Raw genomic sequence first — 47283 nt, forward strand, 5'->3', positions numbered from 1 at the left:
TATTTGGTCTCTTTTTATTTTTAACTTTTGTTTTGGGCCTTCCCGGGGGGGGGGGGGGGGGGCCCCACTGGGGGGGGGGGGGGGGGGGGGGGGCCCGCCCCCCCCCCCCCCCGCTCCCGTTAGGTGTTTCTCTAGCTCCGTCAGCCGGTGATCTTGGCTTCGGTCGAGGCGCCGAGGTTCTTGATGACCCCGCCGACGACCTGGTAGACGTAGATCGCGTTCGTCTGCGGCTCGCCGTTGTCCTTGAACTTGATCTGCTTCGACGCGCCCTTGAAGTCCTCGGTCTTCAGGAAGTCGTTGATCTTCTCGCCGGTGGTGTTGCCCGCCTTGACCGCGTTGATGATGGCGGTCGCGGCGTCGTAGCCCTCGGTCGCGTAGATCGCCGGGTCGACGTTGAACTTCGCCTTGTACTTGGTGGCGAACTCGTTGCCCGGGGCACCCGCGTCGGGGATGTTGCACGGGCAGCCGACGACGGCGCCTTCGGCGGCCGCGGCACCCGCACCGGAGACCAGCTGCGGGTCGAGCGAACCGTCACCGGTGGCGAAGGTGGCCTTCACGCCACCGTCACGGAGCTGCTTGAGCAGACGGCCGGCCTGGGCGTAGTAACCGCCGTAGGTGATGACGTCCGGGTTGGCGGCCTTGACCTTCTGCACGGTCGACGAGTAGTCCGACGCGTCCTTGGCGAACTTGTCGCGCTCGGTCGTGATGCCCTTGTCCTTGAAGGTCTTCTCGAACGCGTCGGCCAGGCCGACGCTGTACTCCTGGTCGTCCGAGAGGACGTAGGCGTTCTTCGGCGACTTCGCCGTGATGAGGAAGTTCGCGATGCCGGGGCCCTGGTCGTTGTCGTTCGCGACGACGCGGTGCCAGTACTTCCAGCCGTTCGAGGCCAGGCCCGGGTTGGTCGCCGACGGCGACACGCTCGGGACCTTGCCCTGCTCGAGGACACCGCCGACGGCCTTCGACTCACCCGAGAAGGCGGGGCCGATGAGCGCGGTGATCTTGTCCGTGCCGATCGCGGTCTGCACGAGCGAGGTGGCCTGCTCCGGCTTGCCCTGGCTGTCGTAGTTCTTCAGCTCGAGCTTGACCGAAGGATTCGTGGCGTTGTACTCGTCGATGGCGAGCTTGGCGCCGTTGTTGGGCGGGATCACGATCCCGGAGTTCTCACCGGTCAGGTCGCCCATGAACCCGATCTTCAGCGTGCTGCCGTCACCGCTGCCCGACGAGCTGCTGCCGCCGGCACAGCCCGCCAGCGCAAGCGACGTCGCCGCCGCGAGGGCGAGAACCCGTCCAAAACGCACTCCTGACACCGACTACCTCCCATGACCAACCACCGCCGGTAGGCGTTGCCCCCGACACAGGGGCTAGGTTAGGGCAGGAAGATATCCCTCTCGCCCGTCTTGTGCACAGGCGGCCTCACTACTCTGTGTCCACATCGTGACGATCGCAACCGAGACGAATTGCACGAAAAGGCGAACGACGTTTCGTTACAGCTCGTCCCTGGTCACGCAGCGATGCTAAGCATCCGGGCGCGTTATGCGAATGGGTGACGTCTGTGTTTCCACAGTATGTCATCGCCCATTTCGACGGCCGGTGCGTGGCCGGTTTCCCCGGTGACCCGCTGTTCACCCTGGCGCGGTCGCTTCGGGCCGGGCACCGCCGTAGGGATGCACCTTACGTCCGGTTCGGACGGCCGGGCGGACCAGCCCCCGTCTCGTAGTGGTCAGGTCTGCCCGAAAGGACGTCCGGCCGGGAGCGGCTGTCACAACCATCGGTTGTCGTGGACGCCCGGACGGCTGTTGGACCCGCCCCGCCGTCCCGCGGTTCGCTGGGGGCAGACCGAGGGACAAGGGAGAACCAGATGCGTGAAGTGGTCGAGGGTGTCGCCGCCGGGGTGCCGTTCGTGGCCTTGCCGCCGGCGGACCCGGACGCGCCGGCGGCGCTGCTGGCGGGCTGGCACCTGATGGAGGTGCCCGCGAGCGAGCAGGCCTTCGCCGAAGCGGTGCCGATGACCGGGCTGAGGGCGTGGCGGGTGTACCTCGGCCTGCCGCTGACCGGGGCCAGGCTGCCGGAAGGCGGTCCGGCGGAGCTGTTCCGGCGGGCGAGCGAGGACGCCGTGCTCAACGTCTTTGAGCCGGTCACCGAGCAGGCCGTGGCGGAGTTCCCCGCGGCGCTGGCCGAACTGCGGGACCGGCTGCCGGGCGCGGACGGCCCGCTCGGCGTCTTCGGCGGCTCGGCGGGCTCGCTGGTGGCGCTCGAGGTGCTCGCTCGCGGAGACGTCGCCGTCGAGGCCGCGGCGGTGGTCAGCCCGGTCGCCCGGCTGGCGCCGGTGATCGGCCGCAACGAGCGGCTCTTCGGCGTCACCTACCCGTGGTCGCCGCGGTCCCGGGCGGTCGCCGACCACTACGACTTCGTGCGCCGGGCCGGTGAGCTGACCACGCCGGTGCTGATCGTGGCGGGCGAAAGGGACGACGCCGCGGTGCGGGAGCCCGCGAGGGCGTTGCGTGAGCGGCTCGGCGACCGCGCGGACCTGGTGGAGATCGAAGCGATGGCGCACGAGTTCGCGCCGGGGACACCGGAAGCGAAGCACGTCGACGCGGCGTTCACGGAGTGGTTCGGCCGGCGGTTGCGAAGCTGAGGTCGTCCGCCGGCAGCCAGGAGTGCTCCGGGTCGTAGGCGCACCAGCCCTCTTCACGGCTGGTGCGCCCGGCGAGCGTCAGCAACCGCCGCAGCGCCGGGTGCGCCTTCCCCCGCCGCCACACCAGCGACCACGGGAACAGCGGCGACGGCTCGAACGGCAGCACCTTCAGGTTCAGGTCGGGCGCGAGCTCCATGTCCGCGCCGGCGAGGGTCACGCGCCGCTTGCCGTACCGGGTCTGCTCTAGCGTGTGCCGCAGGTCGTAGCTGACGCCGGAGTCGTCGATCGGCACGCCGAACCGCCCGCACAGCTCGGCCACGTACGACAGCCATTCGCCGGGCCCGCTGTGTCCCGGCAGCCAGATCCCGTCGGCGCGCAGCTCGTCGAGGCGCAGGACGTCCAGCACGGCCAGGGGGTGTTCGGGGGCGAGCAGCGCGACCAGCGGCTCCAGCCGGATCGGCCGCTGCTCCAGCTCGTCGGGCAGCGGCCGGCCGCACCCGGTGACCCGGCCGATCGCGACGTCCAGCTCCCCGGACAGCAGCGGCTCGACGGCGTTGGCGAACCCGCGGCCGGCGACTCGCTCGATCCGCAGGTCGGGGTCCCGTTCGGCGAGCCGGCGCAGCAGGAACATCGGGGAGAGCCGGAAGTCGACGACGTCCAGGCGCAGTGGCCGGTCGTCGGCGCCCATCGCGGCCGCCGCCGCGTCGGCCACCCGCAGCAGCTCCCGGGCGTGCGGCAGGAACCGCTCGCCGTCGGCGGTCAGCTCCACCGTGCGGTTGGTGCGCAGGAACAGCGGGACCGCGAGCGCGCTCTCGAGCCGCCGGATCCGCTTCGACAGCGCCTGCTGGGTGAGGAACAGCGCCTGCGCGGCGCGGCCGAAGTGCCGCTGCTCGGCGGTGACGACGAACGCCCGCACCTGGGCGATGTCGAGGTCCACCGGCTCAGGCGCCCGGCGGGCGGTCCCGGACGACGCACGTGAGCCGCGCGGTGCAGGTGCGGCGGCCCTCGTCGTCGGTCAGCACGATCTCCGCGGTGATGGTGCCGCGCCCGACGTGCAGCGGGGTCGCCACCCCGGTGACCTTGCCGGAGCGGACGGCCCGGTGGTGGGTGCAGGACAGCTCGAGCCCCATCGCCGCGCGGCCGGGGCCGGCGTTCAGCGCGGCGACCGTGGAGCCCAGCGCCTCGGCGAGCACGGCGTTGGCGCCGCCGTGCAGCAGGCCGTAGGGCTGGAGGTTGCCCTCGACCGGGATCGTGCCGACCACGCGTTCGGGCGTCACTTCGACCAGCTGCATCCCGATCTTGTCGTTCAGCTGCTGGTCGGCGGCCGCCGGGTCGATACCCGCCAGCCGGTCCACGTCGATGTGGGCGGCACCATCGGTCACGCAACGCTCCTCTGCTGATGCGACACGTAAGAGTGTCGGACCCCCAGCCTAGACTCGGACACGTGAGCCCGAGTGAGAAGACGAGCGTTGCCAACGCCACAGGAACCACCGCAGTCGCGGAGCGGCCGAAGCTGCTCCTGATCGACGGCCATTCGATGGCCTACCGCGCGTTCTTCGCGCTGCCCGCCGAGAACTTCAGGACCAAGACCGGGCAGGTCACCAACGCGGTCTTCGGGTTCACCTCGATGCTCATCAACCTCCTGCGCGACGAAGCGCCGACCCACCTCGCGGTGGCGTTCGACCTCTCGCGCAAGACGTTCCGGTCGGAGACCTTCGCCGACTACAAGGCGAACCGCAGCGCGACGCCGGACGAGTTCCGCGGCCAGGTGGACCTGGTCCGCGAAGTCCTGGACGTGCTCGGCATCCCGTCGCTGACGAAGGAGAACTTCGAGGCCGACGACATCATCGCCACGCTCACCACGCAGGCCACGGCCGAGGACTTCGACGTCCTGATCTGTACCGGCGACCGTGACGCCCTGCAGCTGGTCACCGACCACGTCACCGTGCTCTACCCCAAGCGCGGCGTCTCGGAGATGACCCGGTTCACCCCGGAGGCCGTCGAGGAGAAGTACGGCCTCACCCCGCAGCAGTACCCGGACTTCGCGGCGCTGCGCGGCGACCCCTCGGACAACCTGCCGAACATCCCCGGCGTCGGCGAGAAGACCGCGGCCAAGTGGATCAAGCAGTTCGGCTCGCTCGACGACCTGATCGACCGCGTCGACGAGGTCAAGGGCAAGGCGGGGGAGGCGTTGCGCGCGAACCTCAGCTCCGTGCAGCTGAACCGCCAGCTGACCGAGCTGATCCGGGACGTCGAGCTGGAGGTCGGCCCGTCCGGGCTGGAGCTGCGCCCGTGGGACCGCGAGGCCGTGCACGCGCTGTTCGACGAGCTGGAGTTCCGCGTGCTGCGGGACAGGCTGTTCGCGACCCTGCAGAGCGCCGAGCCGGAGGCCGACGAGGGCTTCGAGGTCTCGGGTGACGCGCTCGCCCCCGGCGCGCTCGGCGCCTGGCTCGCCGCGCACGCCGGCGAAGGCGAGCCGGTGGCGCTGTCCTTCCGCACCACGGGCGCGTCCGTCCGCTCCGACCTGCGCGCGGTCGCCTTCGCGACGGCCGACGGTGAAGGCGCGTACGTCGACGTCACGGCGATGGACCAGGCCGACGACGCGGCGCTGGCCGCCTGGCTCGCCGACCCGAAGATCCGCAAGACCGGCCACGAGCTCAAGGTCCCGCTGCACGCGATCCGCGCCCGCGGCTGGGTCGTGGCGGGGCTCGGCATGGACACCGCGCTGGCCGCGTACCTGGTGCGGCCCGGGCAGCGCACCTTCGACCTGGACGACCTCGCGCTGCGCTACCTGCACCGCGAGCTGCGCTCGGAGACCGACGGCGGCGACGGGCAGCTGTCGCTGCTCGACGGCGGCGCGGAAGGCCTGGAGCAGAAGGAGATCCAGGAGGAGCTCGTCAAGGCACGGGCCGTCTTCGAGCTGGCCGGCGCGCTCGAGAAGGAGCTCGAAGAGATCGGTGGCGCCCGGCTGCTCGCCGAGCTGGAGCTGCCGCTGCTCGAGGTGATCACCGAGCTGGAGATCGCCGGGGTCGCCGTCGACCTGGAGCAGCTGACCACGCTCGAGGCGCACTACCTCTCGCGTGTCACGCAGGCCGCCGAAGCGGCGTACGAGGTCATCGGCAAGCAGATCAACCTCGGCTCGCCGAAGCAGCTGCAGGTCGTGCTGTTCGACGAGCTCGGCATGCCGAAGACCAAGCGCACCAAGACCGGTTACACGACCGACGCCGAGGCGCTGCAGGGGCTGTTCGAGAAGACCGAGCACCCGTTCCTGCAGCACATGCTGGAGCATCGGGACGCGACGAAGCTGCGCACCACGGTCGAGGGGCTGATCAAGTCCGTCGCCGACGACGGCCGGATCCACACCACGCTGCTGCAGACGATCGCGGCCACCGGGCGGCTGTCGTCGACCGAGCCGAACCTGCAGAACATCCCGGTCCGCACCGAAGAGGGCCGCCGCATCCGCGACGCCTTCATCGTGGGCCACGGGTACTCCGAGCTGATGACCGCGGACTACAGCCAGATCGAGATGCGGATCATGGCGCACCTCTCCCGCGACGAAGGCCTCATCGAGGCCTTCAACAGCGGCGAGGACCTGCACACGTTCGTGGCGTCGCGGGCCTTCTCGCTGCCGCCGGAGGAAATCACGCCGGAGCTGCGCTACCGCGTCAAGGCGATGTCATACGGCCTCGCGTACGGGCTGTCGGCGTACGGGCTCTCGCAGCAGCTGCGGATCTCGACCGACGACGCCAAGTCCCAGATGGAGGCGTACTTCGACCGCTTCGGCGGGGTGCGCGACTACCTCCACTCGGTCGTCGGCGTCGCCGCGAAGAACGGCTACACGGAGACGATCTTCGGCCGCCGCCGTTACCTGCCGGACCTCAACAGCGACAACCGCCAGCGCCGCGAGATGGCCGAGCGGATGGCGCTGAACGCCCCGATCCAGGGCAGCGCGGCCGACATCATCAAGGTCGCGATGCTCAACGTCCACCGCGCCCTGGTCGAGGCCAAGCTGCGGAGCCGGATCCTGCTGCAGGTGCACGACGAGCTCGTGCTGGAAGTCGCCGAGGGCGAGCGCGAACAGCTGGAGAAGCTGGTGCGCCAGGGCATGGGCTCGGCCTACGAACTCGCGGTACCGCTGGAGGTTTCGGTCGGCTACGGCCGGTCCTGGAACGACGCGGCCCACTGAGTCCCGCCGCTTGACGAACCCCGCGCCGCTTCCGGTGCGGGGTTCGTGCACGTCCGGGGGACATCGCCTACGCTGCGTCGCCGCCGGAATCACCGGGTCGTGCGGCGGGATTACTCGGCCGGACGGCGCCCCGCGCGGGGTCTCCGGACGAAGCTGAGTGGCCCGAACGGCCCGCCGGGCCCCGGCCGAAAGGACCACCGCCATGGCCACCGACTTCCAGCGGCGCAAGATCTCCGGCGTCTTCGGCGCGATGGACGCCGACGCCGACGGCTTCCTCACCGAGACCGATTTCCGGGCCCTCACCACGAGATGGCTCGACCTGCGCGGCACCGACGACAGCACCGCCGAAGGCCAGAAGCTCGCCGCCATCATGATGGGCTGGTGGGGCACCCTGCTCGAGGCGTCCGACCGGGACCGCGACGGCAAGGTCACCCTCGACGAGGTCCTCGACGTCGTCGACGAACTGCCCAGGATGGCCGGGGCGGTCACCGGCACCGCCGACGCGATGTTCGAGGCCGTCGACGAAAACGGCGACGGCGTCATCTCCGCGGCCGAGTACCACCAGCTGATCGAGGCCTGGAACGGCACCGAAACCCCGACCGACGAGGTCTTCGCCCACCTCGACCTCGACGGTGACAGCCGGCTCTCCCGTGAGGAGTTCACCGGCCACTGGCTCGAGTTCTGGGCGGGCGACGACCCTGCCGCTCCGGGAAGCTGGGTTTTCGGTCGCGTGTGATCCGCTGACCGGGACTCCATTGCGACGAACGGCGGAGGCCGTTCGGGCCAGGTGTTACCGCTGGGTAGCGGGTCCCGCGCCACCGCACGGCGATCACGGCGTAGGGTCCGCCGAATGGGGTTCGAGCGTGAGCGACGACGCTGGCGGGTCCGGCTGCATGACGAACTCGGCCGGCTGTGCGGCGCGGGCACGGTACTCGACGAGTACCACGTCCTGACGAGCGCGCACGTCGTCGAGACCGCCGGTGGCCCGCGATCCGCGTTGAGCGTCGACTTCGTCGGCCTGGCCGAGGCGTTGCCCGGCACGGCGACCGTCGTCGAAGGGTGCTGGGTGCCCTCCGACGGCGGTGGCCGTGGCGATCTCGCCGTGCTGCGCCTCGAACGTCCCGAGTCCCGCGTGTTCCGCGCGCCGCTGCACCGGATGCCGCTCGGTGACCACCAGCTGGTCCGCGCCTTCGGGTTCCCGCCCGGTTCGGTCGGCCGCTGGACCCACGCGCGGCTCGGCGGTCCCGAGCAGCCCGGCGGCCCCGGCGGCGAGTGGGTGCGCCTGCTGCGCACCGCCGAGGCCGAGTCGCTCGGCCCGGGTTTCGGCGGCACGGCCGTGCTCGACGAGGCCACCGGGCACGTCGTCGGCATGGTCGTCGGCAAGGACACCGGGACCTGGATGATCCCCGTCGAGACCATGCTCGGGCACCTGCCCCAGCTGAGCATCTGGACGTCCGGCGGTCCCGCCGTCGACGCCAGTTTCTCCCGTCCCGTCGGCGAAGCCGTCGACGTCTCCTTCGTGCAGCGCGTCGTCGACTGGTTCGCCAAGGCCGAACCCGGCACCGTCTGGGTCGTCGACACCGGCGAGGCCGGCTCGCCGGTCGCGGCGGCGCTGCGCTTCGGGATCGTCCTCGCCGACCGCGAACGCTCGCTCGGCGTCCCCGGGCTGCCGCCGGCCCTCGGCCAGATGCCCCCGGCCGGCAGCGTCGACCTCGCGGTGGACGCGACCGGCCGCACCGCCGACGCCGTCCGCCACCGCATCGCCGAACGGCTCACCACCGGCGTCGCCGGCCGCACGCTCGTCGTCGACGCGATCGACGACTCCGCCGAACCCGACCGGCTCGTCGGCGAGGTGCTCGGGCCGCTGGCCGGCCGCGCGTCCGAGCTCGGCATCCGGCTGCTGCTGGGCTTCCGCGAGGAGTCGTCGCCCGGGGTGGCGGCCGTGCGGGCGAGCACGGACCGGGCGCGCCCGGCGCCGGACGACCTCGCGGGCCGGCTCGACCTGCTGACGCAGTCGGTGGAGGAGCTCGCCGAGATCGAGGCCTACCAGCTGCGGGTGGCGACGCGCTTCACCGGCGTCGCGATGCTGCCCGCGCGGGCCCACCGGCTGCGCGGCGCCCTCAAGCAGCTCCGCTCGGCGGAGGTCGACGGCGACGCGGAGTGGGTGGAGAAGCACATCGACGGCCACGAGCACGCGGTCGCCCCGGCGGTCGAGGACGGCCGCCGCCAGCGCGCGGTGCTCGACGGCCTGGTCGCCCGCCGCGAAGAGCTGCGCGCCCGCCTGGCGGGCGACAACGAGCTGGCCCGCGAACACGGCATCGCGGACGACCCCGACCTGGAGCAGGTGTACGTCCCGGCGAAGCGCCTGCTGATCGACGGCCCCTGCGAGCTCACGGCGGCGGCCACCTCGGTGGACACCTACGCGGCCGCGGTCCGCGCCCGCATCGAAGACCGCGCCTGACTTTTCCCGCGGTGCAAGCAAGTCCGTGAATGTCGCATTGAGGGACTTAGAGTCCCTCAATGCGACATTCACGGACTTCGAGGCCCGGAACTGTCGGTGCCGGACGGTAAAGTGGAAGACGGGGGCGGCGCCCTGCGGGCTGCCGCGAAGCCGCCGCCGGGCGAGACCTGCCGGCGGGCGAAACCCGCCGCCGGGTGAAGCCGCCGCCAGGTGAAGCCGTCGCCGGGTGAACCCGCCGCCGGGCGATGCGCGCCGCCGGGCGAAACCCGCTGCCGGGCGAAACCCGCTGCCGGGCGAGACTTGCTGCCGGGCGAGACTTGCCGCCGGGCGAGACTTGCCGCCGGGCGAGACCTGCCGCGGGGCGAGACCTGCCGCGGGGCGAGACCTGCCGCGGGGCGAGACCTGCCGCCGGGCGAAACCTGCCGCCGGGCGATGCGCGCCGCCGGGCGAAACCCGCCGCCAGGTGAACCCGCCGCCAGGTGAAGCCGCCGCCGGGCGAAACCGCCGCCGGGTGAACCCGCCCCTGGCGAAGCCGCCGCCGGTGAAGCGCGGCTGGCGGCCGCTGCGGGATGCCGGCGAAACCGCCGACGTCACACCAGCCGGCGTCGAAGAGGCGCCCGCGGTGAAGCGCCTACGGTGAAGCGGCGGCTAGCGGCGGCCGAGGCCGCGGATCAGCACCATCACCGCTTCCCGGACCTCCGCCCGGGTTCGCTCCGGGCCGAACACCTGCCAGTCCAGCGCGACCACCAGCATCGTGCCGAACAACCCGGCCGCCGCCGTCGGGATCTGGACTCCGTCCGGCAGCCGGCCGGCCTCCTCCAAGCGGGACAGCTGGCCCTTCACGATCGAGATGATCTCCTCGCGCAGCAACGAAAGCGTGCCGTGCCACTGGCCGGGCGTGCGCCACAGCTCGCTCACCAGGATCTGCGAAAACCCCGGATACTGAGCGATGAACTCCAAGGTCACGTCGATCTGCGCCTCGATCACCTCGAGGGGATCCGCGTCGGATACCGCGGAGCGCAGCCGAAGAGCGAGCATGTCCACGCCGTAGCGCAGCAAGCCGTCGACCAAGCCGTCCTTCGACCCGAAGTTGTAGTAGACGGTGCCCTTCGCGACGCCGGCCTCGGCGGCGATGTCGTCGACCGTGAGGCCCACCAGGCCGCGGCTCTTCGAGAGCCGGAGCGTGGCCTCGAAGAGCTTCTGCTTGGTCCCGCCGCTCACAGGCTCAGCTCGGGCTTGAGCGCCGACACCGTCCAGACCCGGCGTTTGCGCGCGGCCAGCGTGGACACCAGGATCCCGCCGGCCAGGTAGGCCAGCAGCACGCCGATGTCGCCGAGGATCTGCACGGTGGCGCCACTGTAGAACAGGTGCCGGAAGCCGTCGATCGCGTACCCCATCGGCAGCACGACGTGCAGCGGGTACAGCGCGTCCGGGATGGTCTGCCACGGGAACGTGCCGCCCGCGCTGACCAGCTGCAGCACCAGCAGCACCAGGCCGAGGAACTTGCCGATCGCGCCGAAGAAACTGTTGAGCGCGTGCACCACCGACGTGAACGTCAGCGACACCAGCACCGCGAAGCCGATCGCGCCCAGCGGGTGTGCGATGTGGATGCCGACCAGCCACGTCACCGCGCCGAACAGGACGATCACCTGCGCGATCCCGAGCAGCGCCGAGGACAGCCAGCCGCCGACGGCGACCCGGAACGGCGCCGCGCCCGCGGTCAGCGCGCGCGTCGAGAGCGGGCGCAGGATCAGGAACAGCACGAACGCGCCGATCCAGGTGGCCAGCGAGATGAAGAACGGCGCCAGGCCCGCGCCGTACGTCCCGGCGGAGGACTCGCCGTTGGCGTTGACCGCCACCGGGTCCGCGATGGTGTTGGCCGTCGCCGCGCGGGTCGGGTCGTCCGGGTTCGGGATCTCCTTGAGCCCGGCGGAAAGCCCGTCACGCAGCTTCACCGCGCCGTCGGCGAGCTGGTTCGTGCCGGTGACCGCGGTCTTCTCGCCGTCGTTGAGCTTGGCGGCGCCGTCCTTGAGCTGGTTCGCGCCGTCGGACGCCTGCGCGATGCCGTTCGCCAGCTGCGGGGACGCGGCGGCGAGCTTGGCCGCGCCGTCGGACACCTGCTTGGCGCCGTCGGCCAGCTTCGCGAGGTCGCCGTTGGCCTGCTGGATCTTGCTGTTCGCCTGGTCGACGGGGGAGCGCAGCTGGTCCGCGCGCGCCACGATCGCCGTGATCTGGTCCTCCGGCACGCCGGCGTTGCGCAGATCGGTCTGCAGCTGCGTGCGGTAGCCGTCGAGCTTGCCCTGGATGTCGGACGACGCGGTCGCGGCCACCGACGCGGCGTCGGCGACCTTCTGGTCCCCGGCGGCCACCTGCGACGCGCCGTCGGCCAGTTTTTGCGTCTGGGACGGGAGATCCGCGGTGCTGCTCTTGAGCGTGCCGAGGCCGGTGGCGAGCGTCGACGAGCCGTCGGCGAGCTGGGCCGCGCCACTGGCGAGCTGCTGCTGGCCGGACTTCAGCTGCGAAGCGCCGTCCGCGAGCTGCGACGCGCCGGTCGACGCCTCCTGGATCTTCCCGTAGATGGTGGAGAACCCGACCAGGAACCGGTCCGCGGCCTCGCTGCCGACCTTCTCCGCGATCGTCTTGCGCACCTGCTCGGCGACCTGCTTCGCGATGGTCCCGGACAGGTAGTTGTTGGCGTCGTTGGTGGTCAGCGTGATCGTCGCCTGCTGCGGCTGGAAGTTGCCGACCGACAGCAGTGCGGCGGAGAAGCCGCTCGGGATGCCGATCGCGAAGGAGTACTTGTCGTCGCGCACGCCGTCACGGGCGTCCTTTTCGGACACCTCGTGCCACTGGAACGTGCCGGACTTCACCAGCTCGTCGGTCACCTCGCGGCCGACGTTGCGCTGCTGGCCGCTGGAGTCCAGCGCGCCGGCGTCGCTGGTGAAGACGGCGGCGGGCAGCTTGTTGAGGCGGCCGTAGGGGTCGTAGTTCGCGTAGAGGTAGAAGGACGCGTAGAGCAGCGGCACCAGCACGAGCGCGACCAGCGCCAGCTTGGGCATCGTGCCGGTGGACAGCCGCCGCAGTTCGTTGCGGGCGATCCGGAAGACGTTCATTCGGAAACTCCGTCAGAGGAGTCCACCGGGCTCGCGGGGAGCTCTTCGGTGGGGTGGGGAAGGTCGGGAAGGCAGTGCTGCGGCGCCGGCTGTTCGGCCGCGCCGATGCGCGCGGGCGTGAACGGCAGGGCGGACACCGGCGTCGTCGCGGCCAGCACGACCACGGCCAGGCCGCGTTCGGCCTGCTCGCGGGCCAGCCCCGCCCAGCTGTCGACGTCGCTCGTGTGCCGGTCGGGGGTGTCGAGCACGAGGACGCGCACACCCTTGCGGATCGCGGCCAGCTCGGTGAGCAGCCGGGTGCGCAGGGCGGGGGCGAGGTTCTCGAACCGGGTGCCGGCGAACGGCGCCGCGTCGTGCTCGGTGAGCCAGCGGGTGACGTCCTCCTTGCCCGCCGGGCGGTGGGCCAGGGCCAGCTCCTCGCCGACGACCACGCGCACGCTCACCGCCTCGTCCGGGTCGCTGACGCCAGGCGCGTCGACGACCGCGACCAGCGCGGGCAGGCCGGCGTCGGAGCCGTCCACCGTGACCGTGCCGGTGCTGGGCTTGAGCCGCCCGGCGAGCGCCAGGCCGAACGCGGTGACGCCGACGCCGGGTTCGCCGTGCACGATCGCCAGGTCGCCCTCGCCGACGGTCAGCGAGGTGGGCGGTAACAAGGTGCCGTGGTGCCCTTCGAGGGACACCCGATCGGCTCGGACCTGCACGGGTACTCCAGCGTCTGCGACTTTTGAACTGACCGGTCAGTTCAAAAGCTAGTCCTCGCCGGGGTGCGGAGCAAGATCACCGGACGCACGTCACACCAGTGGGTGACTCACCGCAGGGCGCCCGCCGGGCGCACCTCCCACGTCGTCCACAGTGGACGATAGCCCTGCCGGTGCCAGAACACCGAGGCCAGCGGGTTGGTCGGGTTGTAGTAGAGGTACGTGCCGGTCGCGCCGCCGGTGCGCAGCTCCTGGTGCACGCGGGCCATCAGGGCCCGGCCGAACCCGCCGCCCCGCTCGCCGGGTGCGGTCACGACGTTGTTCACGTAGCCCCAGCGCCCCGGCGGCAGCAGCTCGGCCGCCGCGCTGCCCGCGGTCGCGTCGATCCACGCGCAGTGCGCCATCGCCTGGACCGCGCCGCCGTCCTCGGCCAGCCAGACCGGCGGCTCCGCGGCGCCGAGGGCCTCCCGCAGCGCGGGCGCCAGCAGGTCGGCGGTGTTCGCGCGGCGGGGCGCGGCGACGAGGCCGGTGTAGTCGAACGTGGCCGTCGCCAGCTCCAGCGCGACGGCGAAGTCGTCCGGCCCGGCGCGGCGGACGTCCACCGCGGGATCGGGCGGCGGCGGGGGCGCGGTCCGCACGCCCAGGGCGCCCAGGGGGACCAGGCCGTGGTCGAGGAAGGCGCGGATCGCCTCGGCGTCCCGGCTGGGCCAGACGACGGCGCACGCCGAGTCGTCGCCGGTCGCCTCGCCGTCGAGCAGGCCGCGCAGCGCGCGCAGGAGCAGGTCGAGGCCCTCGGTGCCGGTGTCGCCGAAGTACGGGAAGAGCTGCCAGGTGTCGGCGGCCGACCACAGCGTCGAGACGTCGCCGGGGCCCAGCCGGTGCCGCTGCAGCACCCCGGTGACCTGGGTGCCGTCCGCCGTCGCCGCGTCCAGCCGCAGGCCCTCGGCGGGTGGCGCGGCGGGCGGCAGCAGCGCGTCGACGGCCGCGAAGCGTGCCTTGCAGGCAGCGAGCAGCGGCTCGGCGATGTCCATGGTTCCCCTCTGGTCGTCGGTCAGGACCAGGCCGGTCGCCGGATCCACATCGTCCACAGTGGACGATAACCCTGCCGGTGCCAGAACACCGGGGAGAGCGGGTTCGCCGGGTGGTAGAACAGGAACGTACCGCGCACGTCGTACGACAGCAGGGTGCGATGGGCCGTCGCCATCAGGGCCCGGCCGACCCCGCCGCCGCGCGCCGCCGGGGACACCGACAGCGTGTCGACGTACCCCCAGCGCCCGGCGGGCAGCTTGCCGTGGATGCTGTCGCCCGGCGCCGGCGAGGCCAGCGCGCAGGCGGCCATCCCGGCCGGCACCCCCTCGTCCTCGGCGAGCCAGACCAGGCCGCTGAAGCGCAGGTGGCGCCGGACCTCCGCGAGCAGCAGCGGCCGCGCCCCCGGCCGCGGCACCGCGGTGCCGACCTGGGAGGTGTAGCGCCACTCGGCCAGCCGCAGCTCGGTGAGCGCCTCGGTGTCGCCGGCCCCGGCCTGCCGGACCGGCACCCGCGCCGGGCCCGGACCCGGCGGCGGGTCCGGCGGCCGGACGGCCAGGCAGGTCAGCGGCGCGAAGCCGTGCGCCAGCAGGACCGCGGACGCCTCGTCGTCCCGGCTCGGCCACGTGAGCATGCAGCCCGAGTCCGGACCGGCGCCCGAGCCGCGCATCCGCTCCCGCCACGCGCCCAGCAGGGCCGCCAGCCCCGCGGCGCCGGTGTCGCCCGGCACCGCGGTCAGGTCCCAGAGCTCCAGCGGGCCCCACAGCGCGGGCCACGACCCGGGCGCGTGCGCGACGTGGGTCAGCAGGCCGCCCGCCCGGCGGCCGCCCACGGTCGCCAGCAGCGGCTCGCTCGCCGCGTGCGGGGGCGCGATCGGCGGGAGCAGCGGGTCGAGCGCGGCGAACCGCGCGTTCTGCTCCTCTTCGAGGCGGGTCACGAGCGGTGCGTGCGGAAGATCGCGGTGCCCGGGAAGAGCCGGCCGCGCAGCGGGCTCCACTGGCCCCAGGTCCGCGTGTGGCCCTCCGGCCACTCGGGTTCGACGAGGTCGGTGAGGGTGAACCCGGCCGCGGCCAGCGCGCGGACGTAGTCGCCGAGGGTGTGGTGGTACTCGACGTAGGTGGCGGTGCCGTCGTCGTCGACCTCGACGTAGGGCGTGCGGTCGAAGTACGGCTGGGTGACGGTGAGCCCCTGCGGGCCCGGGTCGTCCGGGAAGATCCACCGCATCGGGTGCGTCACCGAGAACACCCACGGCGCGCCGGGCCGCAGCACCCGGTGGACCTCGGCGAACACGGCGTCGACGGACGCCACGAACGGGATCGCGCCGAACGCCGAGCAGGCCGCGTCGAAGCTGCCCGTCGCCAGCGGGAGGTACTCGGCGTTCGCCTGCACGAGCGGCACGGCGAGGCCGGTGCGGCCGTTGCCCTCCTGCGCGTGGCGCAGCATGCCGGCGGACAGGTCGGTCGCGACGGCGTCGGCGCCCTCGGCGCGCAGCCAGCGCGCGCACGCGGCCTGCCCGCAGCCGACCTCCAGCACGCGCTTGCCGCGGACGTCGCCGAGCAGCCGCGCGTCCGCCTCGCGCACGCCCTCCGGGCACCAGACGAAGTCGGCGTCGCCGAGGAACCCGCCGTGTTCGGCCTGGTAGTCGTCGGCGTCGGCGTCCCACCAGGCGAGGTTCGCGGCCGCGGCCTCCGGCCCGCCGACCTTGCGGTAGGCGACGGCGGTGGTGCCCAGCGCGTGCTCGGCGGCGTCGTGGCGCCCCGGCGCGGCGGGGTCGTTCGGTGGCATGATGGTGTCTCCGGTCCCGGCCGCCGGTGCCCGCTCCACCCGCGTCCTCCTGCGTGCGTTTGCCTTCGCGAGGACCTTAGCGATCGCCGGGGGACCCTGATTGTGCCGCCTAGCGACTGCCGCGTAGGATAAGTGTTAGCGCAGTGGGTTCGCGCTGCCTTCCGCTCAGCTTCTGGTTGGGAATCGGGTCGCGCACCGTTTGCGGGTCATGCCGCGTCGTTCACTGGTGGACGTTTGCTCGCAGGGTCGTCGCATGCCGTAGCACCCCATCGCGCCGACAACTGCCAACCCTCGATTCCCATCCACCGGAGCAACCCGCCTAATGACCATCGACACCGCCACCGCCCCGACCGCCCCGAACGCGGCCCCGCAGGTCGCCATCAACGACATCGGGTCGGAGGAAGACTTCCTCGCGGCTATCGACAAGACGATCAAGTACTTCAACGATGGCGACATCGTCGAAGGCACCATCGTCAAGGTCGACCGCGACGAGGTCCTGCTCGACATCGGCTACAAGACCGAGGGTGTCATCCCCTCGCGTGAGCTCTCCATCAAGCACGATGTCGACCCGGCTGAGGTTGTCACCGTCGGCGATGAGGTCGAAGCCCTCGTTCTCCAGAAGGAGGACAAGGAAGGCCGTCTGATCCTGTCCAAGAAGCGCGCGCAGTACGAGCGCGCCTGGGGCACGATCGAGGAGCTCAAGGAGAAGGACGAGCCCGTCAAGGGCACCGTCATCGAGGTCGTCAAGGGCGGCCTCATCCTGGACATCGGCCTGCGCGGCTTCCTGCCCGCGTCGCTGGTCGAGATGCGCCGCGTCCGCGACCTGCAGCCCTACGTGGGCCGCGAGCTCGAGGCGAAGATCATCGAGCTGGACAAGAACCGCAACAACGTGGTCCTGTCCCGCCGTGCCTACCTCGAGCAGACCCAGTCCGAGGTGCGCAGCGAGTTCCTCAACGCGCTGGCCAAGGGCCAGGTCCGCAAGGGCGTCGTGTCGTCCATCGTCAACTTCGGTGCCTTCGTGGACCTGGGTGGCGTCGACGGCCTGGTGCACGTCTCGGAGCTGTCCTGGAAGCACATCGACCACCCGTCCGAGGTCGTCGAGGTCGGCCAGGAGGTCACGGTCGAGGTCCTGGACGTCGACATGGACCGCGAGCGCGTCTCGCTGTCGCTGAAGGCGACCCAGGAAGACCCGTGGCGCCAGTTCGCCCGCACCCACGCGATCGGCCAGATCGTGCCGGGCAAGGTCACCAAGCTGGTTCCGTTCGGTGCGTTCGTGCGCGTCGAAGAGGGCATCGAGGGCCTGGTCCACATCTCCGAGCTGGCCGAGCGCCACGTGGAGATCCCGGAGCAGGTCGTCCAGGTCAACGGCGACGTCATGGTCAAGGTCATCGACATCGACCTCGAGCGCCGTCGCATCTCGCTGTCGCTGAAGCAGGCGAACGAGGGTGTCACGCCGGACACCGAGTTCGACCCGACCCAGTACGGCATGGCCGCCGAGTACGACCCCGAGGGCAACTACATCTACCCCGAGGGCTTCGACCCGGACACCCAGGAGTGGCAGGAAGGCTTCGACAAGCAGCGTGAGGAGTGGGAGCGCCAGTACGCCGAGGCGCACACTCGTTACGAGGCCCACATGAAGCAGGTCCAGAAGGCCGTCGAGGCCGACGCGGAAGCCGCGGCGGACGCGGCGACCGGCATCGAGGGTGGCGCGGAAAGCTACACCTCGGGCTCGGCCCCGGCCGACACGAAGAGCACTGGTGGCACCCTCGCCTCCGACGAGCAGCTCGCGGCGCTCCGCGAGAAGCTCTCCGGTGGTGCGTGAGCACTAGCTCTCTGAGCTGAACCACAGCGAACCCCGGTCCGGGAACGGACCGGGGTTCGCTGCGTTCCGGCCTCGGTGCTTCAAGCGCGGTGCGATCAGGTGCCCCGGCCCCGGCTCATGCGCGGGCCGCGCGAACGGGCGAGTGCGGCAGGTGCGTCAGAGCTCGCGCAGGCCCAGGCCGGTCATCATCGCCGTGACGCCGCACCGGTACATCCGGGCGTTGGCCTCGTCCGTCGGCGGGATGAACCACTCCGGCAGCGCGGTGCGGGACGCGAGCATCAGCTCCGCCCCGACCAGGCCGTGCATGGCCGTCCACAGCTGGTACGCCGCGGTCTGCGCGTCCGTGCCCGGCGGGCTGACCCGCTGGACCCGCTCGATGAACAGGCCGAACGTCGTCCGCACCACGGCCGAGCGCAGCGCCGGGTCGGGGTCGAAGCCGGGTACCGGGCGCTCGAACATCAGCGCGTAGCGGGCCGGGCTTTCGCGGGCGAAGAGCCGGTACGCCATCGCCAGGTCGAGGAGGTCCGCGACGCCGTCCGGGCTCTGGGGCGGCAGCTCCTCCAGCATCCCGCGCAGGGAGTCGAAAGTGCGCTCGTACAGGGCGTCGAGCAGGCCCGAGCGGCCGCCGAAGCGGGTGTACACCGAGATCGTCGACGCGCCGGCGGCCTCGGCCACCCCGCGGACGGTGAGAGCGGTGACGCCCCGGTCGAACAGCACCGACAGCGCCGCGTCGAGGTAGCGCTCGCGGTGGCCGTGCTCGGCCGGGCGCATCGACACGTGCCTGGTGGCCACGACGCACCCCCTTCGCAGCAGCCGTGCACAACGGCGCCCGGGTTACCCACCCGCTGCAGAAGATACGATATCCGCAGCCTCTTGGGAATGCGCCCGATGTCCGGATGTGCGGCATTCCCGTCCGGCGGGCACCGGTCCGGCCCCCGCGAACCCTGGCAGCGTCGGAAGCACCGACGAAAGGGGTTCCCCGATGACCGCCACCATCTCCGTCCCGGACACCGCGCTGGCCCGCGAGGCCGCCGACCTCGTCCGCGACACCGCCGGCCCGCTGCTGTACGACCACTCATCGAGGGTCTACCTGTTCGGCGCCCTGCAGGGCGCACGCCGCGGGCTCGACTTCGACGCCGAACTGCTCTACGTCGCGGCCCTGTTCCACGACCTCGGCCTGGTCGAGGGCCACCGCACCGGCCGCCGCTTCGAGCTCGACGGCGCCGACGAAGCCCGGCGCTTCCTGCGCGGCCACGGCGTCGACGCGGAACGGGCCCGGATCGCGTGGACGGCCATCGCGCTGCACACCACCCCGGGCATCCCCGAGCACATGGAACCCGAGATCGCGCTGGTCACCGCCGGTGTCGAGTACGACGTCCTCGGCATCGGCTACCACGACCTGCCCGCGGACAGCCGCGCCGCGATCGTCGCCGCGCACCCGCGGCCGGACTTCAAGCGCCGCATCCTCGCCGCGTTCACCGACGGCGTCCGTGACCGGCCCGACACGACGTTCGGGAACGTCAAGGCCGATGTTCTGGCCCGGTTCGTGCCAGGCTTCGAGCGGCAGGACTTCGTCACGACGATCTTGAACTCACCCTGGGAGGACTGACCCGGATGGCACACCCCGAGCCCGGCACGGTCGTCGTCACCGCGAGCGGCGACGGCACGTACACGCAGCAGGTCAGCACGGCGGGACACACGCTGCTGGTCGACGAGCCGGTGTCCGTCGGTGGGGCCGACGCCGGCCCGAACCCGTACGAGCTGCTGCTCGCGTCGCTGGGCTCGTGCACCGCGATCACGCTGCGGATGTACGCCGACCGCAAGGGCATCCCGCTGACCGGCGCGACGATCCGGCTGCGGCACGAGCGCATCCACGCCGAGGACTGCGAGAAGTGCGAGACCGAGCGCGGGATGCTCAGCCGCATCACCCGCGAGATCGAGCTGGACGGCGACCTCGACGACGACCAGCGCGCCAAGCTCATGCTGATGGCCGACAAGTGCCCGGTGCACCGCACGCTGTCGTCGGAGATCGTGATCGAGACGCGCGAAACCGGCCGCTGAGCGGGTGGGTCAGGCGGCCTGCGCCGTCGCGGGCCGCGCGGTGGCGACGCCGACGGCCGGGACCCAGATGCGCTCGATGGCGGCCAGCCGGGCCTTGCGGCGGAGGCCCGCGAAGCTGTGCTTCGCCGGGACGAGCAGGGTGCTCAGCCAGGTCCGCCGGTAGTCCTCGAGGGCCATGGCCACGGAGTGGTGAACCATGCAGTGCACCAGCCCCGGCGTGCCGAGCCGGTGCTTCCCGGCGTGCTTGCTGTCCGCCATCGGTTCCTCCGTGTGGGCGACCTGACGCGGCGCACGGTACGCATCTGCACCGATGAAGGTGGGTAAGCAACGCGGCGTGTCCGGATTTCGGTTGAGTCACGCGTCACGATCGACTTGCGCTTCACCCGTCCGTGTGCGGCCCGCGGTGATCGACGTCTCCCGGCGGCCGCCGGGGGCCGTGACTAGGGTGATCGGCATGTTGCGTGTGGGGCTGACGGGTGGCATCGGGGCCGGCAAGTCGACCGTGGCGAACCGGCTCGCCGAACACGGCGCCGTGCTGGTGGACTCCGACAAGATCGCCCGCGAAGTGGTCGAACCCGGCTCCGAGGGGCTCGCCCGGCTGGTCGAGGAGTTCGGCACGGAGATCCTGGCCGCCGACGGCTCGCTCGACCGGCCGGTGCTCGCCGCCAAGGCGTTCGCCGACGACGAGTCGCGCCGCCGGCTCAACGCGATCGTGCACCCGCTGGTCGGCGCCCGCACCGGTGAGCTGATGGCCGCCGCGGCGCCGGACGCGATCGTCGTCCACGACATCCCCCTGCTGGTCGAGGGCGGGCTCGCGACGGCGTACCACCTGGTCGTCGTGGTCGACGCGCCCGTCGAGGTGCGGGTCCGGCGGCTGGTGTCGGCCCGCGGGATGGCCGAGCCCGACGCCCGGGCGCGCATCCGGGCGCAGGCGAGCGACGAGCAGCGTCGTGCCGTCGCCGATGTCTGGCTCGACAACGGCGGTCCCGAGGACGCGGTCCTCGCCGACGTCGACGCGCTGTGGGCGGACCGGCTGGTGCCGTTCGAGGCGAACGTCCGGCTGCGCCGCCCGCGCCCCCCGATGTCGCCGAAGATCGCCGGGTACGACCTCACCTGGCCGCAGCAGGCCGAGCGGGTGCTCGCCCGGGTCCGCGCCGCGACGGGGGAGCTGGGGCTGCGGGCCGACCACATCGGGTCGACGTCCGTGCCGGACCTGCCGGCCAAGGACGTGCTCGACCTCCAGCTGACGGTGTCCACTTTGGACGACGCCGACACGCTGTCCGAGCTGCTCTCCGACGCCGGTTTCCCGCGCCTGGCCGGCGAATGGGCCGACGACGCCCAGGACGGCGACGGCACCTGGCCGAAGCGGCTGCACGTCGGCGCCGACCCGAAACGGCCGGTGAACCTGCACGTCCGGTCGAAGGAAACGCCCGCGTGGCGGCTCGCGCTGCTGTTCCGGGACTACATGCGCGCGCACCCGGACGAGCGTGACGACTACCGCGACGTGAAACTTCGGCTGGCCGAGGCCCACGCCGCCGACGGCACGGTCGAGGCCTACGCCGACGAGAAGCAGGACTGGGTCAACGCCGCGTTCGTCCGCGCCGAGAAGTGGGCCGCGATGACCGGCTGGACGCCCTAGGAACCGAGCAGCCCGCGTTCGAACGCGACCGCGACGGCGGCCGCGCGGTCCTTCACCCCGAGCTTCGCGTAGACGTGGATCAGGTGCGTCTTGACCGTCGCCTCGCTGATGAACAGCTTCTTCGCGGTTTCCTTGTTCGACGAGCCCCGCGCGACCAGCGCCAGCACTTCCAGCTCACGCTGGGACAGCGGCTCCCGCGCGGGCTCGCGCATCCGGCCCATCAGGCGCCCGGCGACCGCAGGGGAGAGCACGGCCTGCCCGCGGGCGGCCGCCCGGACCGCGCGGAACAGCTCTTCGCGGGGCGCGTCCTTGAGCAGGTAGCCGGTCGCGCCCGCCTCGATCGCCGGCAGCACGTCGGAATCGGTGTCGTACGTCGTCAGCACCAGGACCCGCGCCGGGTTGCCCAGCCGCGCGAGCTCGCTGATCGCCGTGACGCCGTCGGTGCCCGGCATCCGCAGGTCCATCAGCACGACGGCCGGCCGCAGCCGCTCGGCCAGCGTGACCGCTTCGGCGCCGTCGGCCGCTTCGCCGAGCACCTCGAAGCCCTCCTTGCCGCCGGCGGGTTCCGCGGACAGGATGCCGCGCAGGCCGTCCCGGACGATCGGGTGGTCGTCGGCGATCAGCACGGTGATCGTCATGGGAGGGCCTCCGGGGGCAGCGGCACAGCGGGCAGGGCGACGGAGATCGCGGTCCCGGCACCGGGCTCGGACTCGACGTGGAGCGTACCGGCGAGGCGGCGCACCCGGCGGCGCATGCCCGGCAGCCCGAACCCGCCGTCCGCCGCGGCGAGCTCGAAGCCGGCGCCGTCGTCGCGGACGTCGAGGGTCACCTCGTCGGTCATGTAGGACAGCGTGACGCCGACCCGGCTCGCCGCGGCATGTTTGTCCACATTGGACAGGGACTCCTGGGTGATCCGCAGGATCGTCGCCTCGATCTCGGGGTGCAGCCGCGCGGGGTCGCCGGTGACGGTGACCGTCGCGGGCACGCCGGTCCGCTCGCCCCACCGCCGCGCGACGTCGGTCAGCGCGTCGAGAAGTGTTGCGGTGTCGAGGGGTTCGGGGTGCAGCGCGTGCACGGACCGCCGCGCGGCGGTGAGGTTCTCGCGGGCGAGCGCGGCCGCGGAGTCGAGGTGCCGCTGCCACTCCGCCGGGTCGTCCTTGGCCAGCGAGGCCGCTTCGAGCTGCGTGATGATGCCGGTGAAACCCTGCGCCAGGGTGTCGTGGATCTCCTGGGCCAGCCGCTGCCGCTCGTCGAGCATCCCGGCTTCCCGGGCCTGGCTGAGCAGCTGCCGTTGCAGGCCTTCGTTCTCCGCGTACGCGGCGGCCAGTTCGTCCAGCGTGCGGCGGCGTTCTTCGTTCTGCCGGGCGACGGCCGTCGACAGCAGCCCGCCACCCCCGATCGCCGCGGTCTGCACGATGATGATCGTGACCCAGATACCCGGCTTCTCGCCCAGCGCGTGGACCGGGCCGCCGTTGCCGAGGGTGTTGATCAGCAGGGACGTCGCCGCCAGCGCGACGAAGGCCAGCCAGGTGGGCCGCACCTGCATGGCGGCGAGGAACGCGTAGATCATGAAGATGAGGAACGTGACGTCCCGGGCTTCGAGGGCACTGCCCAGCCCGAGCACGCCGAGGAAGGTGAGCAGGGCGAACACCGGGTGCTCGCGCAGCCGCGCCGGGGCGAGCAGCACCATGCCGAGCACCCAGAGGGCGGTCGCGGCGACCAGGATGCCGGTGGTCACCCACCAGCGGCCGTCGTAGCCGCCGGCGCCGAGGGTGACCAAGGTCGCGACCGCGAGCAGGACACCGGGGAGGTACCGCTCGAACCGGCTCAGCCACGGCTGCCAGCCGGTCGGCTCCTGCGCCGTGAGCGGCGGCCACAACGGCCGGTTCCAGTCGAATCCGCCGCTCACGCCTTCATGTCCTTCAGCTGCGGCCAGATCTCGGCCCAGCCCGCCGTGCGGCCGCTGAGCTGCCAGACCGGCAGGTGCGCGCTCCCGTTGCGGACGCCGAGCCGGTTGCCGACCTGCCCGACGATCCGCGCGTCCCGGAAGTACTTCGCGGCCTTCGACGGGTCGTAGCCGACGAAGAGGACGTTGTCCGCACGGTCCGGCCGGCCGAGCGCGCCCGCCTGCCAGTACCCGCCGGTGACGATCGCGGTGCCCGGCGGCGCGGTCCGGTACAGCGCGGCGACGTCGGAGACGAGGTCCGGCCAGCCGATCTCCTCGGCCGCGTAGGCGGGTCGCGGCGCCTCCGGGTGGTCCACGAGGAAGCGCGCCGGCCACACCGGCAGCGTGAACGGCAGGCTGAAGACCGCGGACAGCACGAACACCGGCCAGGTCGGCACCCACCGCCACCACGACGCCGGTTCGCGCGCCTCGAGGTGCACCGCGGCGGCCGCCCACAGCACGCCGAACATCCCGGCCGCGTAGTAGTAGCGGCCGTTCGCGAAGAGGAACACCGCGACGACGCCCAGCGTCGTCCAGCCGAGGAACCGGTACGGCCGCAGCTGTTCGCTCCCGATCGGCACGACGACGCCGTAGAGCACCCCGAGCGCCCCGATCACCCAGCCCGCCCCGGCCAGCAGGTCCGGGACGAAGCTCTCGCGCCCGCCCGCCGCGTCCACCTCGGCGCCGACCGCGTCCCCCATGCCCAGCCGCGGCCAGCCGTTCGCGCGCTGCCACAGCAACGTCGGCACCAGCGAGAGCGCGCCCAGCCAGAGTTTCGGACGGCGCAACATCTCCCGCGGGCCGAAGGCCAGGAGCGCGAGCCCGGCCACCACCCAGAACGCGCCGACGAGGAACTTGTCGTTGAGCGCCACCGCCGTCACGACACCGAGCCAGACGAGCAGGGGGTCGTGGCGGGTGCGGACCCAGCGGACCACCAGCCACAGCACGAGCGTCCACAGCAACGGGTCGATCGTCGACGTCGCCAGGTAGTGGCCGCTGCCGACGAACTGGCCGCAGATCGCGTACGCCGCCGCGGCCCGGGTCTGCGCCTTGCGCCGCCCGCCCAGCTCGCGGGCGAGCAGGGCGGTGACGACGACCCCGCCGGCCGTCGCCGCGATCGCCGGCAGCCGGAACACCACCAGCGACCCCGGCGCGAGCCGGTCCGTCGCCCACGCCAGGAACGGCACCAGCGGCGGCTGGTCGGCGTACCCCCAGGCCAGGTGCCGTCCCGCGGCGAGGAAGTAGAGCTCGTCCCCGAAGTAGCCGTAGCGGCCGGCGGTGAGCAGGAGCGCGACCGCGACCCCCGCGGCGAGCAGGGCCACCGGCCGCCGGGCGAACCGCGCGAGCTCGGCTTTCGCCTGGTCGGGGGCCATGGCTACGGCGTCCATCACGCTCCTGTCGGTTGGCGGCGCCGGTCCTTTCGGCACACTACGTCGGCCGCCTCGGCGGCCCCTCGCGGAGGGTGACGCCGGTTACGTGTGCGTGTTCGTCAGCTTCGGCCACAGCGTCGCCCAGGGTTCGGTCCGGCCGGTCGCCAGCCACATCGGCTGCCCGTCGAAGTAGCTCGGCTTCGCGCTGCCCGTGTCGACCTTGCCCCATGGCTTGATGTCGGTGAAGTTCCCGAGCAACGGCCGCGGGTCGGCGCCGACGAACAGGACGTCGGTCGCCTGCTCCGGCGGGACGACCAGCGTCGCGTAGCCGCGGTTTCCGCTGGCGGGTTCCGGCAGGCCGAGGTCACGGCCGTAGCGGTCGAGCGCACTCGCCTCCCAGTACGACTCGGTCACCACCGCCGTGTCCGCCTTGCCCGGCAACGCGGCGAACGCCGTCGCCACCGACCGGGCGCCTTCGGGCCAGCCGATCTCCGCGAACGCGAACACCGACGTCGGCAGCGCCGGGTGCTCGGTCAGCCAGGCCCGCGGCCAGACCGGCAGCGTGCCGGGCACGGCGAGCAGCGCCGCCACGACGTACCACGGCCAGGTCGCGAGCCACCGCCACCAGCGCGACGGCTCCCGGCGTTCGAGCGCGACCGCGGCCATCGCCCAGCACACCGGGAACATCCCGGCGACGTAGTAGCTGCGGCCGTTCACCGCCAGGAACACCGCGGTCAGCGCGACCGCCGTCCAGCCGAGGAACCGGAGCTCGGGGCTGCGCAGGAGCCGCCAGAGGCCGTACAGCAGCAGCGCCACGCCGACGGGGACGCCGGCCACGACCAGCACCTCCGGCAGGAACAGCAGCCGCCCGCCCCACGTGTCGGCGACCTCCTGGGAGATCGCCGCGCTCATGCCGAGCTGCGGCCAGCCGTGCGTGGCCTGCCAGCGCAGCGTCGGCACCAGCGCGACCACGGCGATCCCGGCGCCGGCCCACAACGCGGGCCGCCGCAGCAGGTCCCGCGGACCGCAGACCAGGATCGCGACACCCGCGGCGAGCCAGAACCCGCCGATGAGGAACTTCGTGTACAGCGCGAACGCCGTCACCACGCCCGCCCAGACGAGCAGGCCGTCGGCGCGGGTGCGCAGCCAGCGGATCAGCAGCCACAGCAGCAGCGTCCAGAGGAACGGGTCCACTGTGGACGTCGCCAGGTAGTGCCCGCCCGCCAGGAACTCGGTCGACACGGCGAAAGTCGCAGCGGCAAGCGTTTGCGCCTTCGCCCCGCCGCCGAGTTCGCGGGCGATCAGCGCGGTGAAGACGACCCCCGCGAGTGTCGCCAGCATCGCCGGGATCCGCAGTACGAACGGCGAGTGGCCGAGCGCGTCCATCGTCCTCGCGAGCAGCGGCAGCAGCGGCGGCTGGTCGACGTAACCCCAGGCGAGGTGGCGGCCCGCGGAGAGGAAGTAGAGCTCGTCGCCGAAGTAGCCGTAGCGGTTCGCGGTCAACAACAGCGGGACGGCCGGCAGCGCCGTCACGATGCCCACCGGGACGCGGGCGACCGGGGCCACCGGCCGGATCCGCACCGGGGCGGGCGCAGTCGTCACTCCCATCGGAACACCCGCGTCGCGATCGTGGTGCAGCCGAGGGCGAAGACCGCCATCGCCCCGAGCTGCAGCAGCTCCGGGGCGTCCCCGGCCCAGGTGGCCCGCAGCGCGTTGAGGGTCGCGCCGAGCGGCAGGACGTCGGCGACGTGCTGCAGGAACGGCGACAGCCGCTCCTTCGGCACCCACACGCCGCCGAGCGCCAGCATCGGGAAGAACAGCGCCGAGCCGACGCCGCTCGCCGCGCGGCCGGTGGGGGCGAGCGCCGCCACCAGCAGCCCGACCGAGAACAGGGCCGGCGCGCCGAGCACCAGCGACAGCAGGAACCCGGCCGGGTTCGCCGGCAGCTCGACGCCGAGCGCGAGCGCGCCCACCCCCACGACGAGCGCGACCACGACGACGACCGCGGCCAGGTTCACCAGCAGCTGCGCGATGAGCAGCCGGCTCGGCGGCACCGGGCTCGCGGAAAGCCGTTTCAGCAGGCCCTTTTCCCGGTAGGTGCCCAGCGCGTTCGGGAACTGCGTCAGGGCCAGCATGGCGATCAGGATCGTCACGGCCATCGGCGCGATCACCGTGGCCAACGCGCTGTGCCCGCCGTACTTCGGGTCCGGGTCGTTCGCGCCGGGCATCAGCCCGAACACCAGCAGCAGCGCGAGCGGGATGCCGACGACGATGGCCGGGGCACCCGGGTCGCGCAGGAACACCTTCGCCTCGGCGGTGGTCAATTTGGTCAGGACACTCATGGTTCCCCCCTCATTCCGGCTTGTGGCCGGTCAGCGCGACGAAGGCGTCGTCGAGCCCGGCCTGCTCGACCCGCAGGTCCCCGGCGATCACGCCGAGGCGGGCGAGCGACGACGTCACGGCGTGCAGCACGTTGCCGCCGCCGGTGACCACCAGGCGATCGCCGTGCCGCTCGACCCGGCGGACCTCCGGCAGCGCTTCGAGCGCGGCGGGGTCGATCGGCGCCGACGGCCGGAACCGGACGACCTGCTCGTCGTTGACCCCGGCGACCAGCCCGGCCGGGCTGTCGAGCGCGACGACGCGGCCGGCGTCGATCACCGCGATCCGGTCGCAGAGCCGTTCGGCCTCGGCCATGAAGTGCGTGACCAGCAGGATCGTCACGCCCTGGTCGCGCACGGCCTCGATGAGGTCCCACGTGTCGCGGCGGGCCTGCGGGTCGAGGCCGGTGGTCAGCTCGTCGAGCACCGCGACCTCCGGGCTGCCGATCAGCGCGAGCGCGATGGACAGCCGCTGCTGCTGGCCGCCGGAGAGCTTCTTGTACGCGGTGGTCCGCTGCTCGGTCAGGCCGAGCGTGGCGAGCAGCCGCCCCTGGTCCGCGGGCTCGCGGTAAAAGGAGGCGTAGAGGTCGAGCAGCTCGCCGACCCGCAGCTTGTCCTGCAGCCGGCTCTCCTGGAGCTGCACGCCGACGCGCTGGCGCAGTTCGGCGCGGTCGCGCTGCGGGTCGAGCCCGAGCACCGACACCGTGCCGCCGTCGGGCACCCGCAGCCCTTCCACGCACTCGACGGTCGTCGTCTTGCCCGCGCCGTTCGGGCCCAGGATGCCGAAGATCTCCCCGCGCTCGACGTCGAACGAGACGTCCTCGACCGCGACCTTCTCGCCGTACCGCTTGTGGAGGTGTCCAACCTCGATGACCGGCATTCCGCCGTCCCCCTCTCGATCCGTGTTCACGACGGATCGAGCGTCCCGCGGCGGCGGGGTCCGGCGAATCGCCGAGACGGTCGGGAGGGGCATCCACCGATCGGTGGACCCGGCTTGAACCGGCTTGAACCGGCTTAGTGGCGGCGCCAGGTCAGGGTGATGTCCTTCGTGGCCAGCCAGGCGGCCAGGTCGTAACCGTGCGAGGCCAGCCCCTCGACCGCTGCGTAGGTCGTCTCCAGCGCGGACTCGGCCTCGTCCGCGGTGACCAGGTCCGCCTTGCGGGCGTCCAGGAGCTCGTCGGTGTCGATCACCCGCAGCGAGAGCTTGTCCCGCAGCACGATGTCGACGTAGAGGTCGGTCGCGACCCAGTGCGTGCCGTCACGGCGGACGCGCACGACGTCGAGGTAGAAGTCCTGGTCGCGCTCGTGGCCGGGGGAGAACCAGAAGTCGGTGACGCGCAGGCCGAGGTCCGGCAGCAGCCACGACTCGAGGTAGTGGAACTGGGCACGTCCCGGTGCCGGGCGGGCCAGGTACAGGCCGAACGGTTCCTCGCGGAACTCCTCGACCTCCCGGCTGATGCCCTTCGGGTCGATGTTCGTGCGCGCGGCCGGGTCGAAGATCTCGACCTTGGGCGGGTGCAGTCCCGTCATGGGCCCATCCTGCCTGGTGGGTGCCCGAACCCGGTCACGAATCGCGAACGGCGGCCGCGTGAGCCACACGTTCGGGCTAAGGTGCGCCGACGACCGGGGGAACCGAGGGGACTGGGGATGTTCGGGATCATCAGGCCGTGCCGGCACCGGCTGTCGGGCCGGTTGCACGCCGACTGGGTCGCGCACCTGTGCGGGCTGTGCCTCACCCTGCGCGACGAGCACGGGCAGCTCGCCCGCGTCGTCACCAACTACGACGGGCTGATCATCTCGGCGCTGGTCGAAGCCCAGACGCCGCGCGCGGACCGGCGCCGCGACGCCGGCCCGTGCCCGCTGCGCGGCATGCGGTCGACGTCGGTGGCCCGCGGCGAAGGTGCCCAGCTGGCCGCGGCGGTGTCGCTGGTGCTGGCCGCGGCGAAGGTCGGCGACCACGTCGAGGACCGCGACGGCGCGTTCGGCAGGCGCCCGGTGGCCGCCGCCGCCCGCCGCGTCGCGGCCCGCTGGGCGGCGCAGGGCGGCCGCACCGGCGGCCGGGTCGGGTTCGACACGGCGGTGCTCACCGAGGCCGTCGACCGGCAGGGCGAGCTGGAACGGGCGATGCGCCTGGGCGACTCGGCGTTGCTGGCGACCGAGCCGGCGGAGCTGGCGGCGGCCGCGGCGTTCGCACGCACGGCGGAGCTGGCCGGGCGGCCGGGGAACGCGGCACCGCTGGCCGAGGCGGGCCGCCTGTTCGGCCGGGCCGCCCACCTGCTGGACGCGGTCGAGGACCACGCGGCCGACGCGGCGGCGGGGGCGTGGAACCCGCGGCACGCCACCGGCACGGACCTGACCGAGGCGCGCAGGCTGTGCGACGACGCCGTGCTGGGGGTCGAGCTGGCGTTGCGCGAGGCGGAGTTCGCGGAACCGGCGCTGGTGCACGCGCTGCTGGTGCACGAGCTCCGCCAAGCGGTCCGACGCGCTTTCGGCCACGGTCAGCAGCCGCCGCCGGGGTGGATCGGACCGGGACCGACCCCGCAGCAGCACCCGCACCAGGGCTGGGGCGGCCAGGCTCCGCAGCAGCCACCTCACGGCTTCGCGCCGCCCGGGCCGGTCCCGCCGCCGGGCGCGCCCGGCCCGGGCGGTCCCGATGGACCTGATGGCCCGGACGGCCCGCCGCCGGAGTCCCTGCACGGCAAGGGCGGCGGCTGCTGGGTCCCGAAGTTCGTCGTGCCGCCGAAGAAGCGGAACTTCTTCTTCGGCTGCGCCGTCGCCTCCTACATGTGCTGCACCTGCCAGTTCTGCTGCCGCGATCCCTACCCTGGACCGTGGAGCGGGGAACCGGCGGCGACCGGCGGGTGCGACGGTGGCTGTGACTGCGATGGTGACTGCTGCGACTGCTGTTCCTGTTGTGACTGCAACTGCTGAGGGGAACACGATGACCGAGCCGATGGGACAGCTGAACGACCGCGGCCGGGCCAATTTCGCGGAGCTGGTCGAAGGCGGCGAAGCCCGGCTCGACGCCCTGTTCGCCACCGTCCCGGCGCTCGGCGAGCTGGCCGTCGGCACGGTCTACGGCCACCTCCACGAGCGGCCGGCTCTCGACGCCCGCACCCGGGAGGCGGCCACCCTCGCCGCGATCGTCGCGGCGGGGATGGTGGGGCCGCCGCTGAGCGTCCACCTCCGCACCGGCCTCGCCGCCGGGCTCTCCCCGGCCGAGGTGGGCGAGATCGTCGTCCAGACGGCGGCGTTCGCCGGCTTCCCCCGCGCGGTGTCCGCGGCCGACCAGCTGAACCGGCTCTTCGAGGGCCACGGCCTGCCGATCCCGCCGCCGGCGTCGGCCCGGGAGGTCGTCCTGGGGTACCTCGAGGCACCCGGCGCCGAGGTCGCCGAGGTGCTCGCGGAGTTCCCGCGCACCGAGGTCCAGGCGACCGGACCCGACCGGGTGCTGGTCTCGTGCTTCGGCGACGGACCCGCGCCGGGCGCCGTCGTGCACTGCGTGGTGGCCGGCGGCGAAGTGGCCTTCGCGACGGTGTACCGACCCCGCTGACCAGGGCCGACGGAAATTGTCGGTGCCGAGGCTTACTCTGGTCCACGTGGCTTTCGCAACCGAACACCCCGTGCTGGCGCAGTCCGACTTCCGGCCCGTCTCGGAGATCCCCCGGGAGGGCGGCCGGTTCGAGGTCGTCAGCGACTACCAGCCCGCCGGTGACCAGCCGGCGGCCATCGACGAGCTCGAACGCCGCGTCAACGCGGGCGAGAAGGACGTCGTGCTCCTGGGTGCCACCGGTACCGGTAAATCGGCGACCACGGCGTGGCTGATCGAGCGCGTCCAGCGGCCGACCCTGGTGATGGCACCGAACAAGACCCTCGCCGCGCAGCTGGCGAACGAGCTGCGCGAGCTGTTCCCGCACAACGCGGTCGAGTACTTCGTCAGCTACTACGACTACTACCAGCCCGAGGCGTACATCGCGCAGACGGACACCTACATCGAGAAGGACTCGTCGATCAACGACGACGTCGAGCGGCTGCGGCACTCGGCGACGATGAACCTGCTGTCCCGGCGGGACGTCATCGTGGTCGCGAGTGTGTCCTGCATCTACGGCCTGGGCACCCCGCAGTCCTACCTCGACCGGTCTTCGAAGCTGAAGGTCGGCGAGCAGCTGGACCGGGACGTCTTCCTGCGCGCCCTGGTCGACATCCAGTACACGCGCAACGACATCGCGTTCGCGCGCGGCACGTTCCGCGCGCGCGGCGACACGGTCGAGATCATCCCGGCCTACGAAGAGCTGGCGATCCGCGTCGAGTTCTTCGGTGACGAGATCGAAAAGCTCTACTACCTGCACCCGCTGACCGGCGACATCGTCAAGGAGGTCGACGAGGTCCGGATCTTCCCGGCGACGCACTACGTCGCCGGCCCGGAGCGCATGGAGAAGGCGATCAAGGGCATCGAGCAGGAGCTCGAGGAACGCCTGGCGGAGCTGGAGAAGCAGGGCAAGCTCCTGGAAGCGCAGCGGCTGCGGATGCGCACGGCCTACGACATCGAGATGATGCGGCAGGTCGGGTTCTGCTCCGGCATCGAGAACTACTCGCGGCACATCGACGGCCGTGGCGCGGGCACCGCGCCGGCCACGCTGATCGACTACTTCCCGGACGACTTCCTGCTGGTGATCGACGAGTCGCACCAGACCGTGCCGCAGATCGGCGGCATGTACGAGGGCGACATGTCCCGCAAGCGCAACCTGGTCGAGTACGGCTTCCGGCTGCCGAGCGCCGTCGACAACCGGCCGCTGACCTGGGAGGAGTTCTCCGACCGGATCGGGCAGACGGTCTACCTGTCGGCGACACCGGGGCCGTTCGAGATGGGCCAGGCGGGCGGCGAGTTCGTCGAGCAGGTGATCCGGCCGACCGGCCTGGTCGACCCGAAGGTCGTCGTGAAGCCGACCGAGGGCCAGATCGACGACCTGGTGCACGAGATCCGGGAGCGCGCGGAGAAGGACGAGCGCGTCCTGGTCACCACGCTGACGAAGAAGATGTCCGAGGACCTCACGGACTACCTGCTGGAGCTGGGCATCCGGGTGCGGTACCTGCACTCCGAGGTGGACACCCTGCGCCGGGTGGAGCTGCTGCGGCAGCTGCGGGCGGGCGACTTCGACGTGCTGGTCGGCATCAACCTGCTGCGGGAGGGCCTCGACCTGCCGGAGGTGTCACTGGTGGCGATCCTCGACGCGGACAAGGAAGGCTTCCTGCGCAGCGGCACGTCGCTGATCCAGACGATCGGCCGCGCGGCGCGCAACGTGTCGGGCGAAGTGCACATGTACGCCGACAAGATCACCGACTCCATGCGGCACGCGATCGACGAGACCGACCGCCGCCGGGAGAAGCAGGTCGCCTACAACCTGGAGCGCGGCGTCGACCCGCAGCCGCTGCGGAAGAAGATCGCCGACATCCTCGACCGGGTGTACAGCGAGGCGGAGGACACCGAGCAGGTCTCGGTGGGCGGCTCGGGCCGCAACTCCTCGCGCGGCAAGAAGCCGGAGCAGGGCGACCGCGTCCGCAGCTCGGGGATGCTGGTCGACAAGGACGTCTCGGCGATGCCGCGTGCCCAGCTCGCGGACCTGATCCAGCAGATGACCGACCAGATGATGCAGGCCGCCCGCGACCTGCAGTTCGAGCTGGCGGCCCGCCTGCGCGACGAGGTCCAGGACCTGAAGAAGGAGCTGCGCGGAATGGACGCGGCCGGCATCAAGTAGCCAGGACACCGGCAGACGGCGACCCGTCGCCCGGGTTGAACAGTGATCGCCCGATCGAGCTTTACACCTAAGTCGGTATGATTACACCATGGCGATGAACATCAAGGACCCGGAGGCCGAGCGCCTGGCCGCCGAGGTGGCAGCGCTCACGGGCGACACCAAGACCGGTGCCGTCCGTGAAGCCCTGCGCCTGCGCCGCGACCAGCTCGTGGCGCGGGACAACGCCGAACTGCGGCTGAAGCGGATGCGGCGGGTACTGGAAGAGGAGATCTGGCCGTTGATCCCGCCTGAGGAACTCGGGAAGCCGATCCCGAAGGACGAATGGGAAGACATTCTCGGGTTCGGGCCGGGTGGCGTGTGATCATCGACAGCTCTGCCATTGTGGCGATCCTGCGCCAGGAGCCGGATCACGAACGACTCGAGGAGCGCCTCGCGGAGGCGGACTCGGCCAAGATCGGTGCGCCGACTCTCGTCGAGGTCGGCATCGTGCTCACGACGAGGCTCGGGGCGCGGGGCCGGCTGGTGCTCGCCAGGTTCCTCCAGGACAACCACATCGCGACCGTCCCCTTCACCGAAGAACACGCCGACGTGGCGATCGAAGCGTTCAAGCAGTACGGGAAGGGGCATCACCCGGCCAAGCTGAACATGGGCGACTGCTACAGCTACGCCACCGCCAAGATCGCCCGGGAACCGTTGCTGTGCATCGGCGACGACTTCCCGCAGACCGACCTCGAGCTGGTGAAGCTCGGGTCGTGAACATCGAAGCCGTGGTCGCGTACTGCCTCGGGATGCCCGGTGCCGAAGAGACCTACCCGTTCGGCGACCACGTGCTCGTCGCGAAGGTCGGCGGCAAGGGGTTCGCCTTCGTCGGCCAGGAGGAACCCGGCAGCGTCGCCGTGAAATGCGGGGCCACGAAAGAAGAAGCGGCCGAACTGCGTGCGCGGTACCCCGATGCCGTGACCGTGATGGACTACCTCGGCCGCTACGGCTGGAACCGCGTCGAACTCGGCGCCGGGGTGCCCGACGCCGAGCTGGAAGAACTCCTCGACGCCTCCTACGAGGCCGTCGTGAAGAAGCTGCCCAAAGCCAAGCGGCCCTGAACTCAGCCGGGCGCCGGCGCGTGTTCGTCCGCCTGCAGCATGCCGAAGATGTTGCCTTCGGTGTCCTTGCAGTACGCCAGCCACCCGACACCCGGGACCGGCTGCTTCGGCAGCGCCAACGTCCCGCCCGCACGGGCCACCTCGTCCAGGCTGTGATCGACGTCCGCGACGTCCATCGTGTTCACGAACCCGTGCACCGGGGCCGATTCCGCGGGGGCCGGGCCCTGGCGGGGCACCAGGCCGCCGTCGATTCCCTCGCCTTCGCCGGTGGAGATCACCCAGTACGGGATGTCGCCCCAGCGCTCGAACTTCCAGCCGAACACCGTGGTGTAGAACGCCACCGCGCGCTCGGGGTCGCCCGCGTGGATCTCGAAGTGGACGGGACGAGGCATGCTCGCCTCCTCAAACCGGATCGACAGGTCTGGCGAGACTACGCCCGCCGACCCGGTTTGGGGAGGTCAGCGCGGTGGGCGCCCCGACCGGGTCAGATCCGCGCCAGTAGCCTGAGCGGGCCCCGCCGCGGCTGGTCTTCTTCAGCGACGCCGTCGTCGCCATCGCCCTGACGCTGCTGCTCGCCCTGCACCGCTGGTCACCCGCCGGCGGCTGAGCCCGCCGGCTAGGTCACAACCGCGGGTGCCCCGACAGCGTCAGATCCGCGTCGAAGTCCGGGAACCCCGCCGGCGCACTGCGCGCACTGAGGGCCGACGCGGACGCCGGGGGCAGCCCGGCCCAGCGCCGGACCGTCGCGGTGGCCGCCGCCGCGTCGGCCGCGGGCAGCTGGGCGATCCTCGAGCCGTGGTTGCCGCCCGGCACGTAGTAGCGGTACGAGTCCCGGCTGCCGAAACCGAGTTCGAACGGCTCCGCGCCCCACGGGTCGTTCGAGCCGTAGACGAACAGCAGCCGCGTGCCGCGGGACTTCACCCAGAAGTCGACGTCCGGCATCGCCAGGTAGTCGAAGCGCGGCAGCCGGATCGAGCTCGGCACGAACGTCTTCGGCTGGTCGGCGCCGGGGTAGCGCAGCAGGTCGCGCAGGTAGCCGTCGTACGCCTCGGGCGCGCCCAGCTGGACCGCGGCCTGGTAGTAGTACGGGATGTAGGGCGAGAGGTCCTGGTCGGAGTAGGTGTTGAGGCTCTCCACCCGCTCGTACCAGGCGTAGACGTCGGCCGCGGGCGCGCCGGGCTTCGGCACCGTCGCGCAGTCCGCCTGCGTCTGGTACTGCCAGAACGCGAAGTACGAGTCGATCACCGAGATCTCGAGGGACTTGTCGGCCGAGCCGACGATCGAGAACGTCAGCCCCCGCTTCGCCGCGTCCACGGCGGCGATCGCGCCGAGTTCGTCACGCCGCTTCAGCGCGTCGCGCTGGATGGCCTTGAGCGCGTCGCGGCAACCGGGATCGTTGCCGACGCGCGAGAGGAACTTGTTGTAGACGTCGATCGGGTCGATGACGTCGTTGGGCGCGACGTAGGGGACCGTCCCGTCGACGTCGCCGGGGAAGAAGCGCCGGAAGTACGTCGCGGTCATGCCGCCCTTGCTGCCGCCGGTGGCCAGCCACTTACCCGGGTAGATCGCCTTGAACGCCTGCACGGCGCGGTGCTCGTCGGCGGCGGCCTGCCAGATCGTCAGCTGCTGCGCCCAGTTCTCCGGCTCCGGCCGTGACGGCGTGAAGTAGCGGTACTCCATCGAAAGCTGGTTGCCGTTCACGATCTGCGTCGGCTCCGACCGGTTCGGCGCGGTGCTGACGTTGTAGCCGCTGGTGAAGGCGACCGTCGGCGCGGCGAAGTCGCGGTGCAGCAGGGTGAACCGCTGCTGGAACGTGCCGGCGCCGGGGTGGCGGTGGTCGGCGGGCTGGGTGAAGGTCAGCTCGAAGAACCGGAAACCCGCCGGCGCCGGGTCCTCCTTGACGATCGTCAGGCCGGGGATCCGCTGCAGGGCCGCCTTGATGTCGGTCGCCGCACCGGCCTGCGAGGTCAGGCCCACCAGCCCGGCCAGTGCGAGCAGGACCGCCGTGCACGCGGTGGACAGTCTGCGCATGGAACACCCTCCCGGCTCCGGAACCTTCGGTGGGACCCTCACAGAACCGGCCGGTGTCGGCAATCGGCTGTCCGGGCGCAGAACCGGTGGGAACCCGACTTTCGGCGGGTGGCGCGGCCACCGGGTGGCGTCCTCGACCGTGCGCAGCCACCGGCATCGTGCGAGTTGTCCGGGTGATCGGCGCCACGTTAACGTCCGGAACCAGCAGGTACCGACATCGAGCGAGGGGTCCGCCATGAAGGTTTCCGACTGCCCGACGACCCAGGTCGAGGTGCGCGTCGGCGCGCGCCCGGAAGAGGTCTGGCGCTGGCTGCTGGACATCGACCTGCCGTCCCGGTTCTCCACCGAGTTCCAGGGCGGCGGCTGGGTCGAAGGTTACGAGCCCGGCCTGGGCGCGCGGTTCCGCGGCCGCAACTCCCACCCCGTCGCGGGGGAGTGGGAGACGGTGTCGACGGTGACCGGGTACGAGCCGGCGCGGCTGTTCGCGTGGGCCGTGATGGACGTGGCGAACCCGGCCGCGTCGTGGAAGTTCGAGCTGGTCCCGGACGGCGAGGGCACGGTCCTGCGGCAGTGGGCCCAGATCGGCCCCGGCCCGTCCAACCTGACGAAGATCATCGCGTCGATGCCCGAGCACGAGGAGGAGATCGTCGCGATGCGCCTGGGCGAGCTGCAGGACAACATGCGCAAGACGGTCGAGGGGATCAAGTCGCTCGCCGAGAGCGGCGTCCGGGCGATCTAGCCGCGGCGGCCCAGCACCTCGTCCACGTAGGCCTTGACGGCGGCGAGCGCCCCGGGCGCCCGCCACATCCGCTCGACCTGGGGGTCGTCGGCGTGGCGGTACTCCGCGATCCGTTCGTGGTAGGGCTGGCGGATCTGGGCCTTCGTGTGCGCGAACGGCTCGGCGGGCAGGGCGCCGAGCCGGCTCGCGATGGCGACCGCCCGGTCGAGGACCTCCTCCGGCGGCGCGAGCTCGTCGGCCAGGCCGCGGGCGAGCGCGTCCTCGCCGCCGACGGTGGCGCCCGAGCAGGTCAGCGACGGCAGCGGTGTCGTCCCGTACGCGCAGCGCAGGATCTCCAGCGCGGCGAGCGGGAACGGCAGCCCGACGAGCAGCTCGGTCACCCCGATCCGGCCGGGCCCGGTGGTGAGCACGCGGTGGTCGCAGGCGGCGGCGAGGACCGCGCCACCGGCGATCGCGTGGCCGTTCAGCGCCGCGACCACCGGCCGCGGGAAGCCGAACACCGTCAGCAGCGCGTCCGACAGCAGCGGCAGGAACTCGGACACGTACGCGGCGCCGCCCTCGTGGACGCGCTTGAGGTCCACCCCGGCCGAGAAGATGCCGCCGGTGCCGGTGAGCACGACGGCGCGGGCCGGTTCGATCTCTTCCAGACGCAGCACCAGGTCCCGGCACGAATCGGTGTCCAGGGTGTTGCCCCCGCCGTGGTCGATCCGGAGCACGGCGACGTCGGACTGGCTCTCCACGGTGATCGGCACGGCCTGACCGTACCGTGCTTGCCAAGCCCGCCCGGTCAGCCCGCGACGCCCAGCGCGTCCGGCCCGCGAACGTCACGGCGACGTCCGCGCACCGCTGAAGTTCCACTCAGCTCGTGATGTCCTTCGTGGCGAACCGGCGGCCGGCGTACAGGAAGAACACCGTGCCGTAGATCGTCGCCGACAGCAGGCCGCTGGCCAGGTTCGTCCAGTCGACGTCGGTGGAGATCAGGTCCATCCACGAGAACCCGTAGTGCGTCGGCAGGTAGTTGCGCAGGCCCTCCAGCGCCGTGATCTGGTCGAGGATCTGCGACAGGATCGCCACCAGCACCGCGCCGCCGACCGCGCCGAGCGGGGCGTCGGTCGTCACGCTCAGGGCGAGCGCGAGCCCGGCCACCCAGGCCAGCTGCAGGATGATGTACAAAGTGGACAGTGCGATGGCCAGCAGGCTGTCGCCGAAGGACACCGCGTCGCCGGTCGGGCTGATCGCGTCGCCCGCGCCGTACCAGATCACCCCGACGCCGAGCGAGACCAGCGGCAGCAGGATCAGCGCCGACGCCGAAAGAATCCCCGACACGATCGCCTTCTGCCGCAGCACGCGGTGCCGCGGCACCGGGATCGCCAGCAGGTACTTCAGGCTCGACCACGACGCCTCGCTCGCGATCGTGTCGCCGAAGAACAGCGCGACGATCATCGGCAGCAGGAACGTACCCGACACGAACAGGGCCAGCACGACGAAGTTCGGCGCGCTGGCCGTGGCCAGGTCGACGAACCCGCCGCTGCGCCGGTTCGGGTTGGACTGCCCGGCCTCGAACGCGATCACCAGGATGAACGGCAGGATCGCGACGAACCCGAGCAGCAGCTGCGTGCGCCGCCGCTTGAGCTGACGCCGCAGTTCGACGCCGAGCCCGAGCGTCCGCCGCGCGGAGTAGCCCGCGACGGCGCCGTCCGGCCCGACCCCGGCGTGCTCGCTCGACGCGAGGTCGCTCAGCTCGTCGAGGGCGTGCGGGTCCGTGTGGACGCCTGAATCACTCACGACTGGTCTCCCACCAGTTGCAGGAACGCGTCTTCCAGCCGGCGCCGCGGCCCGGCCTGCTCCACGGCGACCCCGGCGCGGACCAGTGCCGCGACGGCTTCGGCGCGCGGCAGCCCGTCGAGGTCGGCGTGCACCAGGTCGCCTTCGACGTCGACCGTGCCGACCCCGCCGATCGCCTTCAGCGCCGCGGCGGCCGCCGCCGGGTCGTCGACCCGGAACGTCGCCTCGCCGCCGGCTGCGGCCAGCTCGCCGACCTCACCCGAGGCGACCAGCGCGCCGCGGTGCATGACCACGACGTGCGTGCAGGTCTGCTCGACCTCGGCCAGCAGGTGGCTGGACACGACCACGGTGCGCCCGGTCGCGGCGTACCGCTGCAGCACCTCGCGCATCTGGTGGATCTGGGGCGGGTCGAGCCCGTTGGTCGGCTCGTCGAGCACCATGAGCTCCGGCAGGCCGAGCATCGCCTGGGCGATCGCCAGCCGCTGCCGCATGCCCTGGCTGTAGGTCCGCACCCGGCGGTCGACCGAGCTGCCGAGCCCGGCGATCTCCAGCGCCTCGCCGAAGTGCGCCTTCGCCGCGGGACGTCCGGTGCTCGCCCAGTACAGCTGGAGGTTCTCCCGGCCGGACAGGTGCGGCAGGAAGCCGGACCCTTCGACGAACGAGCCGATGCGCGAGAGTACCGGCGCGCCCGGCGCGATCTTGTGCCCGAACACGCGGGTGCTGCCCGCGGTCGGCGTGATCAGGCCCATCAGCATCCGCAGCGTGGTGGTCTTGCCCGCGCCGTTCGGCCCGAGCAGGCCCAGCACCTGGCCCGGCTCGACGCGGAACGACAGGTCGTTCACGGCGACGAACCCGCCCGGGTACTTCTTGCGCAGCCCTTCGATGACCAGCGGGGTGCCGGCCAGGTCCGGGTCGATGTCGGCGGCCCGGCGGCGGCGCAGCGCCGCGAAGAGCACGGCGGCGAGGGCGATCGCGAGGGTGACGGCGATGCCGACGAGCTGCCCGACCGGCGCGGGCGTGCCGACCGAAGTCCCGGGCACGACCGGCAGCGCCAGCGCGGCACCGCCGCCGGCGAGCGCGATCCGGAACACCGCGGGCGCGGCGGGTGAGGCGAACGCCTGGTCGGTGGTGCCGACGACGAGCCGCAGCGAGTGCCCGCCCTCGATCGGCCGGACGATGCCCGGCAGCGTCACGGTGACCTCGACCGGGGTGCCGTTGGCGGGCAGCCCGCTCACCCGGAACGGGGCGATGGCGTTGGCCGGCAGCACGCGCGAGCCGTCTTGGCCTACGTCGTAGAGCTTCGCGAACAGCACCGCTTCCGGCTGCGGGTGGGCCGGGTCGGCGGCCACCTGCAGCCGCACGGTCGAGGAGCCGCTGACGACGACCTGCCCGTCCACCGGCGCGGTGGTGAACTGCGCGGCCTGGCCGGGCGGGTCGCTGCTGAACAGCGCGCCGAGCCGCGACGTGCTGCTCGCGACGCCGTTGAGCCCGGGGATCCCGCTCACCGCCGAAGGGCTCGCGCCGGCCGGGCGCACCACGGGCTGGACCGGGCCGGTCATCGGCAGCAGCCGCCGCTCGGCGGCCGGGCCGGTGAGACCGGGGTAGGAGGTCGCGTTGACCGTGCGCACCGACGGCGTTCCGTTGGCGCGCAACGTGCCCTGGACGTCGTAGCTGAACCCGGTGCCGGGGTCGCCGCCGTTGACGGCGTCCCAGAGGAAGTCGCCGATCTTCCCGCGCAGCTGCGGCCCGGGCTTCCCGCCGTCGTGGCCGCCGGTGTACCAGATCGTCTTGACCTTGCCGCCCGCCGCGGTGATCTGCCGGGCGGTGGCGTCGGACTGGTCGAGGCCGAACAGGGTGTCGCTCTCGCCCTGCACCAGCAGCGTCGGCACGGTGATCTTGCTCGTCACCGACACCGGCGACACGCGGCGCAGCAGGTCGAGGCTCGCCTGGCTCGACGCCCCGGTGGTGCCCAGTTCGGTGTAGGCCTGGCAGACGGCGGCGGTGAACCGGCCGCACGGGTCGGCCGAGCCGGCGCGCGGGCCGCCCCCGCCCGCGGGCACGGACGGGACGGCGGCCGCGGCGGCGGTCCCGGTGGATCCGGTGTCGGTCTCCTGCCCGGCCTCGGGGGCCTCGGCCGAGGGCGACCCGCTCGCCGCAGGCCCGGAACCGGCCGAGAAGAAGATGCCGGCCCAGCTCTTCTTGAACACGCCGTCGGTCGCGAACGCCCCGGCCGCCGGGGTGCCCGCCGTCGGCGCCTTCGGCGCGGCCGCGTTCGGGACCAGGGCCTGCGCGAGGTCGTTGTAGGTGATCACCGGGGCGACGGCGTCGACGCGCTTGTCCGTGCCGGCCAGCAGCAGCGACAGCGCGCCGCCGTAGGACGCACCGGTGACGGCGACCTTCGGGTCGCCGCTGCTGTCGGTGCTCACCTGGTGCAGCGCGACCAGCCGGTCGATCAGCCGGCTCGCGTCGGCGACTTCACCGTTCGGGTCGTTCAGCCCGATCTTGCCGGTGCTCTTGCCGAACCCGCGCGCGGACCACGTCATCACGACGAAGCCCTTCCTCGCGAGTTCGCGGGCGTCGTCGGCGACGCTGGTCTTGTCCCCGCCGAAGCCGTGCGCGAGCAGCACCGCGGGCGCGGGCACGGTGGCGGGCAGGAAGGTGGTCGTGTCGATCTTGACCTGCTCGGCCGAGCCGGGCGCGGCGGGCATGTCGATCAGCGCGTCCTGGGTGGGCACCGCGGGCGGGGCCGTGTCGCGCGTCGCCCAGAGGACGGTCGCGGCGGCGAGCACCACCACGACGGCGCCGAGCGCGGTGAGGCGGCCGCGGCGGGTGCGCGGGAGCGGGAGTCGGGGCACGGTGTGAACCTATTCGAGGGTTGCTGAGAGTGCTGCCCGTGGTTCACAGCGATCACACGCCAGGGACCACCTGGTGGACCGAGGTGACCGAAATTACAGGCCCAACCCGGTGACGTGGGTGATTCCGGCTGGCGCTCGGGCGGGGATAACCGGCAAACTGGACGCGCTGTGAGGGGAGTATTCCTTCGCGGCGGTGTCGTCAGCACGGTGGCCCTGCGCCCCCGGCACCGTCGGCCGGTGTTCGCACCGGCGGAAGAGACCTCCGGTTAGTTGCTCATGCGCGCTATCCGGAGGTTGAAGTTCCATGACTGTCCCCCTGTGGCTGTGGATCGCCACGATCGGTGGCCTGCTCGCGCTCATCGCGCTCGACCTGGTCATCGTCGATCACAAGCCGCACGCGGTCACCACGGGGGAAGCCGCTCGCTGGGTGATCTTCTACGTCTCGTGCGCGGTGCTCTTCGGCGCCGGCGTGTGGTTCTTCGCCGGGCACGACCCGGGTGTCGAGTTCTTCACCGGGTACATCACCGAGTACTCGCTGAGCGTCGACAACCTGTTCATCTTCATGATCATCATGGCGTCGTTCAAGGTGCCCGCCATCCACCAGCACCGCGTGCTGCTGGTCGGCATCCTGCTCGCGCTCGCCATGCGCAGCGTGTTCATCGCGGTCGGCGCGGCGCTGATCGAGCAGTTCGTCTGGGTGTTCTTCCTGTTCGGCGCGGTGCTGGTCTGGACGGCCGTCAGCATGCTGCGCGGCAAGGGCGAGGACGAGGAGTACCACGAGAACGCCCTCACCCGGCAGGTCCGCAAGATCGCCCCGGTGACCGACGACTACCACGACCACAAGTACACCGTGAAGATCAACGGCAAGCGGATGATCACGCCGATGCTGCTGGTGATCGTGGCCATCGGCTCGGCGGACCTGCTGTTCGCCGTCGACTCGATCCCGGCGATCTTCGGCATCACGCAGGAGGCGTTCCTCGTCTTCACCGCCAACGCGTTCGCGCTGATGGGGCTGCGGCAGCTGTACTTCCTGCTCGGCGGCCTGGTGACGAAGCTGGTCTACCTCACCTACGGCCTCGCGGTGATCCTCGCCTTCATCGGCGCGAAGCTGTTCCTGCACGCGCTGCACGAGTACCACGTGGTGCCGGACTGGCTGGACATCAACAACTGGATCTCCCTCGCCGTCATCGTCGTGGTGCTCACCATCACCACGGTCGCCAGCCTGGCGAAGGCCCGGCGGGACGAGCGCAAGCAGGTGGCCGCGTGACGCCCTACGAAAGTCGTTCGCACAGCTAAAGGATTCGGGTACCGTCGGACAGGTGCGCCCTGTCGACATCGAAGCCCTCGTCGTCCCCGGCCGTCCCGCCCTGCGCGGAGACCTGCTGCTGACGGCGGTGCAGCACCCCGACCTGAAGACCAACGCCGCGCACAGCGCGCTGAGGCGGGTGTCCCTCGACGGCACCGAGTCCGCGTGGACCCACGGTCCGCACGACTCGGCGCCGTCGATCTCCCCGGACGGGCGCTGGGTGGCGTTCCTCCGCGCGGGGGACGGCGAGGACGCCGACGGCCGCCCGCAGCTGCACCTGATGCCGGCCGACGGTGGTGACGCGCAGCGCCTGACGTCGCTGCACCTCGGGGCCGGCGAGCCGGTGTGGGCGCCGGACTCGCGGCGCATCGCGTTCGTCGCGCGGGTGCCCGAAGCCGGCCGGTACGGCACGGCGGACGCCGATGACGAGACACCCGAGCCGGCGGCCGAGGCCCCGCGCCGGATCACGCGCATGGACTACCGGATCGACGACGTCGGCTTCCTCCGCGACCGCGTGCAGCGCCTCTTCGCCGTGGACGCCGTCGCGGCCTTCGAAGACGGCGAACTGCTCGAGCCGGAACCCCTGACGTCGGGCGAGTTCGACCCGGCCCACCCGGTGTGGACGCCGGACGGCACCCGGATCGTCTTCACCGCGCCGCCGGAGTGGGGCGCCGCCGAAAGCGACTCGCGCGACATCTGCGCGATCGCCGCCGAAGGTGGCGACCCCGAGGTCGTGGTGAACTGCCCGGGCTACTCGGAGCGCCCGGCCTTCGGTGCCGACGGCACATTGTTCTACTATGGACAGTCCTTTGAGGACCACCGTGAGGCCGCGGCCACGGGGCTTTATGCCGCGACGCCGGAGTTCGGCGTCGGCCCGGTGAAAGCCCGCCGCCTCACCGACATCGAAACCGTCGACTGCGAGGGCTCGGCCGGCCCGCCGGTGCCGCGCGAGGCCGACGTGCTCGTCGCCGTCCGCAACCGCGGCGCGGTGGAGCTGCGCGCGGTCGCCTTCGCCGCCGCCGACGCGCCGCTGGCCGACCTGACCGTGGTCTACGCGGACCGCTCCGCGCTCCGGTCGTTCACCGTGGACGGCCCGGTGATCGCGGCGGTCGTCGCCACCCTGGAGACCTCCGGTGAGGTCGTGCTGCTCGCCCCGGCCGCCCCGCGGGTGCTGACCGACTACTCGAAGCCGTTGCGGGACAAAGGACTCCGCCCGGTCCTCGAGCTGGAGACCACCGCCCCGGACGGCTACCCGGTGCACGGCTGGCTGGTGCTGCCCGAAGGCGAAGGCCCGCACCCGGTGCTGCGCGTGGTGCACGGCGGCCCGTTCACCCAGCAGGACTGGGCGGTGTTCGACGAGGCGCAGGTGTACGCGTCCGCGGGGTACGCCGTGGTGCTCGGCAACCCGCGCGGCTCGGCGGGGTACGGCCAGCAGCACGGCCACGCGATCACGCACGCCTTCGGCACGGTCGACGTCGACGACGTCCTGGCTCTGCTCGACAAGGCGCTGGAGCGCCCGGACCTGGACGCCTCGCGCGTCGGGATCATGGGTGGCTCGTACGGCGGGTTCATGACGAGCTGGCTGGCCGCACACCACGGCGAGCGCTTCCGCGCCGCGTGGAGCGAGCGCGCGGTCAACGCGTGGGACTCGATGGTCGGCAGCTCCGACATCGGTTACACGTTCGTCGACTCCTACATCGGCGCCGACCCCGAGGTGCAGCGCGACCGCAGCCCGCTCAGCTACGCGGACAAGATCCGCATCCCGTTCGCGGTGGTGCACTCGGAGCAGGACTGGCGCTGCCCGCTGGAGCAGGCGCAGCGGATGTTCGTCGCGCTGCGGCGCGCCGGCGCGGACGCGGAGTTCGTGCTGTTCCCCGGGGAAGGCCACGAACTGTCCCGCTCCGGCCGGCCGCGCCACCGCGTCCAGCGGTTCGACGCGATCCTGGAGTGGTGGGGCCGCCACCTGTAACCGCGCCGGTATTGTCCCGGGCCCGGCCGCCTGCGAATCTCGGTACCCATGACGGTGCCCGAGGTGGACTTCGAACTGGAGACCTGGCGGATGGTGCTGTTCCGCAAGGGACCTCGCGCCGACGAGATCTCCGACGAGATGGCTCTCGAACTCCGGGCGCGTCACCTGGCGGCGGCCCGCGCCCAGCAGGCGGCCGGGAAGTTGCGGCTCGCGGGCGCGATCCCGGTGCCGTCGGCCGCGCTGCCGGTGACCGGGGTGGCCTTCTTCCGGACGTCGGAGGAGGAGACACGCGCGATCCTCGACGCCGACCCGGCCGAGCAGGCCGGGCTGATCGCCTCGGAGATCGTCGGGTTCGTCTGCCCGCGGGGCACACTTGGCTGAGCGCGGCCTGATCTGCTTCGACGTCGACGGCACGCTCGTGCCCGGCACGTCCTCGTCGGTCTGGGTGGCCACGCGGCTCGGCGGCGCGGACGCGCTCGTCGCCGCCGAGGTCGCGTACGCCGAAGGCCGGATCACGAACGAGGAAACGGCGACGGTCGACGCCCGCGGCTGGGCCGGCCGCACCGAGGCGGAGATCCGCGCCCACCTCGAGACACTGCCGCTGGTCGACGGGATCGCCGAGACGGTGGCGTGGTGCCGCGCGCAGGACCTGCGCCCGATCCTCACCACCCTCGCGTGGACGCCGGTCGGCCGGCTGCTCGCCGGGCGGTTCGGATTCGCCGCGTACTGCGGGACGGAGCCCGAGGTCGAGGACGGCCGTTACACCGGCCGCGTCGCCCGGCACCTCGACGCGTACGGCAAACGGGACTTCGCGCTGGGTGTTGCGGCCGGGCTGGGCGTCTCCCCGGAGCGCTGCGCCGCGATCGGGGACAGCCGCTCGGACCTGAAGCTGTTCGCCGCCGTCGGCATGAGCGTCGCCTTCAACGGGGACGCCGGCGCCCGGGCCGCGGCCACCCACGTCGTCGACGGCGGTGACCTGCGAGCGGTCGTCCCGCTGCTCGAAGCTCAGTTCAGCAGGGTGTAGTTCAGCTCTTCGCAGACGCGGCCGAGCGGGACGTCCAGGCCGGGGTGGTCGAGCGGCAGCAGCACGTCCGGGGCGATCGGCAGGGCCGCGCCCGCGGGCGGGTCCCACAGGCAGATCGCCGGGTCGCCGGAGTCCATGGACGAGCGGTACCAGAGGCCGTCGAGGTCGCTGAAGGCCGCGCGGATCGCGCGGGCCCAGGCCTGCGTCAGCTTCTTCGGGCCGCTCGAGATCTCCTGGGACGCGCCGACCCGCGTCGGCCACAGGCCGGTCAGGTCGAGCAGGCGCAGGGTGCGGGTCGGGCGGACGACGACCAGCCGGGGACCGCGGGTGCGGCGGTCGACCGTCGAGCTGGTCTGGAACACCTCGGCGATCGACGTGCGCACGGTGAGGCCGAAGTAGAGGACCCCGTTCGCGGGATCGGTGACCGGCGCGCCGCCGCGGCCGGGCGGCTGCTGGTCGAACCGGCCGTGCGGGAGCGGGCCGGTGTAGCGGAACGAGTTCCACTGCTGGGGGTGGTTGCCGTGCGCGGTGAAGATCCGTACCAGCCTGGTCGCGGGCTGGACCGTCACCACGTCGTTGGCGCGGTTCAGCTGCCGGACCAGGACGGATCGGGCGGGCGGCAGCGGTAGCCGGGCCATGGGTCGGGGGTGGTCCGTCCTTGTCGGTGATCTTGCTCGGGGAGGCCCAGCCTAGAACGGCGAGCCGAGCGTGGCGATGAGGCGCGCGACGTGCTCCGGGTCACCGCCCGAGAGGAGCCACTGGCGCGGGGTCGCCGGGTGGTCGTTGATCACCAGATCGGGTTGGGCTGTGCTCATGAACGCGGCGACGACGAGCGCGGGCTGGTCTTCGGGCAGGGCCTTGAGGACGACCTCCAGGCCGGGCAGCACCCCCGAGCCGGCGAACTGCCACGCCGGGAGCCGCCAGCCGCCGTCCTTCCAGCCGGTCAGGCGCCCTTCCTTGAGGCGGTGCCGGATGCGGCTGTCGTCGACCCCGAGGGCCTTCGCGGCCTCGTTGACGCTGAGAGCGCCTTCGGCGAGCACGGCGTGGGCGGCGACGGTGCGCGCCCGGAAGTCCGGTTCCTCTTCCCGCCGCGGCGAAAGGTCCAGGCCGACCTCGGTGAGCGCGGCGCGCTGATCGGCCGAGAAGTAGTGCGAGGGATCGGGATTCGGTGGGGACAGTCTGCGCGCGGCGTCTTCGACGAGCGTGAGGAACTCGTTCGCGTCGACCTTCAGACCCGCCTTGGCGAGGATGTTCTCCAGCGCTACAGACATGCCGCTCAGGTTAACCCGAAACAGCGCGGCTGTGCGGGTTCGTGCGGGTTCGTGCCCTATCTGTGGGCGAATTCACCAGAGATCGACACTTTACGCACAGTACTCAACACGTTGAGTAGGCAACTTTCGGCAAGTCTGCCCGCATCGGACGACGTTGTCCAGGCTTGACACCCCGCGGCCCGCGTCTTACGTTCCTGGTGAGTAAACGATTTCCGCTCCGTGCTCACAGGATCCGGCGGGTTGGCGCCGGCCATGGGGGACACAGGGGGTGGGGCGTGCCTGGGGGGCCTGGCACGAGCCGGCCCCCCCCGCCCCTCTGTCCCGCCGC

Annotated in this window: 44 protein-coding genes; 19 read left to right on the plus strand and 25 right to left on the minus strand. The window is 72.1% G+C overall.

Translation table 11 applies throughout. The features are described from left to right. Positions 1–140 precede the first annotated feature (140 nt). Positions 141–1298 carry a branched-chain amino acid ABC transporter substrate-binding protein gene (locus ACGFMK_RS31970; RefSeq protein WP_392771086.1) on the minus strand — a complete coding sequence of 386 codons (1158 nt, stop codon included), beginning with the start codon at positions 1296–1298 and terminating at the stop codon, positions 141–143. Between the two features lie 560 nt (positions 1299–1858). Here ACGFMK_RS31970 and ACGFMK_RS31975 point away from each other — a divergent pair. Further along, a complete protein-coding gene (locus tag ACGFMK_RS31975; RefSeq protein ID WP_392771089.1) occupies positions 1859–2635 on the plus strand; it encodes an alpha/beta hydrolase in 777 nt (258 codons plus the stop codon). On the opposite strand, the gene ACGFMK_RS31980 is transcribed toward ACGFMK_RS31975, so the two are convergent. Together ACGFMK_RS31980 and ACGFMK_RS31985 are read right to left on the minus strand one after the other, a co-directional pair. Further along, positions 2601–3572 (minus strand): LysR family transcriptional regulator, encoded by a 972-nt coding sequence (locus ACGFMK_RS31980; protein WP_392771091.1) that lies wholly within the window; start codon positions 3570–3572, stop codon positions 2601–2603. The genes ACGFMK_RS31975 and ACGFMK_RS31980 overlap by 35 nt on opposite strands. A gap of 4 nt (positions 3573–3576) precedes the next feature. Further along, entirely contained in the window at positions 3577–4017 is a 441-nt protein-coding gene (locus tag ACGFMK_RS31985; protein WP_392771094.1) for a PaaI family thioesterase, read from the minus strand. 62 nt (positions 4018–4079) lie between these two features. Between ACGFMK_RS31985 and polA the strand changes: the two genes are divergently transcribed. The 3 genes from polA to ACGFMK_RS32000 all read left to right on the plus strand — a co-directional run bounded on the left by polA (position 4080) and on the right by ACGFMK_RS32000 (position 9282). Then, positions 4080–6821 carry a DNA polymerase I gene (polA, locus tag ACGFMK_RS31990; protein ID WP_392771097.1) on the plus strand — a complete coding sequence of 914 codons (2742 nt, stop codon included), beginning with the start codon at positions 4080–4082 and terminating at the stop codon, positions 6819–6821. Between the two features lie 202 nt (positions 6822–7023). Then, positions 7024–7557 (plus strand): EF-hand domain-containing protein, encoded by a 534-nt coding sequence (locus ACGFMK_RS31995; RefSeq protein ID WP_392771102.1) that lies wholly within the window; start codon positions 7024–7026, stop codon positions 7555–7557. Between the two features lie 114 nt (positions 7558–7671). Further along, the gene (locus ACGFMK_RS32000; RefSeq protein ID WP_392771105.1) at positions 7672–9282 is read left to right on the plus strand and encodes a serine protease; all 1611 of its coding nucleotides are present in this window, start codon (positions 7672–7674) and stop codon (positions 9280–9282) included. A 648-nt stretch (positions 9283–9930) separates the two neighbouring features. On the opposite strand, the gene ACGFMK_RS32005 is transcribed toward ACGFMK_RS32000, so the two are convergent. The 6 genes from ACGFMK_RS32005 to ACGFMK_RS32030 form a co-directional block, all read right to left on the minus strand. After that, on the minus strand, positions 9931–10503 hold the full coding sequence (locus ACGFMK_RS32005) for a TetR/AcrR family transcriptional regulator (RefSeq protein WP_392771108.1): 573 nt from the start codon (positions 10501–10503) through the stop codon (positions 9931–9933). Beyond that, positions 10500–12395, minus strand: coding sequence for a YhgE/Pip family protein (locus ACGFMK_RS32010; RefSeq protein ID WP_392771111.1), 1896 nt, complete (start codon positions 12393–12395; stop codon positions 10500–10502). Before ACGFMK_RS32010 ends, ACGFMK_RS32005 begins: the two co-directional genes overlap by 4 nt. Continuing rightward, the gene (locus tag ACGFMK_RS32015; RefSeq protein WP_392771113.1) at positions 12392–13096 is read right to left on the minus strand and encodes an ABC transporter ATP-binding protein; all 705 of its coding nucleotides are present in this window, start codon (positions 13094–13096) and stop codon (positions 12392–12394) included. The genes ACGFMK_RS32010 and ACGFMK_RS32015 overlap by 4 nt, the downstream gene beginning before the upstream one ends. 107 nt (positions 13097–13203) lie before the next feature. Continuing rightward, positions 13204–14124, minus strand: a complete 921-nt coding sequence (locus tag ACGFMK_RS32020; protein WP_392771204.1) for a GNAT family N-acetyltransferase — start codon at positions 14122–14124, stop codon at positions 13204–13206. 20 nt (positions 14125–14144) lie between these two features. After that, entirely contained in the window at positions 14145–15056 is a 912-nt protein-coding gene (locus ACGFMK_RS32025; protein WP_392771116.1) for a GNAT family N-acetyltransferase, read from the minus strand. Continuing rightward, entirely contained in the window at positions 15053–15904 is an 852-nt protein-coding gene (locus ACGFMK_RS32030) for a class I SAM-dependent methyltransferase (RefSeq protein WP_392771118.1), read from the minus strand. The genes ACGFMK_RS32025 and ACGFMK_RS32030 overlap by 4 nt, the downstream gene beginning before the upstream one ends. 322 nt (positions 15905–16226) lie before the next feature. Here ACGFMK_RS32030 and rpsA point away from each other — a divergent pair, with 322 nt between their 5' ends. Further along, a complete protein-coding gene (rpsA, locus tag ACGFMK_RS32035; RefSeq protein ID WP_392771121.1) occupies positions 16227–17726 on the plus strand; it encodes a 30S ribosomal protein S1 in 1500 nt (499 codons plus the stop codon). Positions 17727–17882: 156 nt separating this feature from the next. Here rpsA and ACGFMK_RS32040 read toward each other — a convergent pair whose 3' ends face one another. Beyond that, positions 17883–18497 carry a TetR/AcrR family transcriptional regulator gene (locus ACGFMK_RS32040; protein WP_392771207.1) on the minus strand — a complete coding sequence of 205 codons (615 nt, stop codon included), beginning with the start codon at positions 18495–18497 and terminating at the stop codon, positions 17883–17885. A 211-nt stretch (positions 18498–18708) separates the two neighbouring features. Between ACGFMK_RS32040 and ACGFMK_RS32045 the strand changes: the two genes are divergently transcribed. Both ACGFMK_RS32045 and ACGFMK_RS32050 read left to right on the plus strand, forming a co-directional pair. Continuing rightward, positions 18709–19335, plus strand: a complete 627-nt coding sequence (locus tag ACGFMK_RS32045; protein ID WP_392771124.1) for an HD domain-containing protein — start codon at positions 18709–18711, stop codon at positions 19333–19335. Between the two features lie 5 nt (positions 19336–19340). Beyond that, the gene (locus ACGFMK_RS32050) at positions 19341–19787 is read left to right on the plus strand and encodes an OsmC family protein (RefSeq protein ID WP_392771127.1); all 447 of its coding nucleotides are present in this window, start codon (positions 19341–19343) and stop codon (positions 19785–19787) included. A gap of 9 nt (positions 19788–19796) precedes the next feature. Here ACGFMK_RS32050 and ACGFMK_RS32055 read toward each other — a convergent pair whose 3' ends face one another. Then, complete coding sequence (locus tag ACGFMK_RS32055) at positions 19797–20045, minus strand: hypothetical protein (protein WP_392771130.1); 249 nt, start codon at positions 20043–20045, stop codon at positions 19797–19799. A gap of 196 nt (positions 20046–20241) precedes the next feature. On the opposite strand from ACGFMK_RS32055, the gene coaE reads away from it, so the two are divergent. Then, positions 20242–21426 (plus strand): dephospho-CoA kinase, encoded by a 1185-nt coding sequence (gene coaE / locus ACGFMK_RS32060; protein WP_392771133.1) that lies wholly within the window; start codon positions 20242–20244, stop codon positions 21424–21426. Here coaE and ACGFMK_RS32065 read toward each other — a convergent pair. From ACGFMK_RS32065 to ACGFMK_RS32095, 7 genes are all read right to left on the minus strand, one after another. Further along, positions 21423–22064, minus strand: coding sequence for a response regulator (locus tag ACGFMK_RS32065; RefSeq protein WP_392771136.1), 642 nt, complete (start codon positions 22062–22064; stop codon positions 21423–21425). The two genes, coaE and ACGFMK_RS32065, sit on opposite strands and share 4 nt — an antisense overlap. Beyond that, a complete protein-coding gene (locus ACGFMK_RS32070) occupies positions 22061–23335 on the minus strand; it encodes a sensor histidine kinase (RefSeq protein WP_392771139.1) in 1275 nt (424 codons plus the stop codon). Before ACGFMK_RS32070 ends, ACGFMK_RS32065 begins: the two co-directional genes overlap by 4 nt. Further along, complete coding sequence (locus ACGFMK_RS32075; protein ID WP_392771142.1) at positions 23332–24759, minus strand: ArnT family glycosyltransferase; 1428 nt, start codon at positions 24757–24759, stop codon at positions 23332–23334. Before ACGFMK_RS32075 ends, ACGFMK_RS32070 begins: the two co-directional genes overlap by 4 nt. An 84-nt stretch (positions 24760–24843) precedes the next feature. Further along, positions 24844–26349: an ArnT family glycosyltransferase gene (locus tag ACGFMK_RS32080; protein ID WP_392771145.1), complete on the minus strand. Its 1506-nt coding sequence runs from the start codon at positions 26347–26349 to the stop codon at positions 24844–24846. Continuing rightward, positions 26340–27083 carry an ABC transporter permease gene (locus ACGFMK_RS32085; protein ID WP_392771148.1) on the minus strand — a complete coding sequence of 248 codons (744 nt, stop codon included), beginning with the start codon at positions 27081–27083 and terminating at the stop codon, positions 26340–26342. Before ACGFMK_RS32085 ends, ACGFMK_RS32080 begins: the two co-directional genes overlap by 10 nt. Positions 27084–27093: 10 nt before the next feature. Next, positions 27094–27999 carry an ABC transporter ATP-binding protein gene (locus ACGFMK_RS32090; RefSeq protein WP_392771151.1) on the minus strand — a complete coding sequence of 302 codons (906 nt, stop codon included), beginning with the start codon at positions 27997–27999 and terminating at the stop codon, positions 27094–27096. Positions 28000–28133: 134 nt separating this feature from the next. Further along, positions 28134–28649, minus strand: coding sequence for a DUF402 domain-containing protein (locus ACGFMK_RS32095; RefSeq protein ID WP_392771154.1), 516 nt, complete (start codon positions 28647–28649; stop codon positions 28134–28136). A 117-nt stretch (positions 28650–28766) separates the two neighbouring features. On the opposite strand from ACGFMK_RS32095, the gene ACGFMK_RS32100 reads away from it, so the two are divergent. From ACGFMK_RS32100 to ACGFMK_RS32125, 6 genes are all read left to right on the plus strand, one after another. Beyond that, positions 28767–30050, plus strand: a complete 1284-nt coding sequence (locus tag ACGFMK_RS32100; protein WP_392771156.1) for a DUF5685 family protein — start codon at positions 28767–28769, stop codon at positions 30048–30050. A 10-nt stretch (positions 30051–30060) separates the two neighbouring features. Then, positions 30061–30672 carry a carboxymuconolactone decarboxylase family protein gene (locus tag ACGFMK_RS32105; RefSeq protein ID WP_392771159.1) on the plus strand — a complete coding sequence of 204 codons (612 nt, stop codon included), beginning with the start codon at positions 30061–30063 and terminating at the stop codon, positions 30670–30672. A gap of 46 nt (positions 30673–30718) precedes the next feature. Next, complete coding sequence (gene uvrB / locus ACGFMK_RS32110; protein ID WP_392771161.1) at positions 30719–32875, plus strand: excinuclease ABC subunit UvrB; 2157 nt, start codon at positions 30719–30721, stop codon at positions 32873–32875. 88 nt (positions 32876–32963) lie between these two features. Beyond that, complete coding sequence (locus ACGFMK_RS32115) at positions 32964–33236, plus strand: type II toxin-antitoxin system VapB family antitoxin (RefSeq protein ID WP_392771164.1); 273 nt, start codon at positions 32964–32966, stop codon at positions 33234–33236. Beyond that, entirely contained in the window at positions 33233–33631 is a 399-nt protein-coding gene (locus tag ACGFMK_RS32120; protein ID WP_392771167.1) for a type II toxin-antitoxin system VapC family toxin, read from the plus strand. Before ACGFMK_RS32115 ends, ACGFMK_RS32120 begins: the two co-directional genes overlap by 4 nt. Then, positions 33628–33975 carry an MmcQ/YjbR family DNA-binding protein gene (locus ACGFMK_RS32125; protein ID WP_392771169.1) on the plus strand — a complete coding sequence of 116 codons (348 nt, stop codon included), beginning with the start codon at positions 33628–33630 and terminating at the stop codon, positions 33973–33975. The genes ACGFMK_RS32120 and ACGFMK_RS32125 overlap by 4 nt, the downstream gene beginning before the upstream one ends. Positions 33976–33977: 2 nt before the next feature. Here ACGFMK_RS32125 and ACGFMK_RS32130 read toward each other — a convergent pair whose 3' ends face one another. Together ACGFMK_RS32130 and ACGFMK_RS32135 are read right to left on the minus strand one after the other, a co-directional pair. Continuing rightward, entirely contained in the window at positions 33978–34367 is a 390-nt protein-coding gene (locus ACGFMK_RS32130) for a VOC family protein (RefSeq protein ID WP_392771172.1), read from the minus strand. A gap of 229 nt (positions 34368–34596) precedes the next feature. Then, positions 34597–36006: a S28 family serine protease gene (locus ACGFMK_RS32135; RefSeq protein ID WP_392771175.1), complete on the minus strand. Its 1410-nt coding sequence runs from the start codon at positions 36004–36006 to the stop codon at positions 34597–34599. A gap of 235 nt (positions 36007–36241) precedes the next feature. On the opposite strand from ACGFMK_RS32135, the gene ACGFMK_RS32140 reads away from it, so the two are divergent. Continuing rightward, positions 36242–36745: an SRPBCC family protein gene (locus ACGFMK_RS32140; protein ID WP_392771178.1), complete on the plus strand. Its 504-nt coding sequence runs from the start codon at positions 36242–36244 to the stop codon at positions 36743–36745. On the opposite strand, the gene ACGFMK_RS32145 is transcribed toward ACGFMK_RS32140, so the two are convergent. From ACGFMK_RS32145 to ACGFMK_RS32155, 3 genes are all read right to left on the minus strand, one after another. Next, the gene (locus tag ACGFMK_RS32145) at positions 36742–37497 is read right to left on the minus strand and encodes an enoyl-CoA hydratase/isomerase family protein (protein ID WP_392771181.1); all 756 of its coding nucleotides are present in this window, start codon (positions 37495–37497) and stop codon (positions 36742–36744) included. The two genes, ACGFMK_RS32140 and ACGFMK_RS32145, sit on opposite strands and share 4 nt — an antisense overlap. Before the next feature lie 106 nt (positions 37498–37603). Next, the gene (locus tag ACGFMK_RS32150) at positions 37604–38530 is read right to left on the minus strand and encodes an ABC transporter permease (RefSeq protein ID WP_392771184.1); all 927 of its coding nucleotides are present in this window, start codon (positions 38528–38530) and stop codon (positions 37604–37606) included. Then, positions 38527–41385, minus strand: a complete 2859-nt coding sequence (locus ACGFMK_RS32155; protein WP_392771187.1) for an alpha/beta fold hydrolase — start codon at positions 41383–41385, stop codon at positions 38527–38529. The genes ACGFMK_RS32150 and ACGFMK_RS32155 overlap by 4 nt, the downstream gene beginning before the upstream one ends. 304 nt (positions 41386–41689) lie before the next feature. On the opposite strand from ACGFMK_RS32155, the gene ACGFMK_RS32160 reads away from it, so the two are divergent. The 4 genes from ACGFMK_RS32160 to ACGFMK_RS32175 are packed head-to-tail and all read left to right on the plus strand — an operon-like array spanning position 41690 to position 45684. After that, entirely contained in the window at positions 41690–42652 is a 963-nt protein-coding gene (locus tag ACGFMK_RS32160; protein ID WP_392771190.1) for a TerC family protein, read from the plus strand. Positions 42653–42704: 52 nt separating this feature from the next. Continuing rightward, the gene (locus ACGFMK_RS32165) at positions 42705–44660 is read left to right on the plus strand and encodes a S9 family peptidase (RefSeq protein ID WP_392771193.1); all 1956 of its coding nucleotides are present in this window, start codon (positions 42705–42707) and stop codon (positions 44658–44660) included. Positions 44661–44708: 48 nt separating this feature from the next. Beyond that, positions 44709–45041 (plus strand): hypothetical protein, encoded by a 333-nt coding sequence (locus ACGFMK_RS32170; protein WP_392771196.1) that lies wholly within the window; start codon positions 44709–44711, stop codon positions 45039–45041. Beyond that, complete coding sequence (locus ACGFMK_RS32175; protein ID WP_392771198.1) at positions 45034–45684, plus strand: HAD family hydrolase; 651 nt, start codon at positions 45034–45036, stop codon at positions 45682–45684. The genes ACGFMK_RS32170 and ACGFMK_RS32175 overlap by 8 nt, the downstream gene beginning before the upstream one ends. Here the strand turns inward: ACGFMK_RS32175 and ACGFMK_RS32180 are convergent. Further along, positions 45666–46322, minus strand: coding sequence for an RES family NAD+ phosphorylase (locus tag ACGFMK_RS32180; protein WP_392771199.1), 657 nt, complete (start codon positions 46320–46322; stop codon positions 45666–45668). The two genes, ACGFMK_RS32175 and ACGFMK_RS32180, sit on opposite strands and share 19 nt — an antisense overlap. A 51-nt stretch (positions 46323–46373) precedes the next feature. Then, positions 46374–46955: a DNA-binding protein gene (locus tag ACGFMK_RS32185; RefSeq protein WP_392771201.1), complete on the minus strand. Its 582-nt coding sequence runs from the start codon at positions 46953–46955 to the stop codon at positions 46374–46376. Between the last annotated feature and the right edge of the window lie 328 nt (positions 46956–47283).

The organism is Amycolatopsis sp. NPDC049252, from assembly GCF_043197175.1.
Lineage (GTDB): Bacteria > Actinomycetota > Actinomycetes > Mycobacteriales > Pseudonocardiaceae > Amycolatopsis.

Excerpts from the sequence above, each read along its gene's own strand:
- ACGFMK_RS32100 (WP_392771156.1), top strand. The coding sequence starts at position 28,767 with ATGTTCGGGATCATCAGGCCGTGCCGGCACCGGCTGTCGGGCCGGTTG.
- ACGFMK_RS32170 (WP_392771196.1), top strand. The coding sequence starts at position 44,709 with ATGACGGTGCCCGAGGTGGACTTCGAACTGGAGACCTGGCGGATGGTG.
- ACGFMK_RS32135 (WP_392771175.1), bottom strand. The coding sequence starts at position 36,006 with ATGCGCAGACTGTCCACCGCGTGCACGGCGGTCCTGCTCGCACTGGCC.
- ACGFMK_RS32085 (WP_392771148.1), bottom strand. The coding sequence starts at position 27,083 with ATGAGTGTCCTGACCAAATTGACCACCGCCGAGGCGAAGGTGTTCCTG.
- rpsA (WP_392771121.1), top strand. The coding sequence starts at position 16,227 with ATGACCATCGACACCGCCACCGCCCCGACCGCCCCGAACGCGGCCCCG.
- ACGFMK_RS32030 (WP_392771118.1), bottom strand. The coding sequence starts at position 15,904 with ATGCCACCGAACGACCCCGCCGCGCCGGGGCGCCACGACGCCGCCGAG.
- ACGFMK_RS32040 (WP_392771207.1), bottom strand. The coding sequence starts at position 18,497 with ATGCGCCCGGCCGAGCACGGCCACCGCGAGCGCTACCTCGACGCGGCG.
- ACGFMK_RS32185 (WP_392771201.1), bottom strand. The coding sequence starts at position 46,955 with ATGTCTGTAGCGCTGGAGAACATCCTCGCCAAGGCGGGTCTGAAGGTC.
- ACGFMK_RS32090 (WP_392771151.1), bottom strand. The coding sequence starts at position 27,999 with ATGCCGGTCATCGAGGTTGGACACCTCCACAAGCGGTACGGCGAGAAG.
- ACGFMK_RS32055 (WP_392771130.1), bottom strand. The coding sequence starts at position 20,045 with ATGGCGGACAGCAAGCACGCCGGGAAGCACCGGCTCGGCACGCCGGGG.
- ACGFMK_RS32045 (WP_392771124.1), top strand. The coding sequence starts at position 18,709 with ATGACCGCCACCATCTCCGTCCCGGACACCGCGCTGGCCCGCGAGGCC.
- ACGFMK_RS32160 (WP_392771190.1), top strand. The coding sequence starts at position 41,690 with ATGACTGTCCCCCTGTGGCTGTGGATCGCCACGATCGGTGGCCTGCTC.
- ACGFMK_RS32140 (WP_392771178.1), top strand. The coding sequence starts at position 36,242 with ATGAAGGTTTCCGACTGCCCGACGACCCAGGTCGAGGTGCGCGTCGGC.
- ACGFMK_RS32065 (WP_392771136.1), bottom strand. The coding sequence starts at position 22,064 with ATGACGATCACCGTGCTGATCGCCGACGACCACCCGATCGTCCGGGAC.
- ACGFMK_RS32075 (WP_392771142.1), bottom strand. The coding sequence starts at position 24,759 with ATGGACGCCGTAGCCATGGCCCCCGACCAGGCGAAAGCCGAGCTCGCG.
- ACGFMK_RS32130 (WP_392771172.1), bottom strand. The coding sequence starts at position 34,367 with ATGCCTCGTCCCGTCCACTTCGAGATCCACGCGGGCGACCCCGAGCGC.
- ACGFMK_RS32180 (WP_392771199.1), bottom strand. The coding sequence starts at position 46,322 with ATGGCCCGGCTACCGCTGCCGCCCGCCCGATCCGTCCTGGTCCGGCAG.
- ACGFMK_RS31975 (WP_392771089.1), top strand. The coding sequence starts at position 1,859 with ATGCGTGAAGTGGTCGAGGGTGTCGCCGCCGGGGTGCCGTTCGTGGCC.
- ACGFMK_RS32050 (WP_392771127.1), top strand. The coding sequence starts at position 19,341 with ATGGCACACCCCGAGCCCGGCACGGTCGTCGTCACCGCGAGCGGCGAC.
- ACGFMK_RS32020 (WP_392771204.1), bottom strand. The coding sequence starts at position 14,124 with ATGGACATCGCCGAGCCGCTGCTCGCTGCCTGCAAGGCACGCTTCGCG.
- ACGFMK_RS32105 (WP_392771159.1), top strand. The coding sequence starts at position 30,061 with ATGACCGAGCCGATGGGACAGCTGAACGACCGCGGCCGGGCCAATTTC.
- ACGFMK_RS32115 (WP_392771164.1), top strand. The coding sequence starts at position 32,964 with ATGGCGATGAACATCAAGGACCCGGAGGCCGAGCGCCTGGCCGCCGAG.
- coaE (WP_392771133.1), top strand. The coding sequence starts at position 20,242 with ATGTTGCGTGTGGGGCTGACGGGTGGCATCGGGGCCGGCAAGTCGACC.
- ACGFMK_RS31995 (WP_392771102.1), top strand. The coding sequence starts at position 7,024 with ATGGCCACCGACTTCCAGCGGCGCAAGATCTCCGGCGTCTTCGGCGCG.
- ACGFMK_RS32080 (WP_392771145.1), bottom strand. The coding sequence starts at position 26,349 with ATGGGAGTGACGACTGCGCCCGCCCCGGTGCGGATCCGGCCGGTGGCC.
- ACGFMK_RS32000 (WP_392771105.1), top strand. The coding sequence starts at position 7,672 with ATGGGGTTCGAGCGTGAGCGACGACGCTGGCGGGTCCGGCTGCATGAC.
- ACGFMK_RS32095 (WP_392771154.1), bottom strand. The coding sequence starts at position 28,649 with ATGACGGGACTGCACCCGCCCAAGGTCGAGATCTTCGACCCGGCCGCG.
- ACGFMK_RS32010 (WP_392771111.1), bottom strand. The coding sequence starts at position 12,395 with ATGAACGTCTTCCGGATCGCCCGCAACGAACTGCGGCGGCTGTCCACC.